The sequence below is a fragment of the Thalassotalea sp. 1_MG-2023 genome, assembly GCF_030546745.1.
Classification (GTDB): domain Bacteria; phylum Pseudomonadota; class Gammaproteobacteria; order Enterobacterales; family Alteromonadaceae; genus Thalassotalea_C.
Genome location: NZ_JAUOPD010000028.1, coordinates 1 through 41,189, shown reverse-complemented (window position 1 = coordinate 41,189; position 41,189 = coordinate 1). Strand labels below are relative to the sequence as shown.

At 38.7% G+C, this 41,189-nt stretch carries 31 protein-coding genes, 1 tRNA gene and 1 pseudogene; 20 read left to right on the top strand and 13 right to left on the bottom strand.

Annotated elements, in window-relative coordinates; translation table 11 throughout:
• The 11 genes from Q4489_RS16005 to Q4489_RS15955 form a co-directional block, all read left to right on the top strand.
• On the top strand, nucleotides 1-1,002 hold a 1,002-nt coding region (locus Q4489_RS16005; RefSeq protein WP_303482257.1), incomplete at its 5' end, for a thioesterase domain-containing protein.
• A 19-nt stretch (nucleotides 1,003-1,021) separates the two neighbouring features.
• Nucleotides 1,022-2,632, top strand: a complete 1,611-nt coding sequence (locus Q4489_RS16000; protein ID WP_303482254.1) for an MBL fold metallo-hydrolase — start codon at nucleotides 1,022-1,024, stop codon at nucleotides 2,630-2,632.
• 2 nt (nucleotides 2,633-2,634) lie between these two features.
• Complete coding sequence (locus tag Q4489_RS15995; protein WP_303482251.1) at nucleotides 2,635-3,534, top strand: ABC transporter ATP-binding protein; 900 nt, start codon at nucleotides 2,635-2,637, stop codon at nucleotides 3,532-3,534.
• The gene (locus Q4489_RS15990) at nucleotides 3,528-4,301 is read left to right on the top strand and encodes an ABC transporter permease (protein ID WP_303482248.1); all 774 of its coding nucleotides are present in this window, start codon (nucleotides 3,528-3,530) and stop codon (nucleotides 4,299-4,301) included. Before Q4489_RS15995 ends, Q4489_RS15990 begins: the two co-directional genes overlap by 7 nt.
• A 16-nt stretch (nucleotides 4,302-4,317) precedes the next feature.
• The gene (locus Q4489_RS15985; RefSeq protein WP_303482245.1) at nucleotides 4,318-9,135 is read left to right on the top strand and encodes an FkbM family methyltransferase; all 4,818 of its coding nucleotides are present in this window, start codon (nucleotides 4,318-4,320) and stop codon (nucleotides 9,133-9,135) included.
• Nucleotides 9,135-9,419, top strand: coding sequence for a hypothetical protein (locus Q4489_RS15980; RefSeq protein ID WP_303482240.1), 285 nt, complete (start codon nucleotides 9,135-9,137; stop codon nucleotides 9,417-9,419). The genes Q4489_RS15985 and Q4489_RS15980 overlap by 1 nt, the downstream gene beginning before the upstream one ends.
• Nucleotides 9,406-10,128: a YIP1 family protein gene (locus Q4489_RS15975; protein ID WP_303482237.1), complete on the top strand. Its 723-nt coding sequence runs from the start codon at nucleotides 9,406-9,408 to the stop codon at nucleotides 10,126-10,128. Before Q4489_RS15980 ends, Q4489_RS15975 begins: the two co-directional genes overlap by 14 nt.
• A 2-nt stretch (nucleotides 10,129-10,130) precedes the next feature.
• On the top strand, nucleotides 10,131-11,297 hold the full coding sequence (locus tag Q4489_RS15970) for an efflux RND transporter periplasmic adaptor subunit (protein ID WP_303482234.1): 1,167 nt from the start codon (nucleotides 10,131-10,133) through the stop codon (nucleotides 11,295-11,297).
• 2 nt (nucleotides 11,298-11,299) lie between these two features.
• A complete protein-coding gene (locus tag Q4489_RS15965) occupies nucleotides 11,300-12,016 on the top strand; it encodes an ABC transporter ATP-binding protein (RefSeq protein WP_303482230.1) in 717 nt (238 codons plus the stop codon).
• Nucleotides 12,009-13,247 (top strand): ABC transporter permease, encoded by a 1,239-nt coding sequence (locus Q4489_RS15960; protein ID WP_303482227.1) that lies wholly within the window; start codon nucleotides 12,009-12,011, stop codon nucleotides 13,245-13,247. Before Q4489_RS15965 ends, Q4489_RS15960 begins: the two co-directional genes overlap by 8 nt.
• Nucleotides 13,247-14,017 (top strand): thioesterase II family protein, encoded by a 771-nt coding sequence (locus Q4489_RS15955; protein WP_303482224.1) that lies wholly within the window; start codon nucleotides 13,247-13,249, stop codon nucleotides 14,015-14,017. The genes Q4489_RS15960 and Q4489_RS15955 overlap by 1 nt, the downstream gene beginning before the upstream one ends.
• Nucleotides 14,018-14,134: 117 nt before the next feature.
• Here the strand turns inward: Q4489_RS15955 and Q4489_RS15950 are convergent, their stop codons facing one another.
• Complete coding sequence (locus Q4489_RS15950; RefSeq protein ID WP_303482221.1) at nucleotides 14,135-14,716, bottom strand: acyl-homoserine-lactone synthase; 582 nt, start codon at nucleotides 14,714-14,716, stop codon at nucleotides 14,135-14,137.
• A 465-nt stretch (nucleotides 14,717-15,181) separates the two neighbouring features.
• On the opposite strand from Q4489_RS15950, the gene Q4489_RS15945 reads away from it, so the two are divergent.
• On the top strand, nucleotides 15,182-16,153 hold the full coding sequence (locus tag Q4489_RS15945; RefSeq protein WP_303482218.1) for a hypothetical protein: 972 nt from the start codon (nucleotides 15,182-15,184) through the stop codon (nucleotides 16,151-16,153).
• On the opposite strand, the gene Q4489_RS15940 is transcribed toward Q4489_RS15945, so the two are convergent.
• Both Q4489_RS15940 and Q4489_RS15935 read right to left on the bottom strand, forming a co-directional pair.
• Nucleotides 16,133-16,864: a LuxR family transcriptional regulator gene (locus Q4489_RS15940; RefSeq protein WP_303482215.1), complete on the bottom strand. Its 732-nt coding sequence runs from the start codon at nucleotides 16,862-16,864 to the stop codon at nucleotides 16,133-16,135. The two genes, Q4489_RS15945 and Q4489_RS15940, sit on opposite strands and share 21 nt — an antisense overlap.
• Before the next feature lie 848 nt (nucleotides 16,865-17,712).
• Nucleotides 17,713-18,348 (bottom strand): annotated as a pseudogene (locus Q4489_RS15935) (ATPase domain-containing protein); the annotation flags it as partial.
• A gap of 146 nt (nucleotides 18,349-18,494) precedes the next feature.
• On the opposite strand from Q4489_RS15935, the gene Q4489_RS15930 reads away from it, so the two are divergent.
• Complete coding sequence (locus Q4489_RS15930; protein ID WP_303482211.1) at nucleotides 18,495-20,960, top strand: PilZ domain-containing protein; 2,466 nt, start codon at nucleotides 18,495-18,497, stop codon at nucleotides 20,958-20,960.
• Between the two features lie 75 nt (nucleotides 20,961-21,035).
• On the opposite strand, the gene serB is transcribed toward Q4489_RS15930, so the two are convergent.
• Entirely contained in the window at nucleotides 21,036-22,064 is a 1,029-nt protein-coding gene (serB, locus tag Q4489_RS15925) for a phosphoserine phosphatase SerB (RefSeq protein ID WP_303482208.1), read from the bottom strand.
• 111 nt (nucleotides 22,065-22,175) lie between these two features.
• Here serB and Q4489_RS15920 point away from each other — a divergent pair, with 111 nt between their 5' ends.
• Nucleotides 22,176-22,775, top strand: coding sequence for an AhpA/YtjB family protein (locus tag Q4489_RS15920; RefSeq protein ID WP_303482205.1), 600 nt, complete (start codon nucleotides 22,176-22,178; stop codon nucleotides 22,773-22,775).
• A gap of 6 nt (nucleotides 22,776-22,781) precedes the next feature.
• Here Q4489_RS15920 and Q4489_RS15915 read toward each other — a convergent pair whose 3' ends face one another.
• The 9 genes from Q4489_RS15915 to aceK form a co-directional block, all read right to left on the bottom strand.
• A complete protein-coding gene (locus Q4489_RS15915) occupies nucleotides 22,782-23,567 on the bottom strand; it encodes a TatD family hydrolase (protein ID WP_303482202.1) in 786 nt (261 codons plus the stop codon).
• A 29-nt stretch (nucleotides 23,568-23,596) separates the two neighbouring features.
• Entirely contained in the window at nucleotides 23,597-24,715 is a 1,119-nt protein-coding gene (locus Q4489_RS15910; protein ID WP_303482199.1) for an HDOD domain-containing protein, read from the bottom strand.
• Between the two features lie 10 nt (nucleotides 24,716-24,725).
• Nucleotides 24,726-26,465 carry an arginine--tRNA ligase gene (gene argS, locus Q4489_RS15905; protein WP_303482196.1) on the bottom strand — a complete coding sequence of 580 codons (1,740 nt, stop codon included), beginning with the start codon at nucleotides 26,463-26,465 and terminating at the stop codon, nucleotides 24,726-24,728.
• Nucleotides 26,466-26,559: 94 nt separating this feature from the next.
• Nucleotides 26,560-28,140, bottom strand: a complete 1,581-nt coding sequence (prfC, locus tag Q4489_RS15900; RefSeq protein WP_303482194.1) for a peptide chain release factor 3 — start codon at nucleotides 28,138-28,140, stop codon at nucleotides 26,560-26,562.
• 155 nt (nucleotides 28,141-28,295) lie between these two features.
• Nucleotides 28,296-28,757 carry a ribosomal protein S18-alanine N-acetyltransferase gene (gene rimI, locus Q4489_RS15895; protein WP_303482191.1) on the bottom strand — a complete coding sequence of 154 codons (462 nt, stop codon included), beginning with the start codon at nucleotides 28,755-28,757 and terminating at the stop codon, nucleotides 28,296-28,298.
• Between the two features lie 56 nt (nucleotides 28,758-28,813).
• Complete coding sequence (locus Q4489_RS15890) at nucleotides 28,814-29,209, bottom strand: DNA polymerase III subunit psi (protein ID WP_303482188.1); 396 nt, start codon at nucleotides 29,207-29,209, stop codon at nucleotides 28,814-28,816.
• Nucleotides 29,210-29,281: 72 nt separating this feature from the next.
• Nucleotides 29,282-32,437, bottom strand: coding sequence for an EAL domain-containing protein (locus Q4489_RS15885; RefSeq protein WP_303482185.1), 3,156 nt, complete (start codon nucleotides 32,435-32,437; stop codon nucleotides 29,282-29,284).
• A gap of 196 nt (nucleotides 32,438-32,633) precedes the next feature.
• Nucleotides 32,634-32,710: transfer RNA gene (locus Q4489_RS15880), tRNA-Trp, on the bottom strand.
• A gap of 101 nt (nucleotides 32,711-32,811) precedes the next feature.
• Complete coding sequence (gene aceK / locus Q4489_RS15875) at nucleotides 32,812-34,527, bottom strand: bifunctional isocitrate dehydrogenase kinase/phosphatase (RefSeq protein ID WP_303482182.1); 1,716 nt, start codon at nucleotides 34,525-34,527, stop codon at nucleotides 32,812-32,814.
• Nucleotides 34,528-34,720: 193 nt separating this feature from the next.
• Between aceK and queA the strand changes: the two genes are divergently transcribed.
• The 6 genes from queA to Q4489_RS15845 all read left to right on the top strand — a co-directional run bounded on the left by queA (nucleotide 34,721) and on the right by Q4489_RS15845 (nucleotide 40,887).
• Complete coding sequence (queA, locus tag Q4489_RS15870; RefSeq protein WP_303482179.1) at nucleotides 34,721-35,767, top strand: tRNA preQ1(34) S-adenosylmethionine ribosyltransferase-isomerase QueA; 1,047 nt, start codon at nucleotides 34,721-34,723, stop codon at nucleotides 35,765-35,767.
• A 73-nt stretch (nucleotides 35,768-35,840) separates the two neighbouring features.
• On the top strand, nucleotides 35,841-36,974 hold the full coding sequence (gene tgt / locus Q4489_RS15865; protein ID WP_303482260.1) for a tRNA guanosine(34) transglycosylase Tgt: 1,134 nt from the start codon (nucleotides 35,841-35,843) through the stop codon (nucleotides 36,972-36,974).
• A 33-nt stretch (nucleotides 36,975-37,007) separates the two neighbouring features.
• The gene (gene yajC, locus Q4489_RS15860) at nucleotides 37,008-37,343 is read left to right on the top strand and encodes a preprotein translocase subunit YajC (RefSeq protein ID WP_303482176.1); all 336 of its coding nucleotides are present in this window, start codon (nucleotides 37,008-37,010) and stop codon (nucleotides 37,341-37,343) included.
• A 50-nt stretch (nucleotides 37,344-37,393) separates the two neighbouring features.
• Nucleotides 37,394-39,241, top strand: coding sequence for a protein translocase subunit SecD (gene secD / locus Q4489_RS15855; RefSeq protein ID WP_303482175.1), 1,848 nt, complete (start codon nucleotides 37,394-37,396; stop codon nucleotides 39,239-39,241).
• A gap of 9 nt (nucleotides 39,242-39,250) precedes the next feature.
• Nucleotides 39,251-40,198, top strand: coding sequence for a protein translocase subunit SecF (gene secF, locus Q4489_RS15850; protein WP_303482173.1), 948 nt, complete (start codon nucleotides 39,251-39,253; stop codon nucleotides 40,196-40,198).
• A 251-nt stretch (nucleotides 40,199-40,449) separates the two neighbouring features.
• Nucleotides 40,450-40,887, top strand: coding sequence for a hypothetical protein (locus tag Q4489_RS15845; protein WP_303482170.1), 438 nt, complete (start codon nucleotides 40,450-40,452; stop codon nucleotides 40,885-40,887).
• Nucleotides 40,888-41,189 lie beyond the last annotated feature (302 nt).

The following is a 41,189-nucleotide window of genomic DNA, read 5'->3' as shown; positions in this document are numbered from 1 at the left end:
TGGTCATCACTTCTTGGGGTTGAGCAGATCAGCCGCAATGCTAATTTCTTTAGCCTAGGTGGGCACTCGTTATTGGCTATTAGATTACGAGTCGCTATTAATAAAACATGGTTAAAAGATGTATCAATTCATCAAATTTTTGCTGCACCAGTATTGGAAAAGCAAGCGCTTCTTTTGGCGTCACCAAATACGTTTGAACAAAGAATCTGCCACTTACTTAAAAAAGGAGATACAAATCAACCTGTCTTTATTGTTCATCCCGTTGGTGGGGACACGCTCTGTTATCAATCACTGGCGCAGGAGTGGTCGTCAAGTTCTGCTCTTTATGGCATTTGTCACCCTGATATTGTGTCTAAAGGTAAAACACATACACACTCTGACTTATCGGAATTAGCCAAGTTATATGTGGGAGAACTTAAGCAGGTTCAACCCGAAGGGCCTTATCAAATTATGGGCTGGTCTCTGGGGGGGGTTATTTGCCTAGAGATTGCAAAACATTTGATAAAAGCAGGGGATAAAGTTGCTTATCTAGGGATGTTAGATAGCCAGTGGCACACTCACGAACAGCTAACTTCTCAAGCTTTTTCAACACTGGAGTCGACTAGTGAAAGTGATTGGTTGGCCTTCGATTCTGAATACCAAATTTCAGAGCTTTGTCTTGCGACAGGATTAAATATAGAGCAACAAAGAGCACTTGTCTTGTCAGGTATTGAAGGATTAGAGCGCTTTCGCGCCACCTCAGGCCTTCACATTGAAAAAGTCCAATATTTTTCAGCTAACAATGCTGCTGAAACTCAATCACCAAAAGAGCCCTGCATAGATTACTTAAAACAGATTTCCGAGTGCTGCGATGTCATCGACATCAATGCAACTCATTACAGCATAGTGGAACGATCGAAGGCATCCATCATTGATGACTGGGTTCGTCAGAGCATTAACAAAACTAAAGGTCGGCAATGCGGAAAACAACAAATAATTGCATTAACCAAACGAAAAATATGAATACTCAAGGAGAATTATAATGAATGAACAAGTTTACCTTCGCACGAATGTTAAAGTAGAACCACTTTGGAACAACTGGTACGCATGGCCATTGTTAATGCAGCCAGTTACTGCAGGTTGCATTACTGCTAAGTTGCACTTAAGGATTTTGGATTCCTACTTACAGGCACCACATATTCATAAAGCAGCGTTGAAAAACCCTGCAATGCGTGGTGGTCCATTTATGGATTACTCAGGTGGTATCGAAAAAGTAACAAAACTCGTCAACCATACTCGTAGTGAATTAGCAGATCTTATCCAAATTTCTGAAGATTTGAGTAAGTTTAATAATGTATTAATAGAAGAGGCCCAAGGCTTTTCATTAGCGGAGTTGTATGAACGTATTCCGGAGTCATTAAGAGGGTTTGTAGAGTTAGGTTATGACCTTAACAATTACCCTTCTATTCGTCTGATAGAGCCTTTGCTGTACTCGAGCGACTATTATAAACCTGAGATGCAATCAATCCAGTTGTCGACCATTCATGGAGATGACCGAGCATTTGTACTAAGTACTCCAAGATTCTCAGATGAAAATGAACTTAATCTGCCATTGACCTACAACGACCCTCTTGTAGATAAGTTATTCCGCATGAAATATGAACCAGGTTCATTGAGAATCTGTGATGAAATCGCAGAGCGTTTTGACTTGAATAGCAAACAAATCGAATTGCTTTACTCATTTTTCACGACACAAGAGCCACCAAAACCTGCAGCCTTGCCGGAAGAAGGCGTACGCATCCGTTACTTTGGTCACGCAACGGTATTACTTGAAACGCCAGATGTCACCGTGATGACAGACCCATTAATTAGTTACAAGTTTGACGATGCGTCTGAACGTTATGACTACTTAGATTTACCAGAACGTATTGATTACGTCGTTTTGACACATAGTCATCAGGATCATGTGATGTTTGAAACCCTGCTGCAAATTCGTCACAAGATTGGAACGATCATCGTACCTAAAAATAATGGTGGCACTTTACAAGATCCATCTTTGCGATTTGTACTTAAAGCTGCTGGCTTTGAAAACGTTATTGAGATGGATGAAATGGATGAACTACCAGTAAAAAATGGTCGTATCATGGGTCTTCCTTTCTTTGGTGAGCATGGCGATTTACATATTCGCTCTAAACTGGCGTTTTTCTTTGAATTCTTTGGTACCACGGTACTGTGCGCTGCTGACTCTAACAATATTGAACCTAAGATGTACGAGCATTTGCATCGTGCGGTAGGTGATATTGATTATATCTTTATTGGTATGGAGTCATCTGGTGCTCCGATGTCATGGCTATATGGTCCGCTTTATCCTAAACCGCTCGAACGCAAAATGGATCAGTCTAGACGACTAAATGGCTCAGACAATGTTAGAGCACAAGGGATCATTGAGCAATTCTCTCCAAAACAAGTATTTGTCTACGCAATGGGGATGGAGCCATGGCTAACTTATATCTCGAGTATTTCTTATGATGACGATTCAGCTCCAATCGTTGAGTCTGGCGAATTTATCAAATTCTGTGAATCTCGTGGTATCAAATGTGAGCGTTTGAATGGCCTTCGAGAAGTTATTATTAATGACAAAGAGGAGAGCTAATCGTGTTTCATATCAAAAATATCGTAAAACATTACAAGAGTGGAAGTGACTTCGTCAAAGCAGTCGACGACCTTAGCTTTGACATTAATAGTGGGGAAATTCTAGCTTTTCTCGGCTTGAATGGCGCTGGAAAAACGACAGCTATTAAGATCATTGCCGGATTAGTAGATGCCGATTCTGGCAGTGTTGAAACAGCTCAAGGAGAGCGTGCTGGTGTTTTACAAATAAGCGCCTTACTTGATGGTCATCGAAACCTTTATGCACGTATGACATGTCGCGAGAACCTCGAATATTTCGGTGTTCTTCGAGGCTTGAGCATATCAAAGGCTGAAAGTCGTGCAGAGGAGTTACTCGAGTTTTTTGGCTTGAAAGATAAAGCTGAAGTGTTTGCCCAAAAGTTATCAAGAGGCATGCAACAACGACTCGCTGTTTCAGTCGCTATGATGCAGGAACCTAAGTTGTTATTGCTTGATGAACCAACGCTTGGCATAGACTATGAAAACACTCAATTATTGATTGAAGCGTTGCAAAAGCTTAAGTCTGAAGGTGTAGCAATCTTGATCACCACTCACGAATTGTCTATTGCAGAAAATTTAGCCGATAGAGTGACAATAATTCGAGAAGGTAAATTAGTAGCGGACAATATAAATCCGCGATCACTTCAACAAGAAGCGACATATCATTACCAATTGGTGTTAGAAGATGGTGAATGTCCTGAGTTTAAAGCATTGGCAAATGAGTACGAATTGTCAATTGTTGATAATAGTGTTGATTCCATTGATCAAAGCTTATTGCCTGAGCTGTTGTCGGTCATCAACCCAGCCAAAATAGTCAGTCTCACTAAGCAACAACCTTCCTTTGAGCAAATCTTTTTAAAACACGCAAGGAGTTCATCATGTTAAGTTTATTTTGGGTCGAATTTGTCCGTTCATGGAAATTATTTAAGCGCTACCCGATGGATGCTCTGGCTGCAGTGTTTATGCTGCTATTTTTATTCTGTGGTTTATTTTACGGTGCAGAATATTTGGCTAATGGTAGTCAACACTTTGGTGACCGTATTGATAGTACTGTGGTGCTATATATCAATTGGATATTAGTGATAGGTGTATTTTCTGGTCTAAGTGGTGAGATGCAGCGAGAAGCTGATACAGGTACTCTGGAACAGTTATTTATGGCTCGAATCAGTATGCCAAATCTTATCATTATTCGCGCATTTGCAAGCCTTGGGGTCAATTTTTTGGTCACTATGTTGACACTAGTTATTGTTGTTTGGGTATCAGATGTCAACCTTAGCTACCCTGTTTTAGCCCTGGTTCCTCTAATCGCTTCAGTACTTACTGGTATAGGTCTGGGTATGATGACCGCATCAATAACGCTCTTAGCGAAAAAAGCGATGGGTTTGATTGGTGTTTTGCAGTTGCTGCTTATTTTTATCATGGTTTTGCCATTTGATACTTGGTCTGAAACAACCCAAACCTTTGGATATTTGTTACCGATCACGTCTTCAACTGCACAATTGAAAGCATTGATGTCCGATAACGTTTCAACACTTTCGTTACCTCATTTGTATTCAATGCTCAGTGGCTTGTTTTACCTGTGTCTAGGTTACTTCTTGTTTAGTGCATCGGTACGACGCGCTAAGCGTTCTGGTAGTTTATCACAGCACTAATAAAAGAGAGTAAACAATGAAATCTCAAGCAATTATCCAAAAGAACCGACCGCAACTATTTGACGGTCATGCGGTAGATAAGAAAGTAGTGGTACCTGGCGCATTTTATTTATTGCAAGCCATTGAGCAGAGCGGGTCAAAGAATACTGTTTTAAAACAGGTAGAGTTTCTATTACCGTTGTTTCAATCTGATCTCGATGAATCTGCTGATATTGAAATTGTAGATGAACAGTCGGCTAACCAAACACAGGTTAAATACAAAGGGCAAATAGTTACCAGTTTCTCAAGAGACGTTAATAACAAAACTCTTGCTAGAATCAACCATTGGCTATTGCCAATAAGTGATCAGACTACTGAGCAAGCTTATGCAGAATTATGGCAACGTGGTAACCAATTCGGTGGTAACTATCGGATACTAAACAGTATCCGTAAAAAAGAAGGGTATGCACAATTTCAATTAGATGGTAAAGGACGAGAGTCGCTTCATGTTTTGGATGCGTGTTTACACAGTGTGTTGCTTGGTAGTAGTGAAAAAACGACTAGTGCGCACGTATTAATGCGAATTGAATCATGTCAACTGTTTGATGACTTGGGTAAAGATTTACAGGTACAGGTTGAATATCAATGTGCAAGTGAAAACTTTATTAACGCGAACGTACAGGCGGTAGATGACGTAGGTCGAGTTATGTTTTTGGCAAAAGGAGTACAGTTTTGCTCCATTACGCAAAATGTTCAACGTACTGCGCTTGTACAGGGGAATTTTACTCTTGATCAAATAGAAGAGGTTTCGAGCCATTTAAACGCTACTTTAAATCTACCGTACCAGATTGACACGGAGAGTTATATTGATTGGCGACATGCGCTATCAAGGCCAAAAAGTGACACTGCAGCCTATGATGCTAGAGTACTTGTTTTGCAACCTAGCGATCTAATCAAGCCACAAGCACTTCATACCGCTAATGGTTTATGCAGTCATTATTTACCAAATGGGATTGAAGTTGCACAAATAAACCAATATGAAACGGACTATTTATACCGAGAAATTTTTATAGACCGATGTTATGGACGCCATGGGATTTCTATCGAAGGTAACGATGTTGTGATAGATGTTGGTGCGAACATTGGAATGTTCTCTCTTTACGCTTTACAACAAGCAAATGGAGTCAAAGTTTATGCTTTTGAACCTTCTCCTCGTGTCGCAGATTGTTTGCGCGCTAACACTTTGGATCGTGGAGATGTAGAGGTCGTTTGTGCAGGTGTCGCGGAGCAAAGTGGCGAAGCTACCTTTTCGTTCTATCCAAATACATCTGTGTTTTCGAGCTTCTTCAGTGCGACTTCTGATGATGAAAAAGTGTTGCGGGAAGTTATTGCTAATCAAGTTCGTAAGATGACTCATTGTGATGATCCTGAAATATTGCAAGAAATGACAGAAACCATGCTCCAGGATCGCTTGCAACAAGAGGATATCGTTTGTCCATTAATCAACTTATCTGAATTTATTCAAAATCAAGGAATTGAAGAAATAGGGTTGTTGAAGATTGATGCTGAAAAGGCTGAGCTCGGCATTCTTCGTAGTTTAAATGGACAAGATTTTGCACGTATTAGACAGATTTGTTTAGAAGTTCACGATGCAGTTGGAGATCAATTACAAGAAGCACTAACAATATTGAAATCTCATGGATTTATCGTTCACTGTGAAGAAGAGGTTGAGTTATCTAACACCGGGTTGTACACAGTGACTGCAATACGACAGGAGAAACCGCAGACTGCGCCGCTGGATTATCGTCACTATGGTATGCAATTGGAGCTATCTGAATTACGCCAATCACTTAGCCAATATGCGAGTAAAACGCAACAACCTTTACGTTTAATCATTGCACCATCTGCTGATCAAACTCTCAGGCCAATAAGCGACTTATTGCAGGATAAAATTTCAAACTGGATAGCTGGACTGTCAAATATACAAGTTTTATCGCTAGATAGCCCAGGTATAGAATTTGAGCAATTGTTTAGTGAAGCACTACCAGATGAAGCAGAGATTCCATACAGTGCGCTATGGTACGGTTTGCTGGGCAGAGCCACATTTCAGCAGTTGGTTTGTATTGACAAGACCCCACATAAATTAATCGTAGTCGACGCTGATAATACGCTTTGGCGAGGGGTAGTTGGTGAGCAAGGTACACAAGGTATAGAGCTAACATCACAACATTTAATTTTGCAACGGTTCCTAATTGAACAATATGAAAAAGGCGTCATGTTGGCAGTGTGTAGTAAAAATATTGAAAGCGATGTGATGCAGGTTTTAGATGAGCGTTCAGATATGTTACTGAAACGAAGTCATTTTGTTGCTTTTAAAGCTAATTGGAAAGCAAAGTCCACCAATATACATGAGCTAACAACAGAGCTGTCGATCAGTTTGGATTCAGTTATTTTCATAGATGATAACCCAATTGAATTGGCAGAAGTGACAGGTACATTTCCTCAAGTTCTTGTGCTTCAATTTAATGACGACGAGAAACAACTGGCGAAGACGATGAAACATTGGGCTTTCAATACAGGAAACGTTACAGCTGAAGATTTAAAACGATCTGAATTGTATCAGATCAATCAAAAGCGCGAAGCTGAGCTTTTGAATTGCCAGTCGTATAAAGAATTTTTGGCTGGATTAAAATTGCAAATGAATATTTCGAATTTGCAAGAAGCTCAGATACCTCGTATTGCCCAGTTAACAGAGCGAACTAATCAATTCAACGCCACGAAAGATGTACTAAATCGTCAAGAACTGGCGAGTTTTATGAATAGTACAAATAAACAATGTTTAACGCTGACAGTTCAGGATAAATACGGTGATTACGGACTGGTTGGAGCAGCATTTTATACGCTAATTGAAAACGCCACTGTACTAGATAACATTTTGTTAAGTTGTCGAGCGTTGGGTAGGGGTATTGAAGAACGCTTTTTATCATCTATTGCACAAAAATCCTTAGACGCTGGTAAACAGAATGTCGTTATCAAATGGCGTGAGCTTCCTCGAAACTTGGTTTTGCGAAACCTTTACAGTCGTATCGCTCATGACGTGACGGTTGAGGGGGATGTTTTCCAAAGCGAAATATGTGCAACTAAGTTGAACCAGCTCGAATATGTACCAGTATCGACTCCACCAATATATTCTAGTAGCAAAACTAAGACTACTGGTCTTAGTTTGCAGTATGTAAACGAATGCTACTCAGCGCTTGCTGATATAGAACAGTTAGTCGACCAAATTTGGCCGGAGCATGATGACAACAATGTCAATTTGACTGATGTTGATGCTGATGCGCTAGAGCTAAAAATTGCTAGGATGTGGTTCAAAGTACTTGGTAAACCCATCGAAAATCTAGATGATGACTTTTTTGGTTTGGGTGGGAATTCATTAAGACTAGTACGAATTCTAGGTCTAATTCATAGCGAATTTGGTGTCAAACTCAGTTTATTCGAAGCATTTGAGCACAAGCGAACCATTAGACAACAAGCAGGATTCATCCGTGCAAAGCAAGCGGTTAACGAGACGATTAAACAGGAAATTGTTAAAAAAACTGAAACTTCTTATCAACGCATAAGTGAAAATCAGCTAGGTATTTATTTTTCTCAGTTACTTAACCCTGATACTAGTGCGTACAATGTACCTCTGTGTTTTGAGTTAGGTAAAGAATTTAGCTACCAAGCTATTGTCGATGCGGTGGAAAAGGTAGCTGTCATCCAGCCCGCGCTGAGAACAGGTTATCGTCAACAAGGTAGATGCACAGAACCTTTTGAATTAGAGAATTGGCTTGATGTAAATGCTATTAATATCAATGACCTAGATGAAGGTGCGGTAATTTTAAGATTAAGAGCTTTAACACAAGAGCCATTCAAGTTGAACGAAGCGGTCGTCAAACTAACTGTTTTAGAAACTGAGCACACTCATATCTTGCTGTTTGTACTTCATCACATGTATTGCGATCTAACGAGTATGGAAGTGTTTTTAGACAATTTCTTACGCACTTTAACGAAAGATGAACCGTTAATCATTGAGCGACAGGTTAGTGGTACGACAGAAGATCTTAGTGAACAAGCTAAAGCTTTTTGGATTGACCAAACTCGCAGTGTAAAGCCTTTGCCGTTACCTGTCTCAGTAGACAGCGAGCATCAGCGACTACAAGGCCAGGGTCATACTCATATATTATCAAATGAGCAAAGTCTTACTTTAGAACAATATATTAGTGACAGCGGTGTGAGCAGCTTTGTCTATTTATTCGGTAGCTATTGTCGTTATCTAAGCCGAACAAGAAATAGTGTCGATTTTGCAGTCGGGACTCCTGTGTGCTTACGAGATCCTACACAAGCTTATCAGATTGGTAATTTCGTCAATTTGTTACCCATTTGTGTAACGAAAAATATGATTGAAGAAAATTGGAAAAAGGAAGTAGAAAAAGCGCTGTTAAATGCACTTGAATATAAGGCCTATCCTTTTATTCGTATGGTTCGTGACTCTGGTATCAAAACCGATACTGGAAGATCGCCAATGGTTCAAACAACTTTTGCTTTTCATGAGCCTGTACTTATTCCTGAAACAACTGCGTGGTTTGGTGAATCAACATCCGATAGTACTTGTGTTCACGGGCAGCAAGTTACGCTACATGGTTATATACAACAAAGTGGGCAGACTGATATTGCGTGTGAAATGTTCCGCAGTAAAGGTCAATTTGGGATCAACGTTAAATATGATAGCCATTTGCTTTCTAAGCAATATGTAGAAGGCTTTTTGCAAGGATTTATAGACTTTATTTTTAATGATATATCAGGAGATATGTAATGGATATTACTGAACAATTTGAATTATTTTTATCTCAGTTAGCAGCATTAAATGCAATACAAGCGATAGCTTTCGTATTTTTATTCCTAGCAGTGTGGTTCTTGCCAACTTTGTTAGCGCTGTTACTAAATAGACGAAATGCAAAAGTTATCTTTATCGCGAATATACCTGCAGCTTTATCTTGGATAGTTTGGTTTGGCCTTCTAGGTTGGGCGGTAACGGGTAAATTAACAAAAAAAGCGGCTTCGCAAATTAAAATCGAGAATACTGATGCACGCCAGTGATTTAAAAATAAGGAGTGGCGCAATGGGTTTTTTTAACTCGGTTTGTGATGTCTTTGTAGCACCAGGTTCTCTGTTTAGCCGAATCAGATATGGTGAAGCGTGGGGAGTGTGGGTTTTTGCCATCCTTACTCTTGCCATCTTTGTTCTTTATTACAGTTTTTACAGTGTTATTGATAGCGAGTGGTTAGTACAAAAACAATTAGCTGGAATACAGGACCTTCCAACAAGTCAAAGAGAAGAGTTAGCTCGCATATTCCGCAGTTTTGCGGAATATGCAGGCTGGCTTGGCACGTTTTTGTCTATGTTGGTAATGATGTTGGTTGTATCGGGCTTAAGTTGTTACTACATGTTTATGGATCAATCTGAACAAAAGAAAACATTTGAGCGATGGTTCACTTTTACATTGTGGACACAAACGCCTGTAATCGTTTCAACTCTGATGTTTATTGTCATGCTAGTGACAATTCCAGCACAAGATTTTAGACCTGATTTAATCAATTATTCCTCCGTTAGTCAGTTATTCAGTATTCCCGCAGAACAGCCTTTACTGTATGCCCTTGGAAATTCACTGGATATTTTCTATCTATGGAATATTTTTCTTGCGACTGTCGGTATCAAAATATGGACAGAAACGACGTTCACTAAAGCCACATTGATAGCTGTTACACCATACGTTCTATACATTGTGGCGAAGATATTGAGTATATAGATATGAAGAAAATAGCTATTTTCCTGTTTATTGTAGTGACTCTGGGTATTTGGGTCGGGATTAAGAAGTCTAATTCAGCATCTGCTCTAGAGGTCAATGCTGCGGTTGTCTCAGTGCGTAATATTGAGAGTTCTATTTTGGCGTCAGGCAACGTAATTTATGACCGAGAAGTTAAAATTCGTTCTGAAGTTACTGGCAGAGTATCGGAAGTGCTTGTGGAAGAAGGTCAGTTGGTTCGCAAAGGTGATGTACTTGCAAAACTGGATGACACGTCTTTTGTTGCCCGTGTTGAACAAATGAAATCTGACATAAATCTACTACGAATTGAACTTAGTAGAGCAAAAGAAGAACATATAAGAGCGCAACAGCAGTTAAAGCGCATCAAGATTCTATTGGCTAAAGGATTAACTTCTGAAGACAGTGTAGAAGAACTTCAGACGTTTACCAATTTAGCTAGATTACAAGTCGAAAGAGCCAAGGCATCGCTAGTTGGTGGTGAAGCGCTTTTACAAGAATCTCTTCAGGAACTGGCTAAAACTACTTTTGTAGCTCCCATGGATGGATTAGTTGTTTCTTTGAGTATCAAAGTCGGCGAAACAGTGGTGGCTGGTACAACTAACATTATTGGTTCTGAACTGATGTTGGTTGCAGCTCCTTCTTCCATGAAAGTCAATCTTCGAGTCGATGAGGCTGATGTCGCAAATGTTAAATTAGGGCAATTAGTTAACATCTATGCAGCTGCAGATCAGGATAAAAAAATTCTTGGAACTGTATCAAAAATAGGTGTTCGTGCTGCTACTGCAAATTCAACTTCTAACTCGGGCTTGGTTGTTATGATTAAAGTGGATCTTGATGGGAATACTCAGCACCTTCGCTCTGGTATGAGCTGTCGCGCTGAAATCGTAAATCAGCAGATAGATACTGCGGTAGTTGTTCCCGTTTCTGCGCTGAGCAGGCAAAACAACGAAGATAACTACCTTTGGATTGTTGAAGAAGGCAAAGCTAAGCGTTTAAGTGTTGAATTAGGTTTAGCTACTGACACCGAACAACAAATACTTGCCGGTGTAAGCGAAGGACAACAAGTTATCACCGGTCCAAGTCGCAAGACCGCTTTATTACGCGACGGAATTGCAGTGAGAGTCATCGAGACGCCAAACCAAGGAAGTTAACAATGAAAGATGTTGTCTTAGAATTAAAAGGCGTAAGTAAGGCATATAAGTTTGAGGATGGAGAGCATCTTGCTTTAAAGTCGATAGATCTGAATATCTATAAAAATAGCTATAACGCCATCACTGGTCCTTCTGGTTCAGGTAAATCGACATTAATGAATATTCTTGGGTGCTTAGATAAACCGACAGCAGGCGAGTATCTGTTAAATGAGCAGAGAGTGACCAATATGTCGGAAGCCCAATTGTCAATGATAAGAAATAGGGAAGTTGGTTTTGTCTTTCAAAATTATAACCTACTTCCTCGAGCTTCAGTGATTGACAACGTAATGCAGCCGCTAATGTATCGGGTAATGTCACAACGACAGCGAGTAGACGCTGCTATGCATCAGCTGGAACGAGTTGGGTTGGCGCACAAATCAAAATCTATACCTAATCAATTGTCAGGAGGTCAGAGACAACGCGTGGCGGTGGCTCGTGCGTTAGTTAGCGAACCGTCTATTTTGTTGGGTGATGAGCCAACAGGTAATCTCGATACCGAAACAACCTGGGAAATCATGGCCTTGTTTGATGAGTTACATGCTGAAGGTAATACAATTGTATTAGTAACACATGAAACAGATATAGCCGAGCATTGTCAGCGTCGAATATGCATTGTTGATGGGGAAATTGACTCTGATATTGATGTTGCTTCCTTTTATGGAGAGTCTGTAAATGCATGAATTTACGAATGAAATATTTCAGTCAGCAAAAGCGGCTGGAAAATCGATTATTTCTCATAAGCTTCGAAGTTTGTTAACCATTCTAGGTATTGTTATCGGAATTGCGTCTGTGATTATAGTGATCTCTGTAACGCATGCTTTAGGTACTGTAATTAGTGTTCAGCTTGAGGACTTTGCGAGTGATATGGTGACACTGCAAGCTAAAACGCCGGAAGACAAAAAGCAGTTGGGCATTACGAGTCAATTGTCCTATGACGACTATCTGTATTTAGAAAGTCGTAGTCAATTTGTTCAAGATATGTCGCCTTCCGTGATGCTAACTGAATCTACACCAAAGCTCATATATCGTAGAAATTCTGCTACATCAAGCCTTATTGGTGCTACAAGTCTCTACCAAAACGTAGTGAATGTATATCCTCAATACGGGCGATTTATAAATCCCAGTGATGACCAACAACGCCGACGCGTCGTTTTTATTGGGCCAACTGTCGTAAAGAATTTGTCGATGAAAAATGATCCTGTTGGTGAATACATGCAAATTAACAATGATTGGTTTTTAATCATTGGTGTTGGTGAGGTAAGAGGTTCATTTTTTGGCGTCGATCAGGACAATTACATTCTAATGCCAGTTAGTACGATGCGGTCAATGTTTGGGCCTGATATTACCAATAATATTTCCGTTCTGTTTCGTCCTATACCTGGCGTGCATATTGATATTGTAACGCAAGAGTTAACCAATTTATTACGAGCCACGCAAAACCTTCGAGCACATGAAGCTAATACGTTCGAGTTTGTAACCGCTGAAAGATTAAAATCCCAATTTGACAGTATTTTATCAGTCGTATTAGCCGTAACAGGGGGCTTAGTTGGCGTAAGTTTAGTGGTAGGCGGTATCGGTGTTATGAATATTATGTTGGTTTCCGTTACGGAACGAACGAAAGAAATAGGGATATTAAAGTCTCTTGGTGCTACTTCACGTTGTATCATGATTCAATTCTTATTCGAATCTATTTTACTTTCACTTGTAGGTGGACTGGTCGGTCTTGCGCTAGGCGCCTTATTTGCTGAGCTTTTTTCCGCACTTTTACCCGTACCTTTAGAAGAGCTCATCCCTGTTTGGGCGATTTGGTTATCAATTTTGTTTACCTCTTCTATTGGTATTTTTTTTGGTCTAGCGCCAGCTTTGAAAGCTTCTCGTCTCGACCCAATTGACGCATTGAGGTATGAATAATGAATATCGATAAACACTCTGCTTGGTTGGATCTAGCAGTAAGGCCAAGTTCTGATAAAGTATTGATTTTTTGTTTTCCTTTTGCCGGAGGAGGCAGTCAATTCTATTCTAAATGGCAGCGTTTGTTAGGTGATGAGGTACAAATCTGTCCTGTCTATTTACCAGGACGAGAACGACGTATAAGAGAAGAATTGCGTGAGAACATGTCTGATTTGATTGATGAAATAACAGAGGTAATTGCCCCATTTACTAATCAACGATATGCCTTTTTTGGACATAGCATGGGAGCACTAATTTCTCATTTACTTGCGTGTAAGTTGGTGCAGAAAGGTTTTCCCGCACCAAATCACCTCTTTTTGTCTGCGAGAGGATATTTTTCCGCAGAATCTATGCGTGAAAAGGTGCAGGCGTCAGGCTTTGACGGTTATTTGAATAGTATTTTGGGTTTAAGTAGTCAAACTAATCGCGTGTTTGCAAACGAAGAGCTACGCAAGATTTTTTACCCTATTTTTAGAGCGGATGTGCATCTATGTGCTGATTGGCAGGATAATTTTGTTCAACCGTTATCTACACCAATAACTGCATTTTATGGTGATGCAGATCAAAGCGTGAGTATTGAGTCGGTGCGAGCTTGGCAACAAAATACTAAATCGTACTTTGAAATGAAAGTAGTGCCAGGTGACCATTTGTTTGTGTTAGAGCAGTCTGAAGTTATTTGTGAAGAAATAAACCGAGCCTTTTTGTCTGATTTTATATCGCTAACAGCGTAATGAGGAAATTGTCTGCGTTAGTAAATAAAAACTAAAAGCACCGGGGCAGTGTCGGCCCCGGCAATGTACTCATAAAATGAGATATTCGTTCTTTAACTTTTATTTGCTTACAAAGAATTAGTGCTTTGTGATGCATAGGTTGTCATCAACTTCGATCCATAATGCAACAGATCGTTCAACACCAACTTGTAACGATTTACCATCCCCCATGCGGCGCATATTCACGCCAAGCTGGCGTAAGATGCGCTCGCAAGCAACAGTTGTAACAGTAACATAGCTCTTAATGTTGTTTTCTTTAGCAAAGTTGTGAAAAGATTTTATCAATTCGATAGTCGCTGTAGAAAAATAGCCTCCATCTTCATTTCGCTTGTTTTTATCAACTGTGAATCTACTAATTTCCCAGACATCTTCTTCTTGCGGGGCTGCTTCGCCTTGCAATAATTCAGGGAAAATATCTTTTAGCATGTAATCGCTGGTAGTTGGTAATGCTCTCCAACAGCCTTTAACATTATCGTTGTCGGTCACTACAATGTGGTATGGATCAAGGTCGTCAAATTGATCTCTTTCCCTACCCTCACAAGAAGGTATTTCCCACCCTAAACGATTGATAAACGTTTCGTGTCTTAATCTAAATACGTTGTCTAGAATATTTGGATTTGCATTTGCACCGTTTTCTTGAAAGGAAATTACATTGTTCATAGTACTCACACTCGTTGTTAGTTGGAGTACTCAATGTCATTTGTTTTTGTCGCCAAAAATAGCTGGTAAATCTGCCAGAATTTTATTTATTCCAATATATTCAATATGTTAGGTGTTTTGTTTTTAAAGGCTGTCAGTTCTTACAGGTAGCGAAATTTTGGTTAAGAATCATACTTGAATGATCGGAAAAAATGATACGAAAGACGCTTGGTTAAGAGGACAATTTTCGTGGTTGTGATTCATTGGTTAAAAAGAAAATTAATTTATTAGTGAAACGTAATATTTAACCTGTCACTCCTGACAGGTGCTCCTAATCAAATTTCTTTTTAAAATTTCAATATACGAAGGGCTTGAATTGCTAACAATCGGCAATCGGCTTTAGGTAAGTATTCGTTTTAAAACAGAAACGGTATATACAGAGTTTTACTTTCTATAAAGCTACAATTAATTTTATTTTGGAAAAGCATGAAAAGATATACTGCGCAAGAAGAGAGAGCTGATATTAGACAAAGAGCGATCAATTTGGCTATGACGTGCGCTGTAAATAAATCCAGTCGTTCTGGATTTGGATGGGTGTTGTTAAATGGTCAGGGAGAGCATATTTCTTCGGGTGGATTTATTATAGGTGAACGCGGTAATACCGCTGCTATCGTCGAACGCCTTGAGGAGCACGCTTTTTCAATCAGAGAACTAGTCATGACTGGTACGCCCGTTGCGGGCATGCTGGATTTGTCTGAATTGCTTCCCGCTATAGAAAATTCAAGCTGTAAAGCTATAACCCTTGGTTATGATTCGGAATTGCTTGCTGACAATCAATGGCAAGAATGGCTACAGACTGAAACGATTAAAGTTTACCACATGCCAGTAAATCAGATATCTGAGCGACTTCATACGGGATCTATTAAATTGCAGCTTAAAGGACTACCTTGGCTTACAGCTATTTCAGCGGGGACTCTCGGCCATCATCCGCTAAAACTAATTGACTTAAAGGGCGAATTTGGAAGTGACGCCTATATTAAACTTTTGGCTAATCAACATAAAACTATTTTATTTACAAATGATCAAAAAGATATGTTGGCTTTAATTAGGAAAAGCAAAACGGGGATCAAACGATTCAATCGCGCACAAGTAGAGACTATCGAAGATGTGATTAAGGAATTAAAACTTGCAGCATTTAAAAATCAGACGAGCATCTTACTATTGTGTGACAATGACTTTATAAAGCAAGTTATTAGTCATGACTTGTGTGACGAAATAGTCTATCAAATCAGTTTTTCGGCAAACGAAATAAAACAAAAATCTGTTGGCTTACCTAGTGTGCCATTTGAAAATTGGGCCATTCAAAATTGCGAAACCGTTGGACGTAGTATTCGCTTAACTTTGGAAAGAGAATACCCAGAAAGTAACGTCCCATCACTAAGTGTTCGGTTTAACTAGCCCATTAAATGTAGCTTTTGCTACAGCGTGCTGACGGTTCACTGCACATAACTTTTCCGTCACACTCGACATATGAAAGTTTACAGTACGTTCGGTAATCCCCATTATTTTTGATATTTCCCAGGCTGTTTTTCCTTCACATGCCCAAAACAGGGCTTCTTTTTCTTTAGGAGTAAGGGGTTTCATCTCAGAATCGCCCAAATTCATGCGGAAGTATGTTTCAACGGCCGTACTTGCAAAATACAAAGCATTAGGTAATGCATTCATTAATCTTTTGGGTATTTCATCTTCTCTTCCTGTAGATAAACTGAAGATGAATATCTCACCACTATGAGCTTTGATGGGAACAGTAAGCCCATCGATTAGACCGCCATCCCGGGAGTTTTGCATCAACTTCAGCCCTAGCGGGCAGCAGTACTTTGTATTTTTTTCTAATGTACTCCAAATGACGGGAGATGAGTTTTCAAAGCAATAACGTACAACAGGGTCGTACTTTTTTAAATCAGTACTGAAGTATTCTTTGTACCATGCACTAGGGTAATTCGATAATACAAAGATGTCAGGTGCAATTAAAGAAGAAGCTTTTACTGAGGCAAAAAGGTAATACTCTAAATCACATATATTGCAAATATCTTGAAAAATAATCTCAAAAGATTCTACTGATTTAACTTGTTTTAGTTTGTCGATCAATTCAGATAAATTATTTAACATCTTATATCTCCCTTTGTCATCTTTCGAATTCCCTTTGCCTTGAATTTACAATACAAACACCGATTAATTAGACACTCTCTAAGAGTTCTCAATGTAATTTATTGATTTTGGGCGACTGTTTACTATGTTATTTAAAAAGCTTCCTTTTAATTCTAAATTATATTGTAACTTTTTGTGCATAAGCAGATATTACACACATATTAACCTCCAAACAACTTTTTGGTGCAAATCAATAAAGTATATCTTTATAAGCATTAGTTTTTGCATTACAAAGACATAGGCTTTGCTTACAGATTGATTGTTATCCTTATAAAATCTATTAATGTAGATTCAGTTAACGAGGAAATATTCATGAGCCCAGCACAGTTTATCAAACAGATAGCCAAGTCCGATACGTAAAAAGTTTCTGAAAGGTATGGATAGTGTCTCACAGTTAATATCAGAGCTAGAGGAGAGGATTGGACCTCCCAGGTTATGCAAGTAGTCTTGTATGGGATTTTTGATTTGAACTTTATTTAACTTATACACAAGCCAAAGCGGAAGGTAAATATCAGGGGCGCAAAACAATAGAAGATGATATTGTTGAATCGGCAAGGGTGTTGTTGGCATCTTGAAAGACTAAAAAGAAGAAGTTAGGGATTGGAGAAATAACTTTATATCGTCGGTTGAAAAAGTAACCCCGGTTATTGTTGTGAGAGGTAATTAGTGTCGCCATTCATTAATGGAGGAGTTTTTGAAAGTAATCTTTTAGGTTGTTTTGTCACAATATTTTGTGGGTTACTTTTGAATTATCAAAGCCTTATTCTATCTACGTTTTGGTAAAGTAATCTATTTTATTTTTCATATTAAATCATGGCAACATGGTTTTGTTTAGCAAAACGTGTGAGAAAAGCTGCCGCTTCCCGCACTTGCGATACACTACCAGGTGCTGATTGAATATCAGCCATATGCATCACTTGAATAGAATCGATAACCATGGTTTTGGGTTGTTCTTTTTCAGCAATATGACAAATGTTTTCTACACTTGTTTCTGATAGCAATTTTAACTTTTTTGCAGTTAAACCAAGCCTTTTAGCGCGCATTGCGACCTGTTGTAATGATTCTTCACCGGTAACATATAAAGCAGACATATGTTCTGAAAGGGCACACATGGTTTGCAGCAATAGTGTTGATTTACCTGCACCAGGTTCACCGCCAATGAGAATAGCGCTACCAGGTACAATACCGCCACCTAATACACGGTCAAACTCAGCAAAACCCGCGGAAAACCTCGGTAATTCTGCTAAATCAATGGTATCAAGCGTTTGAACTTGTGCTTCAGTTTGACCAGCATAACCGACATAGCGTTGCTGTTTATTTGAAACCTTTGGTTGTCTAAATTCTGAAATGGTATTCCATGATTTACATTCTTTACATTGTCCAAGCCAGCGAGAGTAATCAGCGCCACATTCTGTGCAGACGTATGAAGATTTATTTTTTGCCATTGTATAAAAGGTACGCTTATTGCTTTAAAAAATTAGATTAAGTGTGTTAAAAGTCAACTTAGTGTATGACATTTAATTGATTCACATTATAATGATTTCGACTATAGGTATAGCCTTAACGTAATTGTACTAACTTTGAAGAGCAAATGACTAAAGATTTTTCAAAATATCAAACTATTATCGATGATTTCTCCGGGACTGTCACGGCTGAGGATTTTGAATCTCGTTTTAACGAAGCAACAGTAAAGTTACCAAAGTCTGATCGCTTTTTAGTCAAAATGGAAGTTAAGCGCCTTGCAACACCGTGTACCCGTTTAATTGACTTACGTGGACATGTTGATGGTGAGTGCCGCCCATATGTACATGAAAATAGAACGCATTATCTTGATGACATTGCAATTAGAGCCTTTGAAGATACACTCGAATTGTACGGTGGTTATACCCTAGCTGTTTATGAAGCGGTGATGAACACTGAAAACAATTTCAGGGTGATGTATCAGCGGGAAAAAGAGCAAATTACTGGTACCGTACCTCCTAGCCCTGCTCCTAAAGCTAAAGTGTTTGAAAAAACACAATATCCTGCAGAGTTATTGCGATTTGGCCCTTACTTTAATCGTAAAGAAGAGCGAATGAATTTCGCTATCCCATTAATCGTTGAGCTTCCTGACGGTAAAGAAATTGAAGTTTCCAGTTCAGATATAAGCGTTCATGGTTGTAAATTTCGTTATAGCGGTAAACATAAAATTACCATGCGTCATGTACTCACAGTACGCTTTACAGGGCTGGAGAATGATTTTCAATTTGGTAAAGACAGTCATTATCGTTATCAAGTTAAAAATATTCAATTAGTTGATAACGTACAATTAGTAGGGCTTGAGCGAGTACCCGATAGCGACGTAAAGCGAGATGGTTTTCGGCAATTTCTTGCCGGCTTTATTCAAGGAAATAAACGCCGATATAAGATCAATTTAGATAACACAATTTCTGCATTACATTCCAGATGTATTGAACAATTTGTGTTACCTAAATCGAATGAATTGCCTATTTTTATTGAAGATACCGATGAAGGCGTTTTACCAAGGTACGTACTGACTTGTCATAATAATCAAGGCACATTTCAATATTGGCAGGATGAATCTCGCCACAGCACATTAAACTTTCTTGTTACACCTGAGCGTTTATCACGCATTAAAAAGCACGCGACAAAGCATTCACCATTGCTGGTTTATAGTTTTGTGCATGACAGCAACGGTAAAGCCTATTTTTACACTGCAGATTCTATTCAGCTTGAAGATGATGATGTTTTTAGAGCAAATTTTTTTGGGTTTGCAGCCAATAAAGCAAGCTTTGCTGTTCATCAACTTTATGCGTTACCGTTAGATGAGTCACACGCTGAATCTTCATTAACGTTAGCGAATAGCCTTGCTAAGCGTGACCAACACTTGAATCAACCTATTACTGAAGATGTCTTATTATCGATATCAAATTTATCGATGCTTGTGATTGCTCAGCGTATCGACTCTCCAGAAGTTATAGACTTTTATAAAGGGTTGAATTTTGATGATATTAATACAAATAAACTGAAAAACTTTGGTCATAAAAGGTTGGCTGAACCTTTGGCGATTGATGATGTTGGTATTAACTTTAATAACCAACGACAAGAGCCTAGGTTTAAGTATAAAACGCCTCTTGTTGTCTCAGCAGAGGGTGTTCAATGGCTGGGTATCTCTGAAGACTTTTCAACCTCTGGCTTGAAGGTTGAATTAGAAAAACCTTGTGTATTAACTCGCGGTAATATCATTAACGTTTCTTTCATGCAGTTGCAAAAAATAACCTCGTCATTTGATTTAAATGAACTACCTTATGAGGTCATGCGCGTTAGTAAAGATAAAACTGTTTTACATTTACGTGTTTATGTTGAAAAGCATAAACATATTGGCCGTTCCTTTTTTAAAGCGTTAATTGAAAAAAACCGTGATAAGCTCACTCCTGACGAATACGCGATGTTTAGCCCAGGATTGGCAAAAGCATTACGTAATATCTACAGTCGTAGCTTACAAACTATTTCAGTTGTGGTGCAAACTAGCGGTAGCCGTTATAAATACGAAACCATTGCAACTAATGATGATGAAAGCCCTTTATTACGTCAATGTAAACGGATTAGCGATAGGGTGCATCATTTTAATTTATATCCAGTGTTAAGCCATTTGAAAGCGACAAACTTCTTTAATGAATCGTTAAAGAAGATGCAACCGGAAGATTTACCGATTGAAGAAACCTTATACATATCTATCAATCCAGAAAATGATATTGTTGAACAAGCCGTGAATACAAAGCTTGGTTCTGATTTGCAGTCAGATATGTTTAAAAAAATGTTTATTAAAAACGCATTAAAACGCGGAGAGTTTTATTGCATTCAAATGAAGCTATCTCGTACTGATGATCCAGATATGAAATATTTAAACCCGGAACTTAGTTATATCAGTGCGTATGCAATACACCGCGGAAAACAAATCGAACAAGATATTTGGAGTGTCGTAGGTGTAATACAACTTATCGATGTAACGCAAGAAGCGCTTAATCGCTACCAATTAATGACCAATGAGATGTGATAGTTCACACGCCATAATGTAATTCGTTCGTTGAATGTGCTTAATACAAACTCAACGAACAATATGTTCAAAAACTTATGCCAACCAATGAAGCATTAAATCTAAACCTGCATTATTAATGGTTGTATCCGCTTGTTTTACCACAATAGGTTTCGCATGAAAGGCTACTCCTAAGTGCGCAGCTTTCATCATTACTAAATCGTTCGCGCCATCACCCATTGCCACCGTTTGTGTTGCTTTAACATTAAATGTATCTGCTAATTGTACTAAACACTCAGCTTTTGCTTGTGCATCTACTACATCACCAATGACGTTGCCGGTTAATTTATTATCTACAATTTCAAGTACGTTAGCATGAGCTGCGTCTAGACCAAGTCGTTGCTGTAAATGATCGGCAAAATAGGTAAACCCACCTGAAGCTATGGCGACTCGCCACTTATGCGCTTTTAAGGTATCGACTAAGGTCGTTAAGCCTGCCATTAACGGTATATCTTTCACTACCTCTGCTAAAATAGATTCAGGGGCATTTGCTAAGGTGGCTACTCGTTGATGTAAACTCTGAGCAAAATCTAACTCTCCTTGCATTGCGCGCTCAGTCACTTCTGCCACTTGTTCACCAACACCCGCTAAAACTGCTATTTCATCAATACACTCAATTTCTATTGTGGTTGAATCCATATCCATCACTAATAAGCCTGGTTCAGATAACAATGGCGCATGTTGAATAATGGCAGCTTCAATGGCTTGATTGCGTGTAAAGTCAGCAAGTAAATTGACGCTTTTCTCCAGTGAAGGGCAGTTAATAGCAAATCGAAAACTGGTTAATGAAGCTCTATGATTAATAGCGGTGAGGGCAATTAAGGTAATGTCACACTCTTGCGAAATTGCGAATAACTCAGCTAAGGTTAATGTTGAAAATACCACGAGTTCTATACTGTGGTCGGCAATTAATGATGCTTGTTCATCATCAGTGACAAGCAATGCTAAGGCATGTTCATTTAATGTTAACGACTGGGGAAGGTTTAGTTCATCTTCTATAAAAACCTGTGCTAAATGTTGTTTGGAAAAGTTATTCAGCGGGAAGTGAGTTACTATGCTAGCCACGGTTCTGCCTTTTAAGTTTAGTGATATTTAGTTGAAAATATTGTCCTGCGTATATTTCATTGTCGAGTATAACACTTTATAGTGTGGTTAACGCGTGACGAGATTTGCTATATGAAACAAAATCAACCGCATTTATACCCTAGATTGTCATCTATTTATAATAAAATAACGCAATTAGCTATAGCGATAATACTTATTGTGCTGGTGATGAACATTTGGGTGTTTAGCTACGGTGATCAACAATCAGCAATTAATGAGCACTTTATTGAGCTTTCAGATGAAGTTGTCAGCCAAATGGCGATCACGAGTTTGACTCTATGGAATGAAGATCCTGAAAAATTACAGCAGTATATTGATCAAACGACTAACACTCCTTGGATCAAAGATATGTCGGTTTATGATGAAACCGGCCAGTTAATACTGTCTAATGTTGAACAACAGTCAGTTCTTGCGCTATATGGGTTAGGCGATTACCTAGAACCTAATGAGTCTCAATATTTACCGGTAGTGCATGAAGTACGTGACGCTACGTTAAAAGGATACTTACGGGTAACGTTAATTAAAGAGCCGTTTACGCGTTCACTGCAATCCGCAAGTGACGAACAGTATGCTGATTTCCGTTTAATGATTATGATAGCAGGTGTTGTTGGTTTTTTACTCACTCGTGGATTAAATCGTTTTAGCCGTCAAAGTTTTCGTTTAGCTAAATAATCTTTTTTAAATATGTACAATTTCGTTAACATTACGTTCAAGCTGAGTGGCAATAGCTTCTGGTGTTTCGCTGCGTAACTTACACAACTGTTGAAAAATTTTAATGATATTAAGTGGCGAGTTAGCTTGGCCTTGTTCCCCCGATAATGGCATCGCGGGTGCGTCAGTTTCTAACACGAGTGAATCTAATGGAAAACGTTTGACGGCTTTACGAGTTTTCTCAGCTCTTTCGTAAGTAATCGTGCCACCAACACCAAGTTTAAAGCCCATGTCTATATAGGTTTTTCCTTGCTGGTAACTACCAGAAAAACCATGTAAAAAACCACCTGTTTGAGGCTTTTCTTGCTTCAAAATTTCAATGAGCTCGTTATGTGAACGCCGATGATGAATAATCAGAGGTTTATGGTATTGCTTTGCAAGCAACACCTGCTGACGAAAAAACTGTTGTTGCTGTGCGAGGTTATTTTGTTCTTTTGCTATTTTTCCATCAATGCCGCATTCACCAATCGCAATAAGGTGTTCTTGGTGCTTTTCAATCATCGCTGCTAACTGTTCTAATGCTTGAAATGTTAAACCTTTCAGGTACCAAGGGTGAATACCTAAACACGGTAGTATAGTGAACTTGTTGCTGCTTTCTAGTTTCAGTGCTAATACTGCCTGCCAGTTTTTAGGCGATACTGCAGGCACTATAATACGGTGAATATTGGATTTAATGCATTGTGTAAATAATGTAGTTGGATCTTCATTTAGCGGCTGAAAGTCTAGATGGCAATGGCTATCGGTAAATAACATAAACGAGACCTAAGGGCTGTTAACCTTTGTTACATGAATTTTGCAGCGTTGCTTTGTAGCTTTTCTAATTGTGGCTCAAGTTGGTAGTGTGTGACAAATGTTTGATCAATTTCTTTTTTATTCAGTAATGTATTCGCTAAATAAGTAGCTTGTGAAATACCAAAGCTATTGCCTAGAAGCTTTTCTGGGGAATATTGGTATAAAACCGCTTCAATTAAAGAGTAAGGAAAGCCCCAAATATGTAATAAATAGGCACCAACTTGGCAATGATCGGTAGAAAATATACGTTTTTCTAGGGCAATATCATCGGTCATTTTTGCATGGTGATTAAAAAATGTTAGCGTAAGCTTTTTATCCATTTCAAATAACACTAACTTACCGATGCTATGTAAAAGGCCTGCTAATAATGCATCTTGTTTGAGCGCTACTGGTACCAACGATGCCGCTAATTTTGCTGTATTAAGGGCTTTTAACTGTTCATCAAGTATTGAGTAATTAGGAATATCAGGCTGATAAGAAAATAGCTCAGCAGTCATGACAATACAGCTAAGTGTATCCACCCCCATTTTAGTGATCGCTTCGCTGATACTGGTAATAGGTTTATCGCTTTGCGCAAAAGTGTTGTTAGTAAACTGAATTACCTTGGCAGCTAGGGCTGGGTCTTGCGATACTATTTCTGCTATTTTGTTTGAGTCAACATTCGCTTGTTTGAGTAAACGATTTAATTGCAGGTACACTTTCGGCGGGCTAGGTAACGTTTTTACTTGCGAGACAGATTTAACTACGACTGCTTTTGTAATTTGGTGATGTGCAGAGCCAAGAGCAGTAATCGTTTTGCTGATTTGAGCGGCATCAATAGGGTAGCGATACACATAATGTGTTGATAAATCCTCGTTAGTTTTATCTTCTCCCACAACAGCAAAACGTACTACTTGTGGAAATTTGAGTGCAATTGCTTTTAACAAATTCGATAGGGTAGTACGTATAGGCTTATCAGCGATAATAACCACATCAAAAGCATGCTTTTGCAGCAATTTTATACCCATTATCGCATCTGCAATGTAAGCTGTTTTACATCGGCGTTGTTTTAATAAGGTATTAAGGGTAGAAAGTGATTGCTCACCATTATCTATTAGCAACACTTTCATGCCGCTACCCTTACATTCTTTCCATTACATCAATGCCAAGAATATCTAAACCTTGCTTTAATACATTAGAAACTTGTGCGCAAAGTGCTAAACGTGCGGTTTTAATTTCAGGTGCTATACCTTCTTTTAAAATAGGGCAAGCCTCATAAAAACTCATGTAAAGGCTGGCTAATTCGTAAAGGTAATTACATAAAAGATTAGGTGTACAATCGTTGATCACTGCATCGATCACATCTTCTAATTGTAAAACTTTTAGCGCAAGGGCCTTTTCTTGAGGTTCAACAACTTGCAATGCTGTACTCAGTGATTGTGGCGAAACAGCCGCTTTAGAAAAAATACTTTGAATGCGAGAATATGCATATTGTAAGTAAGGTGCTGTAGCGCCTTCAAAACTTAACATGGTTTGCCAGTTAAAGATGTAATCACTGGTACGGTTTTTTGAAAGATCGGCAAATTTAACCGCGCCAATGCCAACTTTCTTAGCAATGGTGGCTAACTGTTCATTAGTGTAATCAGGATTTTTTTCTTTAATTACACTTTGTGCTCGAACAACTGCTTCATCAAGTAATTCTGCAAGCTTGATTGTGCCACCAGTTCTGGTTTTAAAAGGTTTACCATCATCACCCATCATCATACCAAAAGGGCAATGATCATAACGAACATGTTCAGGTAAGAAGCCTGCTTTACGGGCTACGACTTCTACTTGCTTAAAATGTAACGATTGACGAGCATCAGTGAAGATAATAATGCGATCCGCTTTTAATGTATTACTACGATAGCGGCAGGCGGATAAATCTGTTGTTGCATATAAATAACCACCACCAGATTTTTGCACGATAAACACCGAAGGTTCACCATCTTTATTTGCCATTTCATCAATAAAGACAACTTTTGCACCTTGATCTTCAACGGCAATATGTTGCGCCATTAATTCATCGATAACGGTTGATAAATCATCATTATATGCGCTTTCGCCCATGATATCGTTTCGGGTTAATGTGACATTAAGTTTTTGATAAATCTCTTCGCTGTGAGTGATAGAAATATCAATAAATTGTTGCCAAAGCGTAGCGCATTCGTTGTCTCCGCTTTGTAGCTTAACGACATAATCGCGTGCGCGATCGGCAAAGCCGTCTTCATCGTCAAAGCGAATTTTAGCTTCACGATAAAACGTTTCTAAGTCAGCTAATGCGGTTTCAGCGACTTCATTCGCTTGTAACTTGTCGTTAAGATGTGCGAGCAACATGCCAAACTGTGTGCCCCAGTCTCCCATGTGGTTTTGACGAATAACATTGTCACCACGAAATTCTAGCGCTCTAACGACGGCATCACCAATAATGGTCGAACGTAAGTGTCCAACATGCATTTCTTTGGCTAAATTTGGTGCTGAATAGTCAACTACTACGTTTTGTGGTTCAGCACGCTGTGTTACGCCTAAATGTTTGTCATTAGCAATATTGACTAACTGCTCTGTTAACCAAGAGTCAGCCAAATGAATATTAATAAAGCCTGGGCCTGCTAATTCAACTTTACTTGCGATACCGCTAAGATCTAAGTTTTCAACAACTTTTGTAGCCAATTCGCGAGGATTTGTTTTCAGCTTTTTCGCCGCGCCCATTACACCATTGGCTTGATAATCACCAAATTGTGGTTTTGTGGAAACACTCACCGCTGGATTTGTATCTTCAGGTAAGCCTGCTGCTACCATAGCCGCAATGACTTTTTCAGCAAGTAGTTGTTTAATATTCATGTGTTATCTCTGTCTATCTGCTAATTCGCACGCTAAAGGAAACCCTAAAGCAATTATTGAATGATTGTTACTCGTTTAACGTCAATTCACACACTTAATGTTCGCGCGTGTGATGGAATGTAATATCAGGGTGACGCTCTTGTGCTAAATTAAGGTTTACCATCGTTGGCGCAATATAAGTAAGGTTATTACCGCCATCAAGCGCTAAATTGTCATAGGCTTTTTTCTGGAATTGCTCGAGAATACGTTCATCGTCACAGCTACACCAACGAGCTGTTGCCACGCTAATAGGCTCATAAATAGCATCCACGTTGTATTCAGATTTTAGGCGCTGAACAACAACCTCAAACTGAAGCACACCAACCGCGCCAACAATCATGTCATTAGAGCTGAAAGGTCGGAATACTTGAACAGCACCTTCTTCAGAAAGCTGTATTAACCCTTTTTGCAATTGTTTGGCTTTCAATGGATCACGTAAACGTATACGTCTAAATAATTCTGGTGCAAAGTTAGGGATACCGGTGAACTTCATGTCTTCACCTGCGGTAAATGAGTCACCTATTTGTATGCTACCGTGATTATGTAAACCGATAATATCGCCGGCAAATGCTTGTTCAACGTTAGCACGATCACCGGCCATAAACGTAACAGCATCAGCAATTTTTACATCTTTTCCAATGCGTACTTGACGCATTTTCATGCCTTTTTCATATTTGCCTGAGACAATACGCATAAAAGCAATGCGATCACGGTGTTTAGGGTCCATGTTTGCTTGAATTTTAAACACGAAGCCTGAAAACTTCTCTTCTGTTGCATGAACATCGCGTGTATTTGTTGCTCTAGGCATAGGTGTTGGGGCCCATTTAGTTAGACCATCTAACATATGATCTACACCAAAGTTTCCAAGAGCCGTTCCGAAAAATACTGGTGTTAATTCACCGTTTAAGAATTCTTCAAGATTAAACTCATGTGAAGCACCAATAACAAGTTCAAGTTCTTCACGTAGATCGTCAGCATAGTTGCCAACGGCTTCATCAAGTTCCGGGTTATCTAAGCCTTTTATTACACGTTTTTCTTGAATGGTATGGCCTTGTCCTGACTGATAAAGGATGGTTTCATCATCTAAAATATTGTAAACACCTTTAAATTCTTTACCCATGCCGATAGGCCAAGTGACCGGCGAACATTTTATTTTTAAGACGTCTTCAACTTCATCCATCACTTCCATTGGGTCACGTACATCACGATCCATTTTGTTCATAAAGGTGATGATCGGGGTGTCACGTAATCGTGTGACTTCCATTAACTTAATAGTACGATCTTCTACGCCCTTAGCGGTGTCAATAACCATTAAGCATGAATCAACAGCGGTTAGTGTACGGTAAGTATCTTCCGAGAAATCTTCGTGACCAGGCGTATCAAGTAAGTTGACTAAACAATCATTATATGGGAACTGCATAACCGAGGTGGTAATTGAAATACCACGGTCTTTTTCCATTTCCATCCAGTCAGATTTTGCATGTTGTCCTGATTTTTTACCTTTAACAGTACCTGCTTTTTGCAAGGCTTGTCCGAAAAGCAAGACCTTTTCGGTGATTGTAGTTTTACCGGCGTCAGGGTGAGAAATTATCGCAAACGTTCTGCGAATATCGACTTCCTGCTGTTGTACAGACATGCAAATTACCTGTTAGTGATGTGGTTGATTCGAAATATAAGAAATTTATCGCGCGGCATTATACCTAAAAGGCCTGCTAAGAGCAGTAAAAACTCTATGATTTTTCAATTTAATTATCAATGTTTAAAATGCTGATGCCTACTCTTCACGATTTGTTATGTCAGAGGTTTTTTCATCACAATAGCATCTTCATAGCCGATTTTACTTGGGTAATAACCTGTTCTTCTAGCAACTTCTATAAACCCCTGATTAATATACATCATTAAAGCTGAAATGTTTTTAGCGCGAACTTCGAGCAAAAGCGTTGTGGCATCTTTATGGGTAGCCTGTTGATTCAAATGCAACATGAGTGCTTTACCGTAACCTTTACCTTGATGCTTGGGGTCAATACAAATATCCATAAGTGTGACTTCATCAGCAACAGAGTCTGCGATATAAAAACCAATAACTTCTTTTTGATGTTGTGCTAAAAACCCAAAATATCGACCACCAATGCACGAGCGAAAAACCTTTTCACTCCAAGGATGACTATGGCAAGCGTTTTCGATGGGCAATAAAGTTGAAACGTGCTCATCATTGATTGAGATAAATTGCAATTTAGTGGTGTTTGTTGTCATAGGGTCGCAGTATATTTAGAGGTAAAAAGTAAAGTGCTTTAATCATTAAAAAGTTGTTAGTCGACGTTTTTAGAGATAATCATGGGTAAAAGTTGTTGAAATAAACGTTTCTTTAATGTCGGTTGCCGAATAAAGTCAGTAATAGGTGGTGTTGTTAACACATTGTTTTCAAAGTCAATCGCTGCTTCATTGACAAATTGCCAAATAAAATCATCGCATTGTAGTTTATTAGGTGATACTTGAGTAAAGCTTGAGGGCTTAAACGCTATTGCTTGAATGGTGTCTAGAAAGAAACGCTCGGTTAATAACTGATTAATTTCAACAGAATGTACAGAAATATCTGTTTGTGATGACTTTTCCACGTTGGCATTTTGCGTCGCAATCGATTTTCGTTGCCATAGCTCGATGCCCATCTCTTGTAAATAAACAAATTGTTTTTCGTTGATAGCCATACTTACTTAGCGCGTAAAAATAATAAGGCCAGTATAAATTGCTTACTGATAATTGTTAAGGTGATTTCAACATTATCTCTTTGTCAGAGCGGAGGCTGTATTATTTTTTAATTTTATTTCAAACAATTCAACAGGTAATGGTTTACTGAAATGGTATCCTTGATACTGGTGACACTGCATGTCTTTGAGTAAATCAACATGAGTTTGTTGTTCTACACCTTCAGCAATAACTTGCAAGTGAAGTGTTTTGGCGAGAGAAATAATTGCTTTGACAATACTGTGATCTATATCGCTCTTGTGTAAATTAAAAATGAAACTTTTATCAACTTTAATGCAATCAACAGGAAATCTCTTTAAATAGTTCAGCGATGAAAACCCGATCCCAAAGTCATCTAACGACAATTTAAAACCTAAGGCTTTTATTTCTCGCATCGTTTTAATGGCTGTTTGCACATCCGTTAACAGCATTCCTTCTGTGATTTCGAATTTAATACAGGCAGGTGAAACACCGGTTTGGCTTATTTTAGCCTGTAACATGGTTAATAATTCAGCGGGAGATGAAAATATTTGTGCTGACAAATTGATGGCAATTGACCCAAACTGAACGTTTGCTAACTGCCATGCAGCTACTTGATCAAATACTTGTTTGATCGCGATGCGATCAATTTGAGCGATAACCTCTGACTGCTCTGCTAACGGTATGAATTCGGCAGGCGAAATAATGGTGCCGTCAGGCTCAATCCAACGAATTAATGCTTCAGCACCTATGATTAAGTCAGTGTCTAGATCAATGACAGGTTGATAATAAAAATCAAAGTATTGGTTATTAATCGCATTGAGTAGTTTTTGTTCTCGCTCAAGTTGCTTCATCACTGAGGTGTTCATTTTACTTTCATAAAAACGATAATAAAAACCTTCCGTTTTTTTAGCATCAAGCATGGCAACAGCAGCTTTTCGTAATAACTCTTGAGCATCGTTGCTATCTTGTGGATATAGAGCTATTCCCATGCTTGCGTTGATTGTTAATGACACTTCATTGTGTATGAAAGGTTGTTCGAAGATGGAAAATATTTTTTTTGATACTCTCACTGCGCTATGTTTTGGGTTGTTTAACTCGACTAAAATACCAAACTCAGCTCCGTTTATGCGGGCGATGACATCTTTTGTGAACAGTACCTGTTTTAAACGTTGGGCTATTTCACAAATAATTGTATCACCAAATTTATGACCATAAGAGTCGTTGATTTTTTTAAAACCATTGATGTCGAAGAGCAGTAATGTAGGAAGTTTGTTGACATGTTTTGCGTTTAAACATGATTGTTGTATCAAACTTTCAAATAGGGCTCTGTTGGGTAAACCCGTTAAATCATCGTGAGTGGCCAGTCTGGTAAGTTGTTCTTGTGCTTTTTTACGCGCAGTAATATCACGAAAAACGCCGAGATAATGAATAACCTCAAGTTGTTCGTTTTTAATGGCTTCGACTTCTAGTTCGAACGGATAAATTTCATTATTTGAGCGTTGCTCATATAACTCGCCTTGCCAAGTATCTGCTATTTTTGCTTGCAGCATGATATTGTCAGCCAAATTTTTATCTTGACCGTTTATTGTAGCGAAACTGACTTTTTTCCCTATCACTTGATGCATTGTTTTATGGGTAATTTGAACAAAGGCGTTATTGACGGCTTCAATATTGAATTGATTATCGGTAATAAATACCGCATCGGAAGTACTTTTAAAAGCATGAGATAGCAACATTAATTGTTTTTCATTTGCTGCAATATCACTATTCATTTGTTGTAGCTTTGCTGCTTCTTTTTTACTGTAGCGTCGATTGATTAATAAAATGATAATGGTGGCGCTAGAGATGACCAAAATTAGTAAAAAGCGTTTTTGGTCTTCAGCTTGTTGAGTATTTGATTGGTGTAGAGCCGTTTCTTGTTGCAACAATTGTATTTGTTTTTCTTTATTATCGGCTTGAAATTGCTCATTTAAACGTATTATTGACGCCTTCTGTGCGTTCCGAAGGTTATTAATGTTTAACGTGGCGTATTGTTGATGATATGACAGCGCTTGTTGAAAGTCTTTTTTCATTTCAAATAAAGTGCTGAGAGACCTTAATGCTGTAGAATGTAATCTAGGCTGTTGATTATTTTTAAAATATTTCTCAGCAGAAATATATAATTTAAGCGCTTCATCATATTTTTTTTGCTGAGTGAGTAGATTACCCAACGCTATTTTCCCAGTGTAAAGGTTAACGTCATCATCGTTAGCTGTAGCAATAAGTAATGCTTGTTGAATAAAGGTTTCACTTTTTTCAAATAGGCCTATCTTTTGAAGGGCATCAGCTTTAGCGATCAACGCTTTAATTTTTCGTTCGGGGTATTCGTCAATTCTGGGATGTTCAAGTAATTTTCGAAAGGTTGCTAAAGCGTTATCAAATTGACGTAAATTCTGAAAATAAACACCTTTGTTTAACATGGTGTTTATCCACATGAACTCATTTGAAAGCACAAGCGCGATATTGAAAGCCTTTTCATTTTGCGCCAGCGCTTTTTCATAGTTACGTTGTGCCCAACTGAGCATGGCTAAGTTGGTGTAAATAGTCGCTTGCCCTTGAAGGTTCTTGGTTGATTGGTAAAGTTGCATCGCACTGAGAAAATGCTGTTGAGCAGCTTCGTAATTGGTGGTGACAAAATAACTGTTAGCAATAATATAATTAAGAAATGCTTGATCATTGACGGAAAGCGTTAATGTTGAATCTAGGTAGTTATCTTGCTTTGAAATTGGCAATGTAGAAAGCCGCTCTAATAATACTTTAGCCTTGGCAATAACCAAAACATGCTTATCTTGTATTCTGAATAAGTTTATTTCTGCAGTCTCACTAAGTAGGTTTATTATTTGTTGTTCTTCACTGGCAAGTGGAATGTTTTTTAATTCTTGTTGATAGACGACTAATGTTTCTGTTTGATTTTCCATCGCCGCAATCGCCATTGCTTTTGTTCGAGCCAGCGCAGATATTTTTGGGTGCATTTTTACACTAACACGCGTAATAAATTGTTGTAGTTGCTTTAATTTTTGTTGATTGTTTACTTTATTATCATCAGAAATTGCGACTAGTGCTTGGTATAGCTGCTCGTCAGATTGATCATTATCAATTTGAAACGCCCCAGCCTTGAACATAAACAACAAGAGAGCGATCATAATAAGAATGACGTTAAAACGTTTCATAAGCAAGATTCGTTTCATAGTGGTAAGTTGGTTTTAGTCGTCGCTTAGGTTTGCATGAAAAACAAACAACAAAGGTTATCTTGCTTTCCGTTATTAAGCAATTAAATAGCGATGATAAACCAAGTTGAAATGTAGATATTGTATTTGAACAAAATGGAGGCAGTAAGAGTCGTGTAACTCATGACGGAAAAAAGAATGGCAGGGGTAGAGAGATTCGAACTCCCAACCGTCGGTTTTGGAGACCGCTGTTCTACCAATTGGAACTATACCCCTGCAACGGACGAGAATTATACTCATGGATGAGCAAAGGTAAAGCGGAAATTTATACTTTTGTATTGTTCGCTCATTAATTACTCAACACAGAGGGCATTTGGTTATATTTTTAACTGTTCTGGGTAGGGAAATACATCAGCAACCTCGCCTCGTGCGACCTCTTGTTGTTGGTGCTGCCAATAGGTTGCGGTTAATAAGTCGGCGTGATGAATTAAAAAAGCGTTACGATATTTTGGGTTTGCTAAGGCAAAGGTAGCAATTTCTTCTGGGAATACATCGCCTTTTTCTACTGTATACCATGGTTCTGAGGCATAAATTTGTGCTTCAGTTACTGGCATGGGTTTCTGACGAAAATTAACTTCATTCATATAGGTTATTTCATCGTAGTCGTAAAATATAACGCGGCCATGGCGTGTGACACCGAAATTTTTTAACAGCATATCTCCAGGGAAAATATTCGCAGCAATCAATTGTTTTATTGCTTCACCATAACCAAACATTGCATGTGCAACTTGATCATCATTGGCGTTTGCTAAATACAGATTGAGCGGGGTCATACGCCGTTCGATATAAACATGTTCGATGATAATAAGGTGTTCATCAATGGTAATGATACTTGGCGCAACATCAAGCAGTTCATCAATCAGTGCTTGTGAAAAACGATGTTTTGGAAAGGCAACTTGTGAATACTCCATGGTGTCGGCCATCCTGCCAACACGATCATGTAGTTTAACTAAACGATATTTTTCTTTGACTTCTTTTTTCGTCACGCTTTTACTCGGTGAGAAATGATCTTTTATTATTTTGAAAACATAAGGGTAAGAGGGCAATGTAAAAACAGACATCACCATGCCTTTAATACCATCGGCAAGTTTAAATTGGTCATCACTTTCGTTAAGGTGCGTTAAGAAGTCTCGATAAAACTGTGTTTTTCCTTGTTTATGAAAGCCGATGGCTGAATATAGGTCAGCTCTGGTTTTATGAGGGATCAAGGTTTGTAAAAAATTGACCAATGCCGTTGGGTGCAAACAATCAACAAAGAAATAAGAACGTGCAAAACCAAAAACAACCGCCATATTTTCTTCATCTGTTAATAACGCATCAATTTTTAAGCCTGTGTCTACGTTATTCACAATCGGCACAATGAAAGGTGTATTACCTTCGGGTGTGAGCACTCTGCCAATAATGTATGCACCTTTGTTGCGATAAAATACAAAATTAAGTATGTCTATTTCAATCGCAGATAATGCAAATTTTGATAAAACAGGGTGTTTAATAAAAAGCTTAATAAGTGCCTTAATATCTTTTTTAATGTGCGCAAAAGAACGTTTAAATCCGGCTTGTTCTATAATATGCGTAATGGTGTGGCATAAGCCTTTTTCACTAATGGAATATCGGGTGTATATGGTTTCATTACTTCGATCTATCGCTAAACAAGATTCAACAAAAATAAAGTCATTAAAGTAATAGCGGCGATCGAATAGGTGACAAAAAACTGAGTTATAAAAGCTTTCTGCTAATTCTGCTTGTGGGTGTGTTTGCAATAATGCGATATAAAACTGCTTTACTTGTCGCCAAAGCACATCATCGAGTGTTTCAATACGAAAATCATCACGTAGTACTGCTAAGGTTTCTTGAACCCGTAGATCGAAGTAGTCGTTGCGATCTCTTGCCGCGGCTTGAATAGCTAACCATTGACCCTGCTCAAATCGCGTTTGTGCAGATTTAGTTATTTGACTAAATAAATAAATATGGCGTTCAAAACCGTTCAATATAGTTCTAGCAATGGCTTTAGTGTGCGGATCAAACATCGTCATTAAGATTCGAATGGCAAAGTGGATACTTAACAGAATACGATAATTAACAGCATTTTACTGATTCATTCTGCTAAATAGTCATTATAAACAATAGTGATAATGTGGCGATATCACTTAGTTTTACTTGAATTTACAAGGCTAGGGCTCTAAAATTACGCGGTTAATTTTGTCATAAAGAAGTCTTATTAATTCTATGCGTGTCGCAGATTTTTCCTTTGATTTACCAGAAGAGCTTATTGCTCGCTACCCTAAAGCTGAACGTACGGCTAGCAGATTAATGGTGCTGGACGGTTGTAGCGGGGCGTTGCAAGATGCCCATTTTGTTAATGTCATTGATCAGTTGAATGCTGGCGATTTATTAGTGTTTAACAATACTCGTGTAATTCCTGCACGTATGTTTGGTCAGAAAAAAACCGGCGGAAAGCTTGAAGTTTTAGTAGAACGTATTCTTGATGATAAACGTTTTCTCGCGCATGTACGTGCGAGTAAATCCCCTAAACCGGGTACAGAGTTAGTGTTAGAAAACAAAGTGTCGGCTACCATGGTGGCACGACATGATGCACTATTTGAAATTGAAATTTCACACCAAGACAACGTATTAACGGTACTAGAAAATATAGGCCATATGCCTTTACCGCCGTATATTGATCGCCCTGATGAAGAAAGCGATAAAGAGCGTTATCAAACGGTTTACAACGAAAAGCCAGGTGCGGTTGCTGCACCAACTGCGGGCTTGCATTTTGATGATGCATTATTAAAACGTATTAAAGAAAAAGGCGTAAATACCGCATTTGTAACCTTGCATGTTGGAGCTGGCACATTTCAGCCAGTACGAGTCGAGCAAATTGAAGATCATATAATGCATGCTGAATATGCTGAAGTGCCGCAAGATGTTGTTGAACTTATCCAGCAAACAAAAGCAAGCGGCGGTAGGGTTATAGCTGTTGGAACGACTTCAGTGCGTTCACTAGAGAGTGCGGCAAAAGCCGCTAAAAAAACAGGTGAAACGTTAGTGCCTTTTTATGGTGATACCGATATTTTTATTACGCCTGGTTACGAATTCGAATTAATTGATGCTTTAATAACAAATTTTCATTTGTCAGAATCAACGTTACTGATGTTAGTCAGCGCGTTTGCTGGCTATGACAATATTATGGCAGCATACAAACATGCGGTGTCGGAACGATACCGCTTTTTTAGCTATGGTGATGCGATGTTTTTAACGCGTCGTCAATCATAACGTTAATAACGCCGCTGGCCTGTTTCGCTAGTGGGCAGGAAATCATATGACAGAAAAAACAGAAAAAAAAGCAATGAGCTATGAGCTTATCGCGAAAGATGGTAAAGCACGTAGAGGTAGATTGACCTTTGCTCGCGGTACAGTAGAAACGCCTGCTTTTATGCCTGTTGGTACCTACGGTACCGTAAAGGGTATGAAAAGTGAGGAAATAGAAGAAATAGGTGCTGAAATTATTTTAGGAAACACCTTCCATTTAATGTTGCGTCCAGGTACTGATATTATCGAACAGCACGGTGATTTACATGACTTTATTCACTGGGACAAGCCGATCCTTACTGATTCAGGTGGCTTTCAAGTGTTTAGTTTAGGCGCAATGCGAAAAATTACCGAAGAAGGTGTTAAATTTAGTTCACCGGTTAATGGTGAAAAAATAATGCTAACACCTGAACGTTCGATGGAAGTTCAGCGTAAATTAGGATCAGACATCGTGATGATATTTGATGAATGTACGCCTTACCCAGCAACGCATGTTGAAGCAAAAGAATCTATGGAACTTTCACTGCGCTGGGCGCAGCGCAGTAAAGATGCTCACCAAGAAAACCCAAATGCTTTATTTGGCATTGTACAGGGTGGCATGTATGAAGATTTGCGTGAAGTATCTATTAATGGTTTAAAAGCAATTGATTTTGATGGCTATGCCATTGGTGGTTTATCGGTGGGCGAACCTAAAGAAGATATGGTGAGAATTTTAGATCATACCGCACCCTTGATCCCTGAAAATAAACCCCGATATCTGATGGGAGTGGGAAAGCCAGAAGATTTAGTAGAAGGCGTTAGGCGTGGTATCGATATGTTTGATTGCGTAATGCCTACCCGAAATGCCCGAAATGGTCATTTGTTTGTTACCACAGGTGTGGTAAAAATAAGAAATGCTAAGAATAAAGTAGATACAGGACCATTAGATGAACAATGTGACTGTTATACCTGTAAGAATTATTCGCGCGCATATTTACATCATTTAGATAAGTGCAATGAAATATTGGGCTCTCAATTAAATACCATTCATAACTTACGTTTTTACCAACGCATTATGAAAGAGTTACGTGATGCGATTGAGCAAGGTAAATTAGAAGAGTATGTGAGCGAATTTTATGCGCTTCGTTCGTTACCGGTTCCCCCGTTAGCGAAAGGCAGCGAGCAAGTTTAGTTTATTAATAACAATTAGAAGTAAGAGGATATTATGAGTTTATTTATCGGTACTGCACACGCAGCAACAGGTACAGCACAACCAGGTGGCGGCATGGAAATGATTATTATGTTGCTTGTTTTCGGGTTAGTGTTTTATTTCATGATCTACCGTCCACAAGCAAAACGTGTAAAAGAACATAAAAGTTTAATGTCTGCCTTATCTAAAGGTGATGAAGTGCTAACGCAAGGCGGCTTAGTAGGTAAAATCATTAAAGTGTCTGATGAAAAAGATTTTATCGCGATTACTATCGCTGATAATACTGAAGTAACCGTACAAAAATCGGCGATTTCTGCAGTATTACCAAAAGGCACAATGAAAAGCCTTTAAGGCTTTTCAAGACAGTTTGTCTACTAACTTAAGAACATTAGGATGATATTGTGTTAAACCATTCACCATTGTGGAAAAAACTACTGGTGCTTTTCGTTGTATGTATTGGGGCATTATATGCGATGCCCAATTTATACGGTGAAGATCCAGCAGTACAAATTTCTGGATTACGTGGTGTAGAAACAACAGCGTCAACATTAGACTCTGTTAAAGCTACATTAACGGAACAGCAAATAAACTATTCAAGTATGTCTCTTGAAGATGGTCAAGTATTAGTAAAGTTTAGCGATACAGAGCAACAACTTAAAGCTCGTGATGAGTTAGATTCAGCACTAGGTGACGATTACTCTGTAGCATTAAACCTTACTCCAGCGACACCTGATTGGCTTGCAAGCATTGGCGGCGTGCCAATGAAGTTCGGTTTAGATTTACGTGGTGGCGTTAGTTTCACCATGGAAGTCAACATGAACGAAGCTGAACTTAAAGCGAAAGAAGGTATGGTAGGTGATTTTCGTACTGATCTACGCAAAGAAAATATTCGTTATCGTAGCGTGAAAGAACAAGATAATGGCGTAATTATTACCTTCCGAAATGTAGATGATATTGATACCGCTGAATCTTTACTGAAAAAACGTTACCGTGATTTACTATTTTCAGATAACAGCGATGATTTAACCTTATCAGTCACCATGTCTGAACAAAAGTTAAAAGAAATTCGTGAATATGCACTACAACAAAACATCACTATTATTCGTAACCGTGTTAACGAATTAGGTGTTGCTGAACCTTTAGTTCAGCGTCAAGGGCAGAAAAACATCATTATTGAATTGCCCGGTGTACAAGATACAGCAAAAGCTAAAGAAATCTTAAATGCTACGGCGACCATTGAATTTCGCATGTTAGACTCTGAAGGAGACATTAACAGTGCGTTAAATGGCCGTGTACCAGCAAATTCTCAATTATTAAAAGATCGCAACGGCAGACCTTCTTTAGTTAAAAAACGTGTCATGCTAACCGGTGATCATATTGTTGATGCCGGTTCGAGCTTTGATGAATATTCACGTCCACAAGTAAATATAACCCTAGACTCGCCTGGTGCGAGTAAATGGTCAAATGCGACAAAAGAAAACGTTGGTAAGCCGATGGTAACGGTATTCATTGAATACAAACCAACCGAGCGTACAGACAAAGAAGGTAATACTATCTTCGAAAAGAATGAAGAAATCATTCAAATCGCGACTATTCAAGGGCGTTTGGGTAAAAGCTTCCGTATTACCGGCATTGACAGCCAAGCTGAAGCGCATAACTTAGCGCTACTTCTACGAGCTGGTGCCTTAATCGCGCCCATTCAAATCGTTGAAGAACGTACTGTTGGGCCATCATTAGGTGCTGAAAACGTGAAGCTTGGTTTACAAGCTATTGTAGGCGGTTTCGCATTAGTTGTTCTCTTTATGCTGATTTATTACCGTGCTTTCGGTATTGTTGCCAACTTGGCTTTAACGGCAAACTTGGTGTTAATTGTTGGTGTAATGTCGATGATCCCAGGCGCTACGTTAACGCTTCCTGGCATGGCGGGTATTGTACTAACCGTTGGTATGGCTGTTGATGCTAATGTCCTTATTTTCGAGCGAATACGTGAAGAATTACGCAGTGGTAAATCTGTACAGCAATCTATTCATCAAGGGTACGATGCTGCATTTTCAACGATTTTAGATGCAAATATTACCACGCTAATTGCGGCAATTATTTTATTTGCAGTGGGTACAGGGCCTATCAAAGGTTTCGCGGTTACATTATCAATAGGTATCATTACTTCAATGTTTACTGCAATTATTGGTACACGCACAATAGTTAATAGCGTTTGGGGCGGTAAACGTCTCGATAAGCTTTCAATCTAGGAGTTATACATGCAACTATTAAAATTGAAAGAAACCATCGAGTTTATGCGTTTTCGCAAAGTAGCCGTAATATTTAGTGCGTTACTGATGATCGCGGCATTCGCTTCCTTGGCGATTAATAAATTAAACTTTGGTTTAGATTTTACTGGCGGAACGTTGATTGAGGTTGGTTTTGAAAAAGCAGCTGATCTTAATCAAATTCGTGAGATCATGGAAGGTGCTGGCTATGAGGGTGCTGTTGTGCAACATTATGGCAGCTCTCGCGATGTTGTTATTCGTTTAGCTGTGCAAGACGATGTAAAAGCAGAGATGTTAGGCAACCAAGTGTTAGCATTGCTTAAAGAAGGAACAAACCAAACACTTGAAATGCGCCGTATAGAATTTGTTGGCTCAAGTGTGGGTGATGAATTAACAGAGCAAGGTGGCCTTGCGATGTTAACAGCGCTGATCTGTATTCTAATTTACGTTGCATTTCGCTTTGAGTGGCGCTTTGCATTAGGTTCAGTACTTGCGCTATTTCATGATGTGGTCTTAACCCTAGGCTTGTTTTCAATATTAGGCTTAGAGTTTGATTTAACAATTCTTGCTGCAATATTAGCCGTTATTGGTTACTCGTTGAATGATACCATCGTGGTTTCTGATAGAATTCGTGAAAACTTTAGAAAAATTCGTGATGGCGGACCAGAAGAAGTAATTAACATTTCACTGACACAAACGTTAAGTCGTACCTTTATTACTTCGATTACCACGTTGTTGGTATTAGCGGCATTGTTCTTTCAAGGTGGCGCATTAATTCATGGTTTTGCTACTGCATTGTTATTCGGTGTTTTTATTGGTACTTACTCTTCTATCTATGTAGCAAGTTCAATTGCGTTAGCGTTAGGTATTTCGAAAGAAGACTTAATACCAGAGGTGATTGAAAAAGAAGGTGCAGATCAAGACGTTATCTTGCCATAATCACTATTGAGTCTATTAAAAAGCTGAGCTTGGCTCAGCTTTTTTTGTATTTTGCACAAAAAAACTTATCCATGATGTTGTGCTTATCTTCGAAAGTTATTGTTTCTGTTCTACTTTTAACTTTGATAGAACTCTTTGTTTTTAAGGCTTCCCATTAGAATATCTCGTGTGAAAACGTATTGAATGAATAGTATGCAAACGTATAATTGCCAACGTTTTAATACCCCCTCGTCATTCATATTGGAGTCGTTATGAAAAAGATCGTACTAGGTTTTACATTAGCCTTAACTGCAGCGAGCACTTATGCTGTCAGTGATAATGCAACGTTTATTGCACAAGATGGTTCAATTGAAACCAACCTATGTATTACTGCCGCTACAAAAGGTTATTCTTCAGCTAAACATCAAGCAATAAATATTGATAATTTATCAGCTCACCAATTTTCTTTAACAAATTGTAATGGTCAGCCGATCAAAACATTTGCGCAAGGCTTTTTAGATATATCACAAAAAACGATGAAAAAAGCAGTTAAAGCTATACCTGCTAATCAAGCGTCTGAATCGCGTTTATGCGCCAGAGCGGCTAACGTTGGCTTAGTTGCACTTGCGAGTGAGTCAAGATATACATTACGCAATATTAACTGTAATGGACAAAACATTATTGATTTTGCCAGAGCAAATAATAGCTAATTTATCACGGCGTGTTGCATTTTCGCGTGTGTTTTTTATGGCAAGGTAAATTGATATTATTTTTTTTTGCCTCCTCCCCAATAAAACACACGCTCTCTTTAATAAGAATAAAAAGAGAAAATAAAGTCAATCCCTTCCAAGCATACTTATTAATTTTCAACGGTTGTTAAATTGGACTAAGCATGTGTTTGAATGTTGGATATTAGCATCCAAAAATTCCAGCTCACTAGAGCGTGTTGATCTTTCAAGTTTGTTTTTGCAGCAATTTGTTTGGTATTTATACAAGGCAGAGCTTGTGCCGT

Bases quoted from the DNA above. Each gene is read 5' to 3' on its own strand.
- Q4489_RS16000 (WP_303482254.1), top strand. From the start codon at position 1,022: ATGAATGAACAAGTTTACCTTCGCACGAATGTTAAAGTAGAACCACTT.
- Q4489_RS15990 (WP_303482248.1), top strand. From the start codon at position 3,528: ATGTTAAGTTTATTTTGGGTCGAATTTGTCCGTTCATGGAAATTATTT.
- Q4489_RS15985 (WP_303482245.1), top strand. From the start codon at position 4,318: ATGAAATCTCAAGCAATTATCCAAAAGAACCGACCGCAACTATTTGAC.
- Q4489_RS15980 (WP_303482240.1), top strand. From the start codon at position 9,135: ATGGATATTACTGAACAATTTGAATTATTTTTATCTCAGTTAGCAGCA.
- Q4489_RS15975 (WP_303482237.1), top strand. From the start codon at position 9,406: ATGCACGCCAGTGATTTAAAAATAAGGAGTGGCGCAATGGGTTTTTTT.
- Q4489_RS15970 (WP_303482234.1), top strand. From the start codon at position 10,131: ATGAAGAAAATAGCTATTTTCCTGTTTATTGTAGTGACTCTGGGTATT.
- Q4489_RS15965 (WP_303482230.1), top strand. From the start codon at position 11,300: ATGAAAGATGTTGTCTTAGAATTAAAAGGCGTAAGTAAGGCATATAAG.
- Q4489_RS15960 (WP_303482227.1), top strand. From the start codon at position 12,009: ATGCATGAATTTACGAATGAAATATTTCAGTCAGCAAAAGCGGCTGGA.
- Q4489_RS15955 (WP_303482224.1), top strand. From the start codon at position 13,247: ATGAATATCGATAAACACTCTGCTTGGTTGGATCTAGCAGTAAGGCCA.
- Q4489_RS15950 (WP_303482221.1), bottom strand. From the start codon at position 14,716: ATGAACAATGTAATTTCCTTTCAAGAAAACGGTGCAAATGCAAATCCA.
- Q4489_RS15945 (WP_303482218.1), top strand. From the start codon at position 15,182: ATGAAAAGATATACTGCGCAAGAAGAGAGAGCTGATATTAGACAAAGA.
- Q4489_RS15940 (WP_303482215.1), bottom strand. From the start codon at position 16,864: ATGTTAAATAATTTATCTGAATTGATCGACAAACTAAAACAAGTTAAA.
- Q4489_RS15930 (WP_303482211.1), top strand. From the start codon at position 18,495: ATGACTAAAGATTTTTCAAAATATCAAACTATTATCGATGATTTCTCC.
- Q4489_RS15920 (WP_303482205.1), top strand. From the start codon at position 22,176: ATGAAACAAAATCAACCGCATTTATACCCTAGATTGTCATCTATTTAT.
- Q4489_RS15915 (WP_303482202.1), bottom strand. From the start codon at position 23,567: ATGTTATTTACCGATAGCCATTGCCATCTAGACTTTCAGCCGCTAAAT.
- Q4489_RS15910 (WP_303482199.1), bottom strand. From the start codon at position 24,715: ATGAAAGTGTTGCTAATAGATAATGGTGAGCAATCACTTTCTACCCTT.
- argS (WP_303482196.1), bottom strand. From the start codon at position 26,465: ATGAATATTAAACAACTACTTGCTGAAAAAGTCATTGCGGCTATGGTA.
- prfC (WP_303482194.1), bottom strand. From the start codon at position 28,140: ATGTCTGTACAACAGCAGGAAGTCGATATTCGCAGAACGTTTGCGATA.
- rimI (WP_303482191.1), bottom strand. From the start codon at position 28,757: ATGACAACAAACACCACTAAATTGCAATTTATCTCAATCAATGATGAG.
- Q4489_RS15890 (WP_303482188.1), bottom strand. From the start codon at position 29,209: ATGGCTATCAACGAAAAACAATTTGTTTATTTACAAGAGATGGGCATC.
- Q4489_RS15885 (WP_303482185.1), bottom strand. From the start codon at position 32,437: ATGAAACGTTTTAACGTCATTCTTATTATGATCGCTCTCTTGTTGTTT.
- aceK (WP_303482182.1), bottom strand. From the start codon at position 34,527: ATGACGATGTTTGATCCGCACACTAAAGCCATTGCTAGAACTATATTG.
- queA (WP_303482179.1), top strand. From the start codon at position 34,721: ATGCGTGTCGCAGATTTTTCCTTTGATTTACCAGAAGAGCTTATTGCT.
- tgt (WP_303482260.1), top strand. From the start codon at position 35,841: ATGAGCTATGAGCTTATCGCGAAAGATGGTAAAGCACGTAGAGGTAGA.
- yajC (WP_303482176.1), top strand. From the start codon at position 37,008: ATGAGTTTATTTATCGGTACTGCACACGCAGCAACAGGTACAGCACAA.
- secF (WP_303482173.1), top strand. From the start codon at position 39,251: ATGCAACTATTAAAATTGAAAGAAACCATCGAGTTTATGCGTTTTCGC.
- Q4489_RS15845 (WP_303482170.1), top strand. From the start codon at position 40,450: ATGAAAAAGATCGTACTAGGTTTTACATTAGCCTTAACTGCAGCGAGC.